This window comes from Streptomyces sp. NPDC043427 (assembly GCF_056436655.1).
Map to the genome: position 1 here is coordinate 1 of NZ_JBWKCC010000046.1, position 55,354 is coordinate 55,354.

The 55,354-nt window shown below is 71.7% G+C and carries 54 protein-coding genes and 4 pseudogenes; 27 read left to right on the top strand and 31 right to left on the bottom strand.

Annotated features, from left to right (window positions below):
* The first annotated feature begins 412 nt into the window (after positions 1-412).
* The 3 genes from AC067M_RS43085 to AC067M_RS43095 all read left to right on the top strand — a co-directional run bounded on the left by AC067M_RS43085 (position 413) and on the right by AC067M_RS43095 (position 2,522).
* Positions 413-562, top strand: coding sequence for a hypothetical protein (locus AC067M_RS43085; RefSeq protein ID WP_478702460.1), 150 nt, complete (start codon positions 413-415; stop codon positions 560-562).
* A 293-nt stretch (positions 563-855) separates the two neighbouring features.
* Positions 856-1,551: a GAF and ANTAR domain-containing protein gene (locus AC067M_RS43090; protein WP_478702461.1), complete on the top strand. Its 696-nt coding sequence runs from the start codon at positions 856-858 to the stop codon at positions 1,549-1,551.
* 425 nt (positions 1,552-1,976) lie between these two features.
* Entirely contained in the window at positions 1,977-2,522 is a 546-nt protein-coding gene (locus AC067M_RS43095; RefSeq protein WP_478702462.1) for an ATP-binding protein, read from the top strand.
* A 229-nt stretch (positions 2,523-2,751) separates the two neighbouring features.
* Here AC067M_RS43095 and AC067M_RS43100 read toward each other — a convergent pair whose 3' ends face one another.
* The 6 genes from AC067M_RS43100 to AC067M_RS43125 form a co-directional block, all read right to left on the bottom strand.
* The gene (locus tag AC067M_RS43100; RefSeq protein ID WP_478702463.1) at positions 2,752-3,189 is read right to left on the bottom strand and encodes a nuclear transport factor 2 family protein; all 438 of its coding nucleotides are present in this window, start codon (positions 3,187-3,189) and stop codon (positions 2,752-2,754) included.
* Complete coding sequence (locus AC067M_RS43105) at positions 3,180-3,986, bottom strand: MBL fold metallo-hydrolase (RefSeq protein ID WP_478702464.1); 807 nt, start codon at positions 3,984-3,986, stop codon at positions 3,180-3,182. Before AC067M_RS43105 ends, AC067M_RS43100 begins: the two co-directional genes overlap by 10 nt.
* A gap of 44 nt (positions 3,987-4,030) precedes the next feature.
* Entirely contained in the window at positions 4,031-4,645 is a 615-nt protein-coding gene (locus AC067M_RS43110; RefSeq protein ID WP_478702465.1) for a DsbA family protein, read from the bottom strand.
* A gap of 159 nt (positions 4,646-4,804) precedes the next feature.
* Positions 4,805-5,299 carry a MarR family winged helix-turn-helix transcriptional regulator gene (locus AC067M_RS43115; protein ID WP_478702466.1) on the bottom strand — a complete coding sequence of 165 codons (495 nt, stop codon included), beginning with the start codon at positions 5,297-5,299 and terminating at the stop codon, positions 4,805-4,807.
* Between the two features lie 356 nt (positions 5,300-5,655).
* Positions 5,656-6,117, bottom strand: coding sequence for a VOC family protein (locus AC067M_RS43120; RefSeq protein WP_478702467.1), 462 nt, complete (start codon positions 6,115-6,117; stop codon positions 5,656-5,658).
* Positions 6,118-6,279: 162 nt separating this feature from the next.
* Positions 6,280-6,423 carry a hypothetical protein gene (locus AC067M_RS43125; protein WP_478702468.1) on the bottom strand — a complete coding sequence of 48 codons (144 nt, stop codon included), beginning with the start codon at positions 6,421-6,423 and terminating at the stop codon, positions 6,280-6,282.
* 344 nt (positions 6,424-6,767) lie between these two features.
* Here AC067M_RS43125 and AC067M_RS43130 point away from each other — a divergent pair.
* Together AC067M_RS43130 and AC067M_RS43135 are read left to right on the top strand one after the other, a co-directional pair.
* Positions 6,768-7,232, top strand: a pseudogene (locus tag AC067M_RS43130) (helix-turn-helix transcriptional regulator); the annotation flags it as partial.
* Between the two features lie 658 nt (positions 7,233-7,890).
* Positions 7,891-8,412 (top strand): AAA family ATPase, encoded by a 522-nt coding sequence (locus tag AC067M_RS43135; protein WP_478702469.1) that lies wholly within the window; start codon positions 7,891-7,893, stop codon positions 8,410-8,412.
* A gap of 43 nt (positions 8,413-8,455) precedes the next feature.
* Here AC067M_RS43135 and AC067M_RS43140 read toward each other — a convergent pair.
* The 3 genes and pseudogenes from AC067M_RS43140 to AC067M_RS43150 form a co-directional block, all read right to left on the bottom strand.
* Positions 8,456-8,704, bottom strand: a pseudogene (locus tag AC067M_RS43140) (dihydrofolate reductase family protein); the annotation flags it as partial.
* 97 nt (positions 8,705-8,801) lie between these two features.
* Positions 8,802-9,878, bottom strand: a complete 1,077-nt coding sequence (chvE, locus tag AC067M_RS43145) for a multiple monosaccharide ABC transporter substrate-binding protein (protein WP_478702470.1) — start codon at positions 9,876-9,878, stop codon at positions 8,802-8,804.
* 922 nt (positions 9,879-10,800) lie between these two features.
* Complete coding sequence (locus tag AC067M_RS43150) at positions 10,801-11,874, bottom strand: NAD-dependent epimerase/dehydratase family protein (RefSeq protein WP_478702471.1); 1,074 nt, start codon at positions 11,872-11,874, stop codon at positions 10,801-10,803.
* A gap of 140 nt (positions 11,875-12,014) precedes the next feature.
* Here AC067M_RS43150 and AC067M_RS43155 point away from each other — a divergent pair, with 140 nt between their 5' ends.
* The 5 genes from AC067M_RS43155 to AC067M_RS43175 all read left to right on the top strand — a co-directional run bounded on the left by AC067M_RS43155 (position 12,015) and on the right by AC067M_RS43175 (position 17,241).
* The gene (locus AC067M_RS43155; RefSeq protein ID WP_478702472.1) at positions 12,015-13,406 is read left to right on the top strand and encodes a M1 family metallopeptidase; all 1,392 of its coding nucleotides are present in this window, start codon (positions 12,015-12,017) and stop codon (positions 13,404-13,406) included.
* Positions 13,407-13,864: 458 nt separating this feature from the next.
* Complete coding sequence (locus AC067M_RS43160; protein WP_478702510.1) at positions 13,865-14,275, top strand: ribosomal maturation YjgA family protein; 411 nt, start codon at positions 13,865-13,867, stop codon at positions 14,273-14,275.
* 25 nt (positions 14,276-14,300) lie between these two features.
* Positions 14,301-15,566 carry a glycosyltransferase family 4 protein gene (locus AC067M_RS43165; protein WP_478702473.1) on the top strand — a complete coding sequence of 422 codons (1,266 nt, stop codon included), beginning with the start codon at positions 14,301-14,303 and terminating at the stop codon, positions 15,564-15,566.
* Entirely contained in the window at positions 15,563-16,381 is an 819-nt protein-coding gene (locus AC067M_RS43170) for a hypothetical protein (protein ID WP_478702474.1), read from the top strand. Before AC067M_RS43165 ends, AC067M_RS43170 begins: the two co-directional genes overlap by 4 nt.
* 185 nt (positions 16,382-16,566) lie before the next feature.
* Positions 16,567-17,241, top strand: a complete 675-nt coding sequence (locus AC067M_RS43175) for an expansin EXLX1 family cellulose-binding protein (RefSeq protein ID WP_478702475.1) — start codon at positions 16,567-16,569, stop codon at positions 17,239-17,241.
* A gap of 19 nt (positions 17,242-17,260) precedes the next feature.
* Here the strand turns inward: AC067M_RS43175 and AC067M_RS43180 are convergent, their stop codons facing one another.
* The 4 genes from AC067M_RS43180 to AC067M_RS43195 form a co-directional block, all read right to left on the bottom strand.
* Positions 17,261-17,929, bottom strand: coding sequence for a response regulator (locus AC067M_RS43180; protein ID WP_478702476.1), 669 nt, complete (start codon positions 17,927-17,929; stop codon positions 17,261-17,263).
* Positions 17,919-20,021, bottom strand: coding sequence for a sensor histidine kinase (locus tag AC067M_RS43185; RefSeq protein WP_478702477.1), 2,103 nt, complete (start codon positions 20,019-20,021; stop codon positions 17,919-17,921). Before AC067M_RS43185 ends, AC067M_RS43180 begins: the two co-directional genes overlap by 11 nt.
* 141 nt (positions 20,022-20,162) lie before the next feature.
* The gene (locus AC067M_RS43190) at positions 20,163-20,873 is read right to left on the bottom strand and encodes a hypothetical protein (protein ID WP_478702478.1); all 711 of its coding nucleotides are present in this window, start codon (positions 20,871-20,873) and stop codon (positions 20,163-20,165) included.
* Between the two features lie 152 nt (positions 20,874-21,025).
* Complete coding sequence (locus AC067M_RS43195; protein WP_133932888.1) at positions 21,026-21,316, bottom strand: zinc-ribbon domain-containing protein; 291 nt, start codon at positions 21,314-21,316, stop codon at positions 21,026-21,028.
* 175 nt (positions 21,317-21,491) lie between these two features.
* Here AC067M_RS43195 and AC067M_RS43200 point away from each other — a divergent pair, with 175 nt between their 5' ends.
* Together AC067M_RS43200 and AC067M_RS43205 are read left to right on the top strand one after the other, a co-directional pair.
* Positions 21,492-21,932, top strand: coding sequence for a carboxymuconolactone decarboxylase family protein (locus AC067M_RS43200; protein WP_478702479.1), 441 nt, complete (start codon positions 21,492-21,494; stop codon positions 21,930-21,932).
* Positions 21,929-22,894 (top strand): D-2-hydroxyacid dehydrogenase family protein, encoded by a 966-nt coding sequence (locus tag AC067M_RS43205; RefSeq protein WP_478702480.1) that lies wholly within the window; start codon positions 21,929-21,931, stop codon positions 22,892-22,894. Before AC067M_RS43200 ends, AC067M_RS43205 begins: the two co-directional genes overlap by 4 nt.
* Before the next feature lie 16 nt (positions 22,895-22,910).
* Here AC067M_RS43205 and AC067M_RS43210 read toward each other — a convergent pair whose 3' ends face one another.
* Complete coding sequence (locus AC067M_RS43210) at positions 22,911-23,276, bottom strand: STAS domain-containing protein (RefSeq protein WP_478702481.1); 366 nt, start codon at positions 23,274-23,276, stop codon at positions 22,911-22,913.
* Between the two features lie 212 nt (positions 23,277-23,488).
* Between AC067M_RS43210 and AC067M_RS43215 the strand changes: the two genes are divergently transcribed.
* Positions 23,489-23,902, top strand: coding sequence for an ATP-binding protein (locus tag AC067M_RS43215; protein ID WP_478702482.1), 414 nt, complete (start codon positions 23,489-23,491; stop codon positions 23,900-23,902).
* A gap of 105 nt (positions 23,903-24,007) precedes the next feature.
* A complete protein-coding gene (locus AC067M_RS43220) occupies positions 24,008-24,232 on the top strand; it encodes a hypothetical protein (protein WP_478702483.1) in 225 nt (74 codons plus the stop codon).
* A 109-nt stretch (positions 24,233-24,341) separates the two neighbouring features.
* Here AC067M_RS43220 and AC067M_RS43225 read toward each other — a convergent pair whose 3' ends face one another.
* On the bottom strand, positions 24,342-24,893 hold the full coding sequence (locus tag AC067M_RS43225) for a hypothetical protein (protein ID WP_478702484.1): 552 nt from the start codon (positions 24,891-24,893) through the stop codon (positions 24,342-24,344).
* 263 nt (positions 24,894-25,156) lie between these two features.
* Here AC067M_RS43225 and AC067M_RS43230 point away from each other — a divergent pair, with 263 nt between their 5' ends.
* The gene (locus AC067M_RS43230) at positions 25,157-26,119 is read left to right on the top strand and encodes an SCO2400 family protein (RefSeq protein ID WP_478702485.1); all 963 of its coding nucleotides are present in this window, start codon (positions 25,157-25,159) and stop codon (positions 26,117-26,119) included.
* 447 nt (positions 26,120-26,566) lie between these two features.
* Positions 26,567-26,932 (top strand): IclR family transcriptional regulator domain-containing protein, encoded by a 366-nt coding sequence (locus AC067M_RS43235; protein WP_478702486.1) that lies wholly within the window; start codon positions 26,567-26,569, stop codon positions 26,930-26,932.
* Here AC067M_RS43235 and AC067M_RS43240 read toward each other — a convergent pair.
* From AC067M_RS43240 to AC067M_RS43255, 4 genes and pseudogenes are all read right to left on the bottom strand, one after another.
* Positions 26,870-27,649: a YqjF family protein gene (locus AC067M_RS43240; protein ID WP_478702487.1), complete on the bottom strand. Its 780-nt coding sequence runs from the start codon at positions 27,647-27,649 to the stop codon at positions 26,870-26,872. The genes AC067M_RS43235 and AC067M_RS43240 overlap by 63 nt on opposite strands.
* Complete coding sequence (locus tag AC067M_RS43245) at positions 27,646-28,248, bottom strand: hypothetical protein (RefSeq protein ID WP_478702488.1); 603 nt, start codon at positions 28,246-28,248, stop codon at positions 27,646-27,648. The genes AC067M_RS43240 and AC067M_RS43245 overlap by 4 nt, the downstream gene beginning before the upstream one ends.
* 106 nt (positions 28,249-28,354) lie before the next feature.
* Positions 28,355-28,621 carry a hypothetical protein gene (locus tag AC067M_RS43250; protein WP_478702489.1) on the bottom strand — a complete coding sequence of 89 codons (267 nt, stop codon included), beginning with the start codon at positions 28,619-28,621 and terminating at the stop codon, positions 28,355-28,357.
* Between the two features lie 111 nt (positions 28,622-28,732).
* A pseudogene (locus tag AC067M_RS43255) lies at positions 28,733-30,197 on the bottom strand (aminotransferase class I/II-fold pyridoxal phosphate-dependent enzyme).
* 163 nt (positions 30,198-30,360) lie between these two features.
* Here AC067M_RS43255 and AC067M_RS43260 point away from each other — a divergent pair.
* The 4 genes from AC067M_RS43260 (at position 30,361) to AC067M_RS43275 (ending at position 37,460) form a co-directional block, all read left to right on the top strand.
* Complete coding sequence (locus AC067M_RS43260; protein ID WP_478702490.1) at positions 30,361-31,584, top strand: amidohydrolase; 1,224 nt, start codon at positions 30,361-30,363, stop codon at positions 31,582-31,584.
* Positions 31,585-31,607: 23 nt separating this feature from the next.
* On the top strand, positions 31,608-32,162 hold the full coding sequence (locus AC067M_RS43265; protein WP_478702491.1) for a hypothetical protein: 555 nt from the start codon (positions 31,608-31,610) through the stop codon (positions 32,160-32,162).
* Between the two features lie 9 nt (positions 32,163-32,171).
* On the top strand, positions 32,172-36,530 hold the full coding sequence (locus tag AC067M_RS43270) for an HAD-IC family P-type ATPase (protein ID WP_478702492.1): 4,359 nt from the start codon (positions 32,172-32,174) through the stop codon (positions 36,528-36,530).
* Positions 36,531-36,965: 435 nt separating this feature from the next.
* Positions 36,966-37,460: a lamin tail domain-containing protein gene (locus tag AC067M_RS43275; protein WP_478702493.1), complete on the top strand. Its 495-nt coding sequence runs from the start codon at positions 36,966-36,968 to the stop codon at positions 37,458-37,460.
* 67 nt (positions 37,461-37,527) lie between these two features.
* Here AC067M_RS43275 and AC067M_RS43280 read toward each other — a convergent pair whose 3' ends face one another.
* Genes AC067M_RS43280 through AC067M_RS43325 form a run of 10 tightly spaced genes read right to left on the bottom strand, consistent with a single transcriptional unit; the run spans position 37,528 to position 46,287 of the window.
* A complete protein-coding gene (locus AC067M_RS43280; RefSeq protein ID WP_478702494.1) occupies positions 37,528-37,659 on the bottom strand; it encodes a DUF6893 family small protein in 132 nt (43 codons plus the stop codon).
* A complete protein-coding gene (locus AC067M_RS43285) occupies positions 37,656-38,432 on the bottom strand; it encodes a hydrogenase maturation protease (protein ID WP_478702495.1) in 777 nt (258 codons plus the stop codon). The genes AC067M_RS43280 and AC067M_RS43285 overlap by 4 nt, the downstream gene beginning before the upstream one ends.
* Complete coding sequence (locus tag AC067M_RS43290) at positions 38,429-39,454, bottom strand: hypothetical protein (protein WP_478702496.1); 1,026 nt, start codon at positions 39,452-39,454, stop codon at positions 38,429-38,431. Before AC067M_RS43290 ends, AC067M_RS43285 begins: the two co-directional genes overlap by 4 nt.
* A 20-nt stretch (positions 39,455-39,474) precedes the next feature.
* Complete coding sequence (locus AC067M_RS43295) at positions 39,475-40,194, bottom strand: DUF6084 family protein (RefSeq protein WP_478702497.1); 720 nt, start codon at positions 40,192-40,194, stop codon at positions 39,475-39,477.
* Positions 40,191-40,397: a hypothetical protein gene (locus AC067M_RS43300; protein WP_478702498.1), complete on the bottom strand. Its 207-nt coding sequence runs from the start codon at positions 40,395-40,397 to the stop codon at positions 40,191-40,193. Before AC067M_RS43300 ends, AC067M_RS43295 begins: the two co-directional genes overlap by 4 nt.
* A 28-nt stretch (positions 40,398-40,425) precedes the next feature.
* Complete coding sequence (locus AC067M_RS43305; RefSeq protein ID WP_478702499.1) at positions 40,426-41,076, bottom strand: DUF5947 family protein; 651 nt, start codon at positions 41,074-41,076, stop codon at positions 40,426-40,428.
* Positions 41,073-41,606 (bottom strand): NifU family protein, encoded by a 534-nt coding sequence (locus AC067M_RS43310; protein WP_478702500.1) that lies wholly within the window; start codon positions 41,604-41,606, stop codon positions 41,073-41,075. Before AC067M_RS43310 ends, AC067M_RS43305 begins: the two co-directional genes overlap by 4 nt.
* Before the next feature lie 12 nt (positions 41,607-41,618).
* Complete coding sequence (locus AC067M_RS43315) at positions 41,619-43,409, bottom strand: nickel-dependent hydrogenase large subunit (RefSeq protein WP_478702501.1); 1,791 nt, start codon at positions 43,407-43,409, stop codon at positions 41,619-41,621.
* A gap of 50 nt (positions 43,410-43,459) precedes the next feature.
* Positions 43,460-44,515, bottom strand: a complete 1,056-nt coding sequence (locus AC067M_RS43320; RefSeq protein WP_478702502.1) for an NADH-quinone oxidoreductase subunit B family protein — start codon at positions 44,513-44,515, stop codon at positions 43,460-43,462.
* Between the two features lie 50 nt (positions 44,516-44,565).
* Positions 44,566-46,287, bottom strand: a complete 1,722-nt coding sequence (locus tag AC067M_RS43325; protein WP_478702511.1) for an enoyl-CoA hydratase-related protein — start codon at positions 46,285-46,287, stop codon at positions 44,566-44,568.
* A 146-nt stretch (positions 46,288-46,433) separates the two neighbouring features.
* Between AC067M_RS43325 and hypA the strand changes: the two genes are divergently transcribed.
* The 6 genes from hypA to hypE all read left to right on the top strand — a co-directional run bounded on the left by hypA (position 46,434) and on the right by hypE (position 52,367).
* Positions 46,434-46,787, top strand: a complete 354-nt coding sequence (hypA, locus tag AC067M_RS43330; RefSeq protein WP_478702503.1) for a hydrogenase maturation nickel metallochaperone HypA — start codon at positions 46,434-46,436, stop codon at positions 46,785-46,787.
* The gene (gene hypB / locus AC067M_RS43335; protein WP_478702504.1) at positions 46,787-47,563 is read left to right on the top strand and encodes a hydrogenase nickel incorporation protein HypB; all 777 of its coding nucleotides are present in this window, start codon (positions 46,787-46,789) and stop codon (positions 47,561-47,563) included. Before hypA ends, hypB begins: the two co-directional genes overlap by 1 nt.
* Positions 47,560-49,899: a carbamoyltransferase HypF gene (gene hypF, locus AC067M_RS43340; RefSeq protein WP_478702505.1), complete on the top strand. Its 2,340-nt coding sequence runs from the start codon at positions 47,560-47,562 to the stop codon at positions 49,897-49,899. The genes hypB and hypF overlap by 4 nt, the downstream gene beginning before the upstream one ends.
* Complete coding sequence (locus AC067M_RS43345; protein WP_478702506.1) at positions 49,899-50,207, top strand: HypC/HybG/HupF family hydrogenase formation chaperone; 309 nt, start codon at positions 49,899-49,901, stop codon at positions 50,205-50,207. The genes hypF and AC067M_RS43345 overlap by 1 nt, the downstream gene beginning before the upstream one ends.
* Positions 50,204-51,307 (top strand): hydrogenase formation protein HypD, encoded by a 1,104-nt coding sequence (gene hypD / locus AC067M_RS43350; protein WP_478702507.1) that lies wholly within the window; start codon positions 50,204-50,206, stop codon positions 51,305-51,307. The genes AC067M_RS43345 and hypD overlap by 4 nt, the downstream gene beginning before the upstream one ends.
* Before the next feature lie 70 nt (positions 51,308-51,377).
* Positions 51,378-52,367: a hydrogenase expression/formation protein HypE gene (gene hypE, locus AC067M_RS43355; protein ID WP_478702512.1), complete on the top strand. Its 990-nt coding sequence runs from the start codon at positions 51,378-51,380 to the stop codon at positions 52,365-52,367.
* A gap of 114 nt (positions 52,368-52,481) precedes the next feature.
* Here hypE and AC067M_RS43360 read toward each other — a convergent pair whose 3' ends face one another.
* Positions 52,482-53,843, bottom strand: coding sequence for a HEAT repeat domain-containing protein (locus tag AC067M_RS43360; protein ID WP_478702508.1), 1,362 nt, complete (start codon positions 53,841-53,843; stop codon positions 52,482-52,484).
* Positions 53,844-53,937: 94 nt separating this feature from the next.
* A pseudogene (locus AC067M_RS43365) lies at positions 53,938-54,335 on the bottom strand (F420-dependent oxidoreductase); the annotation flags it as partial.
* Between the two features lie 126 nt (positions 54,336-54,461).
* Between AC067M_RS43365 and AC067M_RS43370 the strand changes: the two are divergent.
* Positions 54,462-55,238 (top strand): polyprenyl synthetase family protein, encoded by a 777-nt coding sequence (locus tag AC067M_RS43370; protein WP_478702509.1) that lies wholly within the window; start codon positions 54,462-54,464, stop codon positions 55,236-55,238.
* Positions 55,239-55,354 lie beyond the last annotated feature (116 nt).

Below are 55,354 nucleotides of genomic sequence, written 5' to 3' on the forward strand. Positions count from 1 at the left end.
GGCGGCAGGGCGGAGCCCTGCCGACCGACGACAACGCGGCGAGGCGCGGTGCCGGACCCCGCGAGCCCGGCATGATCCAAACGAGAGGCCCTAGGTGGCTTGCGCCGCAGGGCTTGCGATCCGTATTCCGCTCCGCATGTGACCGCCGACGCCGGATGCTCCCCGGGCCCGGGCCTACACAGACCCTGCAGGCCCTGCAGGCCCGGAGCCCAGCGCCGGCTCCATCATGGCCCACGTGGTTCCAGGCGCAGGGGACGGTGACACATACATGCCCGTGGAGCGGCCCGTAGACGTTGCCCTCGCAAGGTCCGTGACACCACCACTGCCGACGGTTGCGTCGTTGCCCGCCTGGGACCTCGGCGTCAGTTCAGAGAGGCATCGGCAACGGGTACGGCCGCGGTCGGTCCTGCCGGTGGGCCCGGTCACGGTGGACTGCGACGTCCTGACCGACGGCGACTCCGAGCTCAAGATCGTCATCATGACAGCCCTGCCCGGCAGCGAGGACGAGACCAAGATCCGCCTCCGACCTCTTAAGAGGAGAGGAACACAGTCGAGCACATGATCAACAGTCGACTGGTGGTGCGCGCCCCGCTTCGACTCCGCCGGCCTCTTCGCCTCACTGTTCGACAGCGCGGTGGCCACTGGTGTCTGTCGGCGGAGCTGCCGGGCGAGAACAGATGACGGTGCGGCAGCTGTATCTGTCCGACACCGTGCGCGCTGTGGGTCGGGCTTCGAGCAAGAGTGTTCTGCCCTGTTGGGCCGCCGGTCGGCCTGTGTCACGGGCCTTTGGAAGCACGGGTGAAAGGCCGGCCTGTGGGTAGGGGTTGCTGGACTGGCGATCGAGGCGGGTGGCGGATGGAGTGGCGGGAGTTCGCCGAGGAGATGGCCCGACTCGCGCGGAACTTGCTGGCGCAGGAGTCGGTGCAGGGGACGCTGGACGAGATCGCGGCGTCGGCGGTGAACATGGTGGACGACTGTGACGCGGCCGGGATCCTGGCGGTGCGCAAGGGCCGGGCCGTCACGCTGGCCTCCTGTGGGGACATGGTCGCGGAATCCGACCGACTGCAGGGGGAGCTGGGTGAGGGGCCCTGCTTCGATCTCGCCCAGCACCACGCAGGCGGGGAGCGCGTGTTTCGGATCGCGGACACGACCCAGCCCCAGCCGGCCTGGCCGCGGTTTGCCGCGGCGGCCCGCGACCTGGGCATCGGCAGCATGACCGGGATACTGCTCTACACCCACGACGAGGACTTCGGCGCGCTGAACCTGTATGCCCGCCGCCCGGGCGCCTTCAGCAAGGACATCGAAACCGCGGGCTGGCTGCTGGCCTCGCACGCCGCCGTCGCCCTGGCCGATGCCCGCACCATCGACCAGCTCCAGCACGCCATGGAGACCCGGCACGCCATAGGCGAGGCCATGGGCATCCTCATGGAACGCCATCGGCTGAGCGAGGACGACGCTTTCAACGTGCTGCGCCGCATCTCGCAGCATCACAACGTCAAGCTGCGCGACGTCGCCCAGCGGATCCGGGACGATCGCACCGACCCGGCCTGATCATCCGGCTTCCGCTCCATTGCGGCGTTGTTGTCAGGAGCGGGCGCGCAGTCCTGGCGTGCCGACGAGATGGGCGAGGGCTCAGAAGAGCAGCGGAGTCGGGCAGAAGACGGGGGATGACACCTGCCCGCCCCGGGGCAACAACCCGCACAGGGGGGAAGCGGGCCTTGCCGGAGCCGTGGTCACGGCCCGCTGATGACAGCGTACCGGCGCCCCACGTGTCACACCCTCCGTGCCGAACGATCACGAGATCACTGCGACGGCTTCACCGAGGCTGATGAGCGGACCCGGCCCGCCCGGCGCACGTACCCGTTGCACACGGAAAGGCGGGCGCCGGGCGGATGCCTCCGTGTGCGCGGTCAGTGCCCGGGTAGCCGAACAGGGAAAGCCGTCCAAGAACGGCGACAACAACGAAAGAGCTCCGCATGGTCATCCCGCTTATGAAGCAGGCGGCAGATGAGCACGGCACGGACGAGCACGCCCCGCTGCGCTTCGGCGCAGTCTGGGCCGCAGTCGCGGCCCGCGCGGTCGACGCGCGTCAGGCCCTGCGCACCTTCCTCGCCCACGCCCCTCACGCCGGCCGCACCGCCGTTCCCGACTCGCTGGCCCTGGACGCCGGACTCGTCATCAGCGAGCTGGTCACGAACGCAATCGTGCATGCTCCGGGCCCCTGCGGGATGGCGCTACAGCTGTCCGGGGAGGAGCTGGCCATCACCGTGTGGGACACCTCCACGGAGAAACCGGTGGTGAAGAAGCGCGACCGGCACCGCGTCGGCGGCCACGGACTGCACCTGGTGCACACGGTGAGCGACAGAGTCGCCGTCGCTCCCCGTGCTTCGGGAAAGCAGATCACCGCCTACCTGCGCCTCACCCCGAGCAGTAAAACCAGTGCTGTCCCGTTCGGGCGGAACACAGCAGCCGCCATGACCGCCCCGAAGCCCCTCCCGGCTGAATCATGGAATGGCCGCTGACCCTGCCCAACCGGGTGTTCCAGGCGGCCGGCCCGGCGGCCGCCGCAGGGCGGCCCAGCCGGTCTCCCTGGTGCTCAGCCCCGCCCACGCGGTGTGAGACCCGGCGGGGCCGGGCCTCCGGGCAGTATTTCCTCGCCGGGGTTCACCAGGAGCACGTTCGAAGCGGCGCCGTACGCCGCGGTCCATGGTCCGTGCTGTGCCGCGGCGTACGGGTCGGTGGTGTGGTGGGTCAGGTGGTCATGGCCTCACGGATGAGGGCGGTGTCCACGAACTGCGCGAAGCGGACGATCAGCCCGCCGCGTATGACGAAGTGGTGGGCGACGCGGACGTCGATCGGCTTGCCGGTGGCCTTGTTGACGGCCGTGTAGCGAGCGAGGACGACGACGTGCTCTCCGTCGACGACGTAGGTGTCGTCGTGAGCGGTCCAGTCGTCCCAGTCCTGGCCGAGCTTCTCCATCACGCGAGAGGTGACGCCCTCGGGGGTGCGGTAGGTGCCCGCGAGGGGGAAGCCGGCCATCTCCGTCCACTCCACGTCCGGGGCGAGGGTGGCGCGCAGGGCTTCCAGGTCACCGGCGGCCGAGGCGAGGTACTGGCGGCGTACGACGTCGGCGGGGGCGGTGGAGGTCGCGAAGTCGATGCTGCCGTGCGACATGGTGGTCAGCCCCATTTCATCTCGCCCTTGGCGACCCTCGCACCGATCTGGGCGGCGATCAGCATGCCGCTGTCCGGGTAGCGCGCCACAAGCGCGTCGGTCAGCGCGGCGCCGTCGGTGGCCTTGCCCAGTTCCTCCTCGAAGGCGAGCAGGTAGTCGCGGGTGGCGGTGATGGCGGAGGCGTCGGCGGGCGTGCCGGGCAGGCGGTGACCGGGCACGACCAGTTCGGGCTGGAGCGCGGCCATCTCGTCCAGCAGCTTCACCCAGGCCGAGCGGTGCTCGGGGGTGGGGGTGTCGGCGACCCAGACGTGCTCCTGCTGGAACAGCAGCACACCGCCGAGGATCGCGCGGTGCTGGGCCTGCCACAGGTAGTGGCGGTCGGGCAGTTCGGCGGGGCCGCCCCTGAGCTCGAAGCGGTGGCCCTCCAGAATGAGGGCCCCGGTCAGCGGCTGGAGGTCGACCAGGCGGGTGGGCAGGTTCGCCCCCAGGGCCGCCCACGCCTCGAGCTTGCCTTCGTAGGAGTGCTTGATGTGCTCGATGACGAGTGGGGTGGCCGGGAAGCGCGCGTCGGGAAAGGCGTCGGCCAGGATCTCGGCGCCGAAGTAGAAGTCCGGGTCGCCGTGGCTGACGAAGACGGTGGTGAGCGTCTTGCCGGAGTCGAGGATCTGGGCGGCCAAGCGGTGGCCGTCGGCGCGGGTGAAGCCGGCGTCGACCAGCAGTGCTTCGTTCTCGCCGGTGACAAGGGTGGCGGTCTTGTTCTTGGATCCGGCCGGGAAGTCGAGGTCCAGGATCTTGAAGGAGAGGGCGCTCATGTCGGGCTCCTCGGAGGGGAATTCGGGACGTATGGGGAGAGGGGTCACGTGGTCAGAGACGCCAGGCGCCGGTCGATTTCGTCGGCGGTGGCGTGGCCGTGGGCCAGGGCGGTGACGCGGTTGCCGTCGACGGCCAGGAGGGCGGGGAAGCCGGTGACACCCAGCTCGGCGGCGCGGCGGAAGTCGGCCTCGGCCGCCACCTGAGCCTCGGGCGCCTCGAAGGCGGCCACGACGGCGTCGGCGTCCAGTCCGGTTTGATCGGCGACCTTCTGGTAGGTGGCTGACTCGGACAGGTCCAGGCCGTCGACGTAGAAGGCGTGCTGCACAGCGGTGGCGAGCTCGGCCGCCCGGCCGGGGGCAGTCCGGCGCAGGGCGGCCACGCCGCGCGCGGCGGCCTCGGAGTCCATGACGAACGTGCCGTCGGCGATCAGCTGTTCGTAGGCTTCGCTGAACTGCGCGCCGGTCAGTTCGGCGATCTTGGCGTTCGCGCCCTGGACGTAGCCGAACTCGCGGATCGGTACGCGCCGACGCCCGGTGAACAGGCCGCCGGAGACCACCTCCACCGGCAGGGCGGGGTGGCGGGAGACGACCTCGCGCAGGGTTGTGGAGAACCCGTGCGACCAGCCGCAGTAGGCGTCGAAGACGTAGACGAGCTTCATCGAGGACCTCGGCATGGTGCGGTGCCCGCCGGGCGCGGGCTATTCATCTGACTGAACAGTATCTGCTTAGTCAGATATTCCCTTGCGGGTGTGGCGGTCGCCACACCTTGTGCTGTTGCCAATGGGCAACGGCCGGTATCCGGCCGCTCGACATCGCTGTCAGGGCAGGCGGGGCAGCACGTCCCGCGCCGCGTGGCTCAGCATGCGCAGGTTCTCGGCGAAACGCTCCCGGTCCTCGGGCGGCAGGGGCTCCAGGAAGTAGTGCCTGATGTTCTCGACGTGCACTCGGGACGCGGCGACCGCGGTCTCCTCCCCCCTCGGCGTGAGGCGCACCAGCCGCCCCCGACGGTCACCGGGGTCCTCGGCGCGTTCGACGAGCCCGGCCGCCTCCATGCGGTCCACCAGCCGGGTCGCGCCTCCCGTGGTCAGCACCTGCTCCTGGGCGATGGCCCGCATCGACAGCCCGGGCTCGCCGGCCCGCCCCAGGATCAGCAGCACCTCAAACATGAGATGGCTGATGCCGCACTCCTGCTCCAAGGCTCGTCCCAGGATGTACTCCAGCCGGTTAGCCGCCCCCTGCAACCGCCCGAAGGCCAACACCGACGCGTTGTTCGCAGCCTCCTCGGCCGTCGAGATCTCCGCCTGCCCGTCCACGTCTGCCCCGCCCTTCTCGTACGTTGCCGCCCGCCTCGTCCGTCGATCATGCCGTGCGCCGAGGAGGACTGCGGGCGCGGGCAGTCGTCGGCCTGGGCACCGGATCAGTACGTTTCCCATCCGAGGCGGCCGACTGTCGGCAGCTTTCCGACGGGGGTGCAGGCCCTCGCACGGTACGTCGTCCGAGAGGGCCTGCACCGCTGCCATGGCTCGACACGGCGGTGGGCCGCCATTGGCCGCCCACCGCCACGCCGTCCGACTCCGGCATTCTCCGCCGACTCCGCCGCTGGAGCAGCGCCCTGTCTCCTCGGCACCAAGGCCGTAAGGCCGGCCCACGCGATCGCGGCTGAGCTGCGTCAGTCCAGGCAGAACTCGTTGCCCTCGGGGTCGGTCATCACGATGAAGCCGGCGCTCATCGGGGGTGCGGGCTCGTGGCGACGCAGCCGCGTCGCTCCCAGTGCGACGAGCCGGTCGCACTCGGCCTCCAGCGCCGCCATGCGCTCCGCTCCCTGTAGTCCGGGAGCCGCGCGGACGTCGAGGTGGACGCGGTTCTTGGCGACCTTGTCCTCGGGCACCTGCTGGAAGAACAGCCGTGGGCCATGCCCGTCGGGGTCCTCGATGGCCGATCTGGTGTTGCGCTCTTCCTCCGGTACGCCGACCCGCGCAAGGAAGTCGTCCCACGCGGCCAGCGGGTCGGCACCCTCGGGCAGGTCGAGGCCGGGCGGGCCGGGGTGGACGTAACCCAGTACGTCGCGCCAGAAGCTCGACAGCGCCCGCGGGTCGTGGGCGTCGAAGGTGACCTGGATGTGACGGCTCATCGCCTTGCTCCGTTCGTAGCGGTTTTCGTGTGCCGGTAAGGGGCGCGCAGCGGGCAGACCTCGGACGGACAGGTGACGGATCAGCTCACGGTGGATGTGCAGCACCCGGACGGCCACGGGCGCCTCGGGGAAGTGCTCCTTCGCGCTGACCGGGACCCGGACTCAGGCGTCGTCGAGACCGGCCACTCCGGCCTGCCAGATGTCGAGCTGTGGCTGGAGCTGCTCGAGCGCGCCGGCCGCGCCGTCGGCGTACTCCCAGGTCTCGTACGACGCCGCCGGCGCGCCGTAGTGCGCCGCGTTGCGCATGGGGAGCACGCCGACGATGACGTGACCGAGTCGCCAGGCGAATGTGGTGAAGGCCGGCGAAGGGGGCCGGGGAAAGCGAAGTCCATCGTGAAGTGCCCGGTGCCGAACTGCACGGGCGCCGTCGAACTGCCGCGCGGCCGTACGTTCCACGCGCCCCGCACCGGCGAGCGGAAGCACTCGTCGTCGGTGAGACCGTCGAGCCGGCCGCGGAGCTGGTGGTTCCAGTGGCACTCCCACTGCTCGCGCAGTGTCCGGTTCCAGGCGAGTTCGTCTGCGTCCATGGGGCCACCCTGACATCTGTAGCGGACAGGTACGGTCCGCTATCCCTGCCCGGGTGGGTGAACATGGACGCGGCAAGCAGTGACGAGCGGGGTACGACGGAGCGGGTGCTCACCTGGCTCGGACTGCTGCAGCAGCGCCAGATCCGGACCGGTCCCGAGCTCGCCGACCGGCTCGGGGTAACGCCGCGCACGGTACGGCCGCGATGCCGAGCGGCTGCGCTCGCTCGGCTATCCCGTGCATGCCAGCCGGGGGGGTCGGCGGCTACCAGCTCGCCCCGGGGCAGGACCTGCCGCCGCTGCTTCTCGACCACGAGGAGGCGATCGCCACCGCGCTCTCCTGGTCACCGGCGCGGGTGGCGCGACCGTAAGCGCCGACGACGGTTCACTGCGGGCAGTGACCCAGCTCGACCGGGTGCAGCCCCACCCGGCTGCGGCACGAGGTGCACACCCTCTCCGGCTCGGTGGAGTTCTTGGGTGCGGGCCGCACGCCGGTCGCCCGAGACGCTCATGACGCCGGCCAGAGCCTGCCACACCGCACGCGGCGGCCGGCCCCCGATCAGCCCCGTGAACAACGCTGCGGGTCAGTACACCTAGGGCCTCTCGTTTGGATCATGCCGGGCTCGCGGGGTCCGGCCTGATCCAAACGAAAGACCCTAGTCGCCTCCGAGCGGCGCTGACAGCTCCTCGCCTACGACCTCGATCGCGACGATCGGCAGGTTCCGCCTCAGGCGTTGGCGTGACGGCGCCAGGCCGGCCTCCGCGGAGCGGCATGGTGCGCCGGAGCGCCCGGGCGGACGGCCTGCTGGCGCCACAGCCATAGGGACGTTGCGGACAACAGACCGGTGAAGACCGCCAGGAAAATTATCGATACCCACATCTGCCGGCTTCCGGGGTCCTCCCACCCCACTGACGCAGCCGAGGCTGCCCACAAGACGGCGCCCCCGGCGTAGAACGTGCGGATCCGGCGCAGCTGCCGTAGGGCTCGTACGGATTCAGCGTGATCAGTTTCCGGTGCCATGCCGACCCAAGTACCCCGAAACTCGCCCGCCATCAGCCCCGACTTCCTGGCGTTCGAGAGGGGTGACACCTGATCTTGAGGGTTGACGACCCCCTGGGAAACGCCGAAGCCGTATCGGATTTTTGTTGTGCCCGTTCCGCGGCCCGTACGGCGCTAGCATCGGGCTCCGTGATCGTATGGCTCAATGGCACCCACGGCGCAGGCAAGACGACGACCAGTGCTCTCGTGCAGCAACTGATCCCGGATTCAAGGGTGTTGGATGCCGAGAAGCTCGGCGAGACACTCATGGACATCACGCCGGGGCTGCCCGTGACGGACAACTTCCAGCACTGGCCGCCGTGGCGGCCGCTCGTAGTCGAGACCGCCCGCCGCGTACTCGACTACACCGGCGGCACTCTGGTGATGCCCATGACTGTCCTGGTCGAGCGGTACTGGCGCGAGATCAGCACGGGCCTCGCGCAACACGCCATCCCGGTGAGGCACTTCGTCCTCCACGCCGACCAGGACACCCTCCGCCGGCGCATCGAGGGGGACACTGTTCTTGGCCCCTCCCCTTTCCGCCTCACATACCTGGAGCCTTACGCCGAGGCGGCCCGCTCGTGGCTGCACAGCGAGGCCGAGGTCGTCGACACCACGCATCTCACGCCCGCCCAGGCCGCCCTGCAGATCGCGGAGGCCGTCAAGAGTTGAGGTCCGCCCGCCACGCGAAGAACAGCCGCGGGCTGCAACACGGAGCGCCGTAGCCGGACGCGTCGTCCCATCCGTTCGGCCCGTCGACCACGTGGAAGAGCCGAACGGCTGGAACGACGGCGCCCGAGCGGGCGGTCGCCGCGCGCAGAACCCGGCGGTCGGCGGGGTCGTCGGAAAACGCTCAGGTGTGCAGGGCCTCGCCGCCGGTGCCCAGACCGTTGTCCGGGCCGAGGTCGGGCCCGGTGACGAAGCCGTCGAGAGAGACCGAAATGTCAGCGATGATTCGAGTCATGCCGGTGCGGGCCCGATCCGCCGCCCGAATCACCGCTCCCGCGTGAAGCGTGTGCGGGTTACGAATCGGTGAGCCCCCCTCGATCCCAGCAGTGCGGCTATTCCAGCTCGGCGGCGGTGTAGTAGCCGCCCAGGACCAGGACATAGTCGTAGTTGGACTTGTCGACGCTCGTCGGCTGCAGCAGGTAGGCGGGCACGGGCTTGGCACCGTTGTTGTAGGCCCGTCTGCTGTTCACCCTCGGCTGCCTGCCGTTGAGTATGTCGTCGACCATGTTCGCGGCGACCTCGGCGAGTTGGCGCAGGTCCTTGTAGACGGTCTGCGACTGTTCACCCGCGATGATCGACTTCACCGAGGCCAGTTCGGCGTCCTGACCGGTGACGATGGGCAGCGGCTTGCCGCTGGAGCCGTAGCCGTACGACTTGAGTGCGGACAGGACGCCGATGGAGATGCCGTCGTACGGAGAGAGGACCGCATCGACCTTCCTGTTCGCGTACGAGGCGGAGAGGATGCGGCTCATGCGCTTCTTGGCGGTGGGCCCGTCCCAGCGCAGGGTGGTGACCTGTTTGAGCGCGGTCTGGCCGGAATGCACGACCAACTGCTTGCTGTCCAGGTACGGCTGGAGGAGGTGCATCGAACCGTCGAAGAAGTACTTGGTGTTGTTGTCGTCCGGGGAGCCGGCGAACAACTCGATGTTGAACGGGCCCTTGCCGTCCTCCAGACCGAGCTTGTCGATGATGTAGCGGGCCTGGAGCCGGCCGACCTGCTCGTTGTCGAAGGAGACGTAGTAGTCGACGTTCTTCGAGCCGAGGATGAGCCGGTCGTAGGAGACCACCGGGATCTTCGCGTCGGCGGCCTGCTTGAGCACGCCGTTCAGCGACTCGTTGTCGATGGCCGCGATGATCAGCGCATCGACGCCCTGCTTGATCAGGTCCTCGATCTGCGCGACCTGCCTTTTCGGGTCGTCCTCGCCGTAGACCAGCTTGGTCTCGTACCCCTTGGCCTTCAGATCCTTGACGACGCTCTTGCCGTCAGTGATCCAGCGCTCGGAGGCCTGGGTCGGCATGGCGATGCCGATCGTGCCGACCTTGGAGCTGCTCCCGCTGTTCTGACCGCAGGCGGCCAAGGTCAGGACGAGGGAGGCAGCCCCGGCAAGGACGGCTCTTCGGTTGCGCATGGTGATCGTTCCTTGTTCTTCTCGGCGTTGAGAGGGTGACGGCGTACCAGACGTAACGGCGGGGAAGCGGTGCGGCGGGGCCGGGCGGAAGGCGGCGAGCAGACCGAGGGCCAGACCGGACTCCTGGCCGGGCGGTGCGCTGGGGCGTTGGGCTCAGTCCGGCGGCCTCGCGGAACCGCGCGCGCAAGCCGAGGCTGTCGGGGATCTTGGTGCACGCCTTCCAGCGGGCTTGAAGAGTCGGGCGGTGGCCTCGCCGAGACGGTCGAGGCTCTGATCGCACGGCCCGTCGCCTGGACCGGACCCCGAGCTCCTCGGCTTCCCGCAGATCACCGACCCTCATGGCGCCTTGCTCGGCGTGAACCTGTACGCACGTCAGGCCGCGCCAGGGCATTCCGGCCACAAATGTACTGATCCCGGTGATGCGCAGGACACACGCCTTTCAGCCGTTCGAAATACCGCCATACGGTCGGAATGCTGGCGCGAGACTAAGAGGGCGCCTCCAGAGTGTCAACGGGACCAACAGCAACGGTTCTACAAAGCCGTTGACTGTCGGCAGACGGCTTCAGCGCAGGGCCGGGTACTCGACGCTCACGGCCCGGGAAGTCCGGGCGGATGACTGAGACGACCCCTTACGACGCTGACGGGGCCCTTTTCACCCGCCAGGCGCTGGCACGCCTGGTCCTTTGCGATCACGCCGTGGACGTAGCCGACAGCGCAAGGGGGCGCTGGGCCCACCTTCACCGTATCGATGAGCACGCCGTGAGCTCCGGACTGGTCAGGGCCACGCCCGAAGAGGGCTCCCCCGGTCACCCCGCGGATGTCACGAGCTGCCCGCCTTGTGATCGGATCGCGCCGGATCCCCGGTTTCGTGACCGTCGCTCGCCCGGCCGGTGCCGGGAAGGCCGAGACGCCCGGTGCCCGTTCACTGCCGTCTGGGCGGCATCGCGGCGAGTCCCGCTTGCATGGACGGGTAGGCGGGCGCCCAGTCCAGTTCGTGCCGGGCCTTCGTCGTGGAGACGCGCAGGGTGGTCGACATCATCGTGTGGGCGTACGACATGGGCCTCAGCAGCCACAGCGGGACGGTCATCGGTTTCGGCAGCCCGAAGTGTTCCGCCACGGCGCGGACATGGCCGGTGAAGCCCGTCGGTGTGTCGTCCGCGATGTTGTACGCCTCGCCGGGGCGCCCGCGCTCGACAGCCGCGACCACCGCGCGCGCCGCGTCGGTGAGCTCGATCCACGGCAGGACCCGGCCCCGGTCGGCGGGCACGGGGAGCTTGCGCCACCGCAGCAGGGGCAGCAGGGCGTCGGTGCCACCGGGTCCGTAGAACAGCCCGAAGCGAAGCGCGACACCCTCCAGACCCGGTGTGGTGAAGGTGAGCTGCTCCTTGATGCGCATCGCCGCGATGTGCCGCTCCAGTTCTGCGGTGCGGCCGCGGGGACCGAAGGTGTCCTCCTCGGTCAGGGGGTGGTCGCCGTGATCGCCGTAGCCGTATCCGAAGACCATCGACTCGGCGACGAACCGCCGCGCGCCGGTGACCTGCGCGGCCTCGATCAGGTGGGCGGTGCCCTCGATGCGCAGGGCGTTGGTGGCGTGCATGTCTCGGTGGCGCAGCGGGGCGTCGCGCAGGGCGGTGGCGGCGTGGACGACCGTGTCGAAGTGGTGGCCCTTCACGGCGCGCAACAGTGCGTCGCGGTCCAGAAGATCGGCCTGGACACCGTTGGCCGGGCCCCGGCCCAGGCCCGTGACCTTGTGCCCCGACTCTGTGAGGGCGCGAGTGACATGGCGGCCGAGGACTCCGCTCGCACCCGCGAGGAGAACGCTCTGGTTCTGCCGTCGCGTCTTCTCTTCCTGGCTCTCGTCTTCCTGGCTCTCGTCTTCCTGGTTCTGATCGTCCTGGTTCTGGTCTTCCTGGTTCTGGTCTTCCTGGTTCTGGTCTTCCTGGTTCTGGTCTTCCTGGCTCTGGGCTTCCTGGCTCTGGTTCGTGTGCGTCGTCATACAGATACGACCGACCGGGTCCGCCGCGATGTGACATCCCGGAGCAAGGTGGCGGGCCACTCGGTGGGAAGTGGAGTCGCCCCTTCGAGTTTCCCGGTGCGGGGATGCATGTCGGCGGTGCTGTGGCAAGATCCACTGCCATGTCGTCGTTACCCGTGTGGTGGTCGAGAACCCGTCGTCGTCTGCTCGTCGTCCTGCTGGCGCCGCTCGTGGCGTCGGGCGCCACCGTGGCGGATGCCGTTGCGTCGCCGCCGGTGCGGGCGAGCGCGGAGGCCGCTACGCCCGATGGTTTGCGCTACGACGTGACGCTGCGCTCCGACGCGGACGGCTCGCGCTGGACGGGCCGGGAGCGGGTGACGTTCCGCAACGCCTCCGACCGGCCTCTGCGCGAGGTGTACCTACGGCTGTGGGGCAACGGCGACGACGCCTGCGGTGCGCCCGGCAGCCCCTCCCCCGTGACCGTGACTCATGTGCGTGGTGGTACGGCAGGTCGCCCCACGGTGAACTGCACGGCACTGCGCATCACGCTGCCCCGGCCGCTCGCGCGCGGTCAGCGGACGGCCGTCGCCTTCGACGTGTCGATCACCGTGCCCCGGCGCAACAGCCGCTTCGGCCGCGAGGGCAACTTCCGCTTCCTGGGCAACGCACTGCCCGTGCTGGCCGTACACGACAAGAAGGGGTGGCATCTCGACCCGTATGTGGCCCTCGGCGAGAGCTTCTACGCTCTCGCCGGCGACTTCCGGGTGCGCCTCGACCACCCCTCCGCCCTCAAGGTCCCCGCGACCGGCCGCACCCAGAGCGGGCCCGGCGGCCCCGGACGCACCGTCACCCTCAGCAGCGCACGCCGGGTACGGGACTTCGCGTGGGCCGCGGGGCCCTTCCGTGCCGCGACCGAGACCTCGCCCGACGGCGTGCGCGTGAACTCGTACTGGGCGCCCGGCACGTCCGCCGTGGGCGTACGCCTCAACCGGAAGGACGCCATCGGCGCCGTCGACCGGTTCGGCAGGGAGTTCGGCCGCTATCCGTACGGCGAGATCGACCTCGTCATGACGCCGGAATTCGGCGGCGGCATGGAGTATCCCGGCCTCGTCCTCCTCGGCACGACCGAGGAAGGCAGTGCCGTCGTCCACGAGATCGCCCACCAATGGTGGTACGGCATCGTCGGCAACGACGAATACAACGCACCCTGGCTCGACGAGAGCTTCGCCCAGTACGCCAACGCCCGCTACTACGGCTGGGACACCCACGACTGCTGGGAGCAGGAGGACTGGCCCCGCGACGCCCTCCTGACCAACTCGATGGCGTACTGGAGTCAACACCGCAACGAATACCACCTGATCTACACCGCCGGTTCCTGCGCCCTCGCAGACCTTGAACGCACCCTCGGCAGCGGCCCCATGGCCCGCCTGCTGAAGCAGTACGCCCGCGATCACTGGTACGGCGTCTCCACCACCGCCGACTTCAAAAGGGAAGCCCAGAGCCTGAGCAGCACGAACCTCGGCCCGTTCTGGAAAGAACACCACATCCAGTGAGGGGAAGCGGGTGGCGAGGTGGCCGTCCAGGCGGATGACGAAGCCTGTAAGGCCTTCGGGGCGATAGAGGCGGGCGAATTCGGCGCCGGTGTCGCGATAGCCCGGGGCGGACGGGGTGTCCGGGGCGGTAGGCGCGGCTCCGAGGACGGTGCGATGGTCTGCAGCCGCGGGGCGGTTGCGGGGAGCGGGCCGTCGGGGACGGATGTGCCGGGTGCGGCTCCCGCTCTGATCGCTTCCGCTGCCTCGGCCAGCGCGGTCCAGTCGGCCCCGTGCAGGAGCACCACGTGTCCCGTGCGGTCGCGCAGGACGTCGAGCAGCACGGCGCGGGGGCGGTGACGGGGGTGCGGTGCGTGGGAGCGAGCCGGAGCCGGAAAGTGCGAGACACCGGGGAGGAGGTGCGGAAGTATGCCGCTGTGCCCCTTGCCTCCGGAAGCCACGAGCGTGCTGTCGCCGACCCGATGCGGATCCGTCTCGCGGCGGTCGGGAGTGCGGTGGTGATCGTCGGGGCCGGGTTGGGGTTGCGCGGCATGGCGGTGGGGAGTGTGGCCAAGTACGGCGGGGATGCGTTGTACACCCTGCTGGTGTTCGCTCTTGTCGTGGTCGTGGCGCCCCGGGTGACACCCCTGACGGCTGCCGCGAGTGCGTTGGTCCTCAGTTGGGGGATCGAGTTCCTCCAGCTGAGTGACGTGCCGGCGGAGCTGTCCCGGCGCAGTGCGGTCGCTCGTCTCGTGCTGGGGTCCACCTTCAATCCGCCCGATCTGTTCTGGTATGCGGTCGGGGCGGCGGCGGGTTGGCTCCTGACCAGCTGGATCGACGGCTCCGCACGGCGCGGGCGTGCACTACGAACTGGTAACGAACCACAACTGTAGGGAAATTGACGGCGTCTAATCCGCCATGAAGATTTCTTTCCTTATTCATAACGCCTACGGGATTGGAGGCACCATCACCACCACCTTCAACTTGGCCCACGCACTGGCCGAGCGGCACGAGGTGGAGATCGTCTCCGTCCTGCGGCACCGGGAGCACCCGGACCTGACGCTGGATCCGAGGGTGTCGCTGCGGGCGTTGGTGGACCTCAGACAGGACAAGGAGCACGCGTCACATCTCAGACCGGCGAAGGTGTTCCCCCGCGCCGAGTACCGGTACCGGCAGTACAGCGAGTTGACCGACCAGCGGATCGCCGAGAGCCTCGCCGCGACCGACGCCGACGTGGTGATCGGCACCCGGCCGGGCCTCAACGTGCACCTCGCGCTCCAGGCTCCCTCCCACGTTGTGCGCATCGGGCAGGAGCACCTCCCCTTGGACAACCATCCCCCCCGACTGCGCACCATGCTGCGCCGCGCCTACCGTCGGCTCGACGCGCTCACCACGGTGACCGAGACCGACGCCGCCGCCTACCGGCGCCAGATGTGGCTGCCCGGCGTACGGGTGGAGGCTCTCCCCAACAGCGTGCCGGATCCCGTGCTGCCGGCCGCGGACGGCAGCGCGAAGGTGGTCGTCGCGGCCGGCCGGCTGGTGCCGGTGAAGCGCTACGACCTGCTCATCGAGGCTTTCGCCGCGGTCGCCGCAGAACACCCGGACTGGCAGCTGCGCATCTACGGCAAGGGTAAGGAGCACGACCGGCTGCGGAAGCTGATCGTGGACCTCGGTCTGTGGAACAACGTCTTCCTGATGGGCGCGGCGATTCCCATGGAGGCGGAGTGGGTGAAGGGTTCGATCGGTGCGGTCGCCTCCGACTTCGAGTCGTTCGGCATGACGATCGTCGAGGCGATGCGCTGCGGCCTGCCGGTGGTGAGCACCGACTGTCCCTACGGGCCCGGGGAGATCATTCAGGACGGCGTCGACGGACGGCTCGTGCCCGTGGGAGACCGTGCCGCGATGGGTGCGGCCCTGCTGGCGCTGGTCCGTGACGACGAGCGGCGCCGACGGATGCGCCGTGCGGCCCTGGAGAACGCGCGGCGGTTCGCTCCGGGCCGCGTGGTCGAGCAGGCCGAGCGGCTGATGGCCGAGGCGGTCTCGGCGAGGAAGGCGGGGCGAGCGGTCGCACGGGAGCGCGCAGGCGTGCACCGCGTGCTGGTCAGTCAGGGCTTCGCCGCCCGCGACGCCGCGTTCGCGGCGGCCGGCGACGCGCGGCGCGCGATGCGGAGGGGGCAGCGGTGAGCGCTGAACAGGGAGTGCAGCCGCGCGTCGGGTGTGTGGTCGACACCGGGGGCCGGATCGTCTTCGACCTGGTGTCACGGCCCGCGGAGGGGCGGCAGTTGCTGTTGCGGCTGCGGCCGAGGAAGGGGCAGCCCGAGAAGGTCCTGCACGTCCTTGACCTGGAGCCCGCCGACGACGGCGGCCGACGCGCCGTTCTGGACACCGACACCGTGCTCGCGGAGGGCCGGTGGGACGTGTACCTGCTCCCGGAGCCCGGAGCCGAGCGGCAGCGTCTGCGTCCTGGCCTGCGTGACCTGCGGGCCCTCGTCGACGGTCACCGCCGGGACTGGCAGGCGCCGCTGGCCGTACGGGTGCCGTACGCCACCGCGGACGGCTATCTCGCGGTGCGGTCCTGGCTGCGCCCCGCCCACGCCGAGGTCGACCGGATCACCCTCACGGACCGTTCCCTGACGGTCGGCGCCCGCCTGCACGGTGCCTCGCTCCAGTCAGGGGCCGTGGTACGGCTGCGTCTGCGGGGCGGCAGCAACCACCTGTGGGACCTCCGGCCGCAGGTCGGGGACGACGGCCGGAGCTTCTCCTTCACCGTCGATCACGGGGAGTTGGCCGCGGAGACGGTCGGCGGGAGCGGAATCTGGGACGTGTTCGTACAGCCCGCGGTGCAGGTACCCCTCATCCGTCTGGCCCGTCTGCTCGACGACGTGGCGGGCCGCAACGAGGTGTTCGTCTACCCGACGGTCACGTTCGAGGGAACCGGTCTGCGTCCCTTCTACACCGCCGACAACGACTTCTCCGTCGAGGTGACGAAGGCGGGGTGAGCTCGGGGCGGCGCGGGCCCGAACAGGATGAACGCCGTCCAGCCGGGGGTGCCTCCGCTGTGCGAGGCACCCTCGCGGCCAGCGGGGGCGCGCCCGTGGCTGTATTTGCACTTTCAATTGATCTTTCAACACTGCCAGGATCGCCTCGCTCGAGCACGTCCCCACCGTCCTCGAAAGGCACCTCCATGCGCAGCAGTCCCCTCGCTCTTCTCGCCGGCGTCACAGCCCTGTTGTGGGCCACGACGTCACCGGCGTCCGCCTCCGTCCAGCCCGGCACCACCTACTCCGGCGAGGGCACCTTCTACGGCGCGACCGGTGTCGGGAACTGCCTCTACGACGCCACCGCCGACATCGGCATCGCGGCGCTCAACCACACCGACTACGACAACGCGCGCATGTGCGGTGCGTATCTCCAGGTCAAGGGCCCCCGGGGCGATATCACCGTGAAGATCGTCGACCGCTGCCCCGAGTGCAGACCCGGTGACATCGATCTCAGTGAGCGCGCCTTCGCCCGTATCGCCGACCCGGTGGCGGGCCGGGTGCCGATCACGTGGAAGCTGGTGAGTCCGGACATCGGCGGCACCGTCGCCTACCGCTACAAGGAAGGCTCCTCGCAGTGGTGGTGCGGTATCCAGGTCCGCAACCACCGCAACCCCGTCGCCACCTTGGAGGTCCGCACCGGCTCCACGTGGCGCCAACTGCCGCGCCAGGAGTACAACTACTTCGTCTCCGACAACGGCGCAGGCTGCGGCTCCGACATCCGGATCACGGACATCTACGGCCAGACGCTCACCGACTCCGGTATCGCCATCACCCCGAACGTCGACCAGCGGGGCAAGGCCCAGTTCGACCAGCGCTGACGCAGAATCAGGTGTCGCCTCAGGTGTCGCCCAGGCCTGCCTGGCGGGCCCGGACGATGGCCTCCGCCCTGGTCGCCGCCTGGAGTTTGGTGAGGATGTTGGACAGGTGGTTGCGGACCGTCTTGGGGCTGAGGACGAGGCGTCGGGAGATCGTGAGGTTGTCCAGGCCCCTGGCCACCAGGTCGAGGACCTCCCGCTCCCGGGCGGTCAGCTCGGGCAGGGCCACGGGTGGGGCGGTCGGGGAGCGCAGGCCGGTCAGATACGCCACGGCCCGTGAGGCGACCGCGGGACCGAGGATCACCTCGCCGTTCGCCACGGCCCGCACCGCCCTGTCGATCTCGGAGGGTGCCGCGCCCTTGAGGAGATAGCCGCGGGCTCCGGCCCGCATCGACGCGAAGACGGAGTCGTCGTCGTCCAGCATGGTCACCACGAGGACGGCCGTCCCGGGCCGGATCCGCAGGATCTCCCGGGTGGCCTCCACCCCCGAGGGCGTACGGTCGCCGAGGTGCAGGTCCATGACGACCACGTCGGGGGCGTGTGCGTGGACCGCGGCGACGGCCGAGTGCAGGCGCTCTGCCTCGGCCACCACCGTGAGCCCGGGGAGCGAGCCGAGCAACGCGGTCATGCCCATCCGGAACACCGGATGGTCGTCCACCACGACGATCCGTACGCCCTCTTCAGCCGACACGGTCGCTCACCTCAAGAGGCACCCTCAGGACGACTCTGGTGCCGTCGCCGCCTGCGCCCGGCTGCCAGGTGATCGTGCCGCCGAGCGTCTCGGCGCGTTCCCGCAGGGACTGGGTGCCGATCCCGGCCCGGGCCACCGGGCCCATGCCGCGGCCGTCGTCCTCGACGCTCACCGTCAGGCACGGGCCCGCGCCGGGCGCGAGCCCGTCGAGGGTCACCGTGCAGGTCCGGGCGTCGGCGTGCCGCGAGACGTTGCGCAGGGCCTCGGCGACGACGGCGTACACGGTGCCGGCGACGTCCTGGGGCACCTCCCGCGCGGCTTCGCCGTCGGCATCCTGGAGTGCCGCTCCTACGGGCTCGCTGTCGGCGCGTACGACCACCTGGAGGCCGTCCGCCTCGTAACGCATGACCAGTTCGCGCAGAGCCCGGACCAGGCCCAGCTCGGCGAGTACGGGTGGCACCAACCCCCGGGCGAGGACGCGGACTTCGTCGACACGGGCGTCGACCTCCGTGCGCAGGCGGGTCAGCAGGGGGCCGGCCGGGGAGTCGTCGGGGAGCAGGTTGCGGACGGCGGCGAGGCCGAGGCCGATGCCGGCCAGGGCGGGGCCGAGCTGGTCGTGGAGTTCGCGGCGCAGGGCACGGCGTTCGTCGTCGCGGGCCGCGGCGAGCCGGCCGCGCGACTCGCGCAGGGCCCGGGTGACGGCGGCAAGGTGGACAGCGGTCGCCACGACGGGGGCGACCTCGTCGAGCGCGGTGCGAGCGCGCCGGTCGAGTCGCTCGCCGGGGCGCGCGGTCACCACGAGGGTGCCGACGGCCCGTTGGCGTACGACGAGGGGGACCGCCAGCGGCTGGGCGCCGGCCGGTTCGGCGACGGTGACCAGGGGGTCGTCGTCCTCGTCCAGCACCCGCACGGAGCCGAGGTTGAAGGAGGCGGCGATGCTCTCCGCCATACCGGTGAGCGCCTGCTGGGGCCCGGCCGCACTACCCAGGTGACGCCCGACCCTGCTGAGCGCACCGGCGGCGGGCTCGCCGTGCACGAGCCGGTCCACGCGTTGTTGCAGCCAGCCTCGGGCGGGCTGGATCCCGGCCGCGGTGGCCGCGGTCGCGAGCACCCGGCCCAGCGCCCCCTCGCCGGGAAGGAGCAGCCCCGATACGGCGACCGTCAGGAAGTACCCGGCGACGAGCAGGCCGGTGAGCAGCCACCACACCAGGGTGCGGCTGACGACGAGGTCGATACCCCACAGCCGCTGACGCAGCACCGCGACCAGGACGGCGGCCGGGAAGAACGCCTGTGAGGCGAGGTGGGTGAGCGGTGTGAACAGCCGCAGCGACGCCGGTGCCCCGTCCGCCCACAGGACCAGCGGCAGGAACGTCGCCGCGACGAGTGCCGTACCGATCGCCAGCCAGCCAAGGCCACGCGCCGTCGGATCCCGCCACCGGCGCAGGGCCGCGTGGGCCGCCGCGCCCAGGCCGAGCGCCACGACCACGCCGAGCAGCGCGCGTTGTGTCGGTTCGACCAGGCGTGCCCAGTCCGCGTCGCGCACCGGGAGCGGGGCGTGGGACTCGCCCATCGCGGGCCAGGGCCACGGATCGGTCAGCCGAACCGTGAGCAGGGCCGCGACGAGGAGGATGCCCACGTCGATCGCGGCCCGGGCTCCCTGCGAGGTGGCGCGGTCGGACACCAGGTACGGCACGATCAGGATGAGGGCGAGGGTCCCGGGTATCCAGGCCGTGCCCTGCAGGATCGACCAGGCCGGCGGTGAGGCGTCGGGACCGGCGGTGCGCGCCCACAGCGCGACCAGTTGGGCCGTGACGGCTGCGACGCCGCCGCCGACCGCGGTCAGTGCGACGAGCCAGGCGACCGGGTGGCGGCGCCGGCTCAGGACGACGGCCGCGACCAGGCCGTACACCAGCGCGTCCGCGGTGTCGACGGCGAAGTACCACTGGGTCGCGTCCCAGGGGGCGCCCGCCAGGGCCATCAGGATGAGGGCGGTCGCCGCGAGTGAGCAGGTCACGACGAGCACGCCGACGGCGGGGACCGGATGGCCCCCGCCGTGTCCGCCCTGCCGGGCCGTCGCGCCTGTTCCCCCCACAGGGCCAGCCTCGCAGCGGGCGGTCATGGTTGTCACTGCGGCGCCGTCGTCTGTGCGCCGTCGATACGTCGAACGTGTGGCCCCGCCGCCGCGCAAAGGCGTACGCCGTCCCCCTCCTCCGAGGCCCCGGCGTCGGGGCCGTCAGTCCAGCGAGGGCCTGCGGCCGAAGGCGAAGGCGGCGCCCAGCACCAGCAGGTACGGCACGCCCGCGAACAGTGCCATGTACTGGAAGGGCAGCAGTTGCGTGATCAGTACCAGGAAGCCGAAGAGCAGGCTGACGACGCCGATCCAACGGCTCACCGCGCCCTGCCGGAACGCGGCGACGGCGAGTGCGGCGGCCGTGAGCAGCAGCCCCGACCACACCCATCCGTAGGTTCCGAGCTGGGCGAGCTCGCCGACGATCGTGTCGGGGTCGGTCTTGTCGCGCATGCGCAGGTTGTGGAACATCTCCGTGCCCATCCCGGCGCCGACCAGGTTCATCACGCCGACCAGCAACATGCCGAGGTACGCCGTCGCAGGCACCAGGCTCCCCGCGGGGCACTGCCGCTCCAGGCGGCGCCGCAGTCCGGCCGCGAAGAGGACCGCGCCCAGCGCGGCCGCGGTGAACGCCAGCTGGGTGACGAACACCCAGCCCTGTGCGGAGCCGTCGAGCCGGTCCACCATGCGCGCGTTGTCGAGGATGTCGGAGTCCTCGTACGGCCACAGCGGGCCGGCCGCGACGAACACGGCGAGGCCGCCGAGCGCGGTGACGATACCTCCCCACGCCCAGCCGCGGCCCTCCCTGGCCGCACGCGGCGGCTCGGGGACGGCGTGGTGGCCGGCTGTGGTCGGGTCGGAGAGCGGAATGGACATGGTTCCCCCGTGGAGTGGTGCTGCCTGTGGGCCCGTGCCGTCCGGCCGTTGCGGGCCGGCGGCGACGTACAGGGCAACCATGGCGCGCCCGGTGTCCCGGGAGCATGGGACCGGTGTCCCGATCCTTCGGGCGGGACCGGCCCCGGCCGCGCTCAGGACTGGTACGGCTGCTGCTGGGGCTGCCCGTGGGGCTGACCGCCGTGCGGGCTCGCGGCCTGTGCCAGCAGCTGGTCCGCCTGCTCCTTGGTGATCTTCTGCTCGGCGCCGCAGAAGGTGCACTGCGTGGCGTGCTTGGTGGAGATCGGGAACAGCGGCACGAAGAAGAGCGTGAACTTCGTGACGCGCTTCCTCAGAGTGTGGGCGGAGGGATTTCCGCAGTACCCGCACAGCAGCGTGAGTATCGCGAGCTGGTACAGGTATCCCTTGGTGCCGAAGATGATCATAATGGTCCCTCCTGGGTCGATGCCTGCGCACAGTGTCGTGCACATCGATGTGCCTGGTGCACGCCGGGGCGGTGTTTTCGTCGGGCCTTCGCACGGTTGACCGGCGGTCGGTTTCGGCGGAGGCTGCTGTGCCAGCGTTCTCAACATCATCAACGCGCGCGGAGGAATGAAGCACGTGACACCCGAGTCCCCGGCCCCCGACGTCTCCTACGCCGACACCACGCACCGCGACACCTACGAGGCCGGTCTGGCCGTCCGCAAGGCCGTGATGGGCGCCGACTTCGTCGAGCGTTCGCTGGCGCAGGCCGGCGACTTCGCGCGTCCGATGCAGGAGCTGGTCACCGAGTACTGCTGGGGCGCGGTATGGGACCGGCCCGGCCTGGACCGGCGTACCCGCAGCATGCTCAACCTGGCGATGCTGACCGCGTTGGGCCGCAGTCACGAGTTCGCCGGCCATGTGCGGGGCGCGCTGACCAACGGGGTGAGTGTCGAGGAGATCCAGGAGGTGCTCCTGCAGACGGCCGTCTACGTCGGTGTGCCGGCCGCTCTGGAGTCCTTCCGGGTCGCCGAGCGGGTGATCGGCGAGATGTCCGGCGAGGCGGGTGAATCGGCATGACCCTGCGGTGCGCCGTCCTCGACGACTATCAGGGCGTTGCCCTCACCCACGCGGACTGGACACCGCTCGCGGACCGGGTGGACGTACGGGTCCTGCGGGAGCACGTGACGGACCGGGAGCAGCTCGTCGACGCGCTCGTGGACTGCGAGATCGTCGTGATCATGCGGGAGAGGACGCCGTTCGCCGCGGAGCTCCTGGGGCGTCTGCCGCGACTGCGGCTGCTGGTGACCACGGGCATGCGCAACGCCTCCGTCGACCTCGCGGCCGCGACCGCCGCGGGGGTGACGGTCTGTGGCACGGCCAGCAGCATCACCGCGCCGGTTGAGCTGACCTGGGCGCTGATCCTGGGACTGGCACGGCAGTTGACGGTCGAGAGCGGGGCCCTGCGGGAGGGCGGCCCCTGGCAGTCCACGGTGGGCCGGGATCTGCACGGCCGGACGCTGGGGCTGCTCGGGCTCGGCAAGATCGGGAGCCGTGTGGCACGCGTCGGCGCGGCCTTCGGCATGGAGGTGCTGGCGTGGAGTCAGCACCTCACCGCCGAGCGGGCGGCGGCCGAGGGTGCGCGACTGGCGAACAGCAAGGAGGACTTGCTGCGGCGCAGTGACGTCGTGTCGGTCCATCTCGTGCTGTCCGAGCGTACGCGTGGTCTGCTCGGGGAGGCCGAGTTGCGCGCCATGAAGTCGGACGCCCATCTGGTCAACACGTCCCGTGCCGGGATCGTCGACCGGGAGGCGCTGCTGCGGGCCCTGCGGGAGGGCTGGATCGCCGGGGCCGGTCTCGACGTGTTCGAGTCGGAACCGCTGTCCGTCCATGATCCGCTGCGCTCCCTGCCCAACGTCCTCGCCACACCCCACCTCGGCTATGTCACCGAGGGCAACTACCGCACGTACTACGGCGAGGTGGTGGAGGACATCGCCGCCTTCCTCGCCGGGGAGCCGGTCCGGCTGCTGCACGCGAGGTGAACCCGGCCCCCCGGGCTCAGTTCTTCAGGGCCTGTTGCAGGTCGGGGTAGCACGGGATGACGGTGTCGACCCCGACCAGCTGCAGGATGCGCAGGACCGGGCGCCTGGGCCCGGCCAGGCGCAGCCATCCCTCGGCGGCCTGGGCCGCCTGGTGGGCGGCGATGAGGGTGTTGACGCCCGTGGAGTCCATGAAGGTGACCCCACTGAGGTCGACCACCAGCCGCCCCGCGCCCGCGCCGTCGGGCGGAAGCAGTGCCTCGCGGAAGTTGGTTCTGGTCGTGTGGTCGATCTCCCCGTGCGGGACGACGACGTCGATGCCGTCGATGACGGAGTGCGCGATCGACAGCCGCTGCGGGGCGGCTGGTTCCTCGGTTTCTGCCACGGTATCCCCAAAGGCGTCGGTCAGGGGGCCGGCCACGGACCGGGCCAGCGTACCGCCGTAGATCCTTCGAGGGGAGACCGCCTCCTTCCGCTACGGCACAGGCGTGCTTCCGGTGACAGGGAGGCGTGCGGGGCGGGCGAGCGGGTACACGCGGGCGTGTGCGTGAAACTAGGGCGGACTGTATGCAATCGGTGATCAGTGGCGGAGGCCGTATGGCGCCGCAGCGTGGTCGTATTCACACCACTGTTGCTCTGGACGGCGATTCCTCCTGCATCGCCGAGGCTCGCCATCGCGCGGCCGACTTCCTCACCCGGGTGCAGGCCGAGCACGGCCTGCCGGTCACCGCCCGGGCGATGGACACCACCCGGCTCGTGGTCAGTGAGCTGGTCACCAACGCCAGGAAGTACGCGCCGGGGCCGGTTCTGCTCGAGCTGCGGATCTCGGGTGACGCGGTCGAGGTGGTCGTCTGGGACAGCGATCCCGTACTGCCGTTGGCGCGGGCCTCGGATCCCGGGCGGGTGGGCCAGCACGGTCTGGAGATCGTCATGGCCGTGTGCGCGGGCTACGAGGTCCAGCGCGAGCCCGTCGGCAAGCGCGTCACCGTACGCGTGACGCTGCTCGACTGACCGGCACCGAACCCCTTCTGACGCCCGGTCGGCGCCGCCGCGGTGACAGCCCGCGCGGTGTCCTCCTCCCCTGCCTGCCTGACTGTTGTCCGAGGTGACCGCTTCGTGTCTGCTCCCGAGGCTCTGCCCGCCCTCACCGCCGGTGTCTCCACCGGCCTGGTGTTGCTGCTCCGATGGGCCGCCACCCGGAACGCGGCCCCCGCCCGCCCGCCGCACGACGGGGAGCCGACCGGCAGGGCGCCGGACGACCCGGTCCTGCGGCAGGCCGAGGAACATGTACGGCACTACTGGGCCCGTGTCGGGCCGCTGTACCCCACGCCTCGTGACTGACTGCGGACCGTCCGCGGATTCAGCGCGGGGCGCGCACGAGCGCGGGCCCTGGCATGGCGTCGCCGGTGGGCGGCACCCTCCCATGAGAAAGGGTGGCCACCGGAGGGTGTCAGTCCTGTGGATGCGTACTGTCGGCGGTCTGCTGGAAGGCCTGGGCGGTCTGTTGCGCGTGCAGTCGCTCCAGGGCGCGCAATTGGCCGTGGGCGCGTTCCAGCAAGGTGTCCAGTCGGCCCGCGTCCAGGCGTTCCTCGTCGTCGGTCAGGCCGCGCAGCGTCTCCCAGAGGGCGGCCTTGCCGGTCACGCCCGCGCGCAGGAACTCCAGCTCGACCAGCGAGGTGAGTGGGGAGCGGTGCAGCAGGCGGCCGTTGGTCTTGAACCGGCCCGCCTTCTCCGCCAGGTGGCCGGCGACGACTTTGTACCGGCGTACGGGGACGTCGAGCCGCCGCATGATCTCCAGCAGACTCGACCGGTCCTCGGCGATCTCGTCGGCGAGCGGGCCCATGTCCGACCCGAGGGCCGTGTCCTGCTCGGCCTCGGCCAGGGCCCGGGCGCGGTCGACACCCACGGTGGACCCCGCGAGGTGGTCGTTGAGGTAGATGCCGAGCAGGTCGGCACGTGTGTCCTGCGTGTGATGCCTGTCCCGCAATTCCAGCGTGCGCATGATGGGCCCCTCGTGGCCGACGGGAACGGCCGGAACCGACGGACGGCCCGGACGTCTGACGCCCACCGAGTGACCCGGCACGGCCCCACCCACACGTCACGGCCCGCACAGACGCCCCCAACAATCCCCCCACGAGTCTCACGCGGACTGCACACCCCGTTCCGAAAGCCTCGTTAGCGTTGCAAGCTGCTCGATTCCGTGTACGAACGTGACCGGGCCGCCCTCCGGCGGGCCGACGCCATGTCAATCCAGGAAGACCGCAGATGGACTACTGCTCCTCGTGTCGCCGGCATCTCAATGGCGCCCTGGTGTGTCCCGGGTGCGGCGCCTACGCCCCGGACATCGCCCCGACCACCGCCGACGGACGCACCGTTCCGGGCCCGGCCACCGTCGGCACGACGGCAGCGTGGGCACCCGAACCCGACACGTGGCCCGACGGCGGACTTCACGACGGTCTTCACGGCGCAGTTCACGAGGAGGCGGACGGCGGCCTGTACGGCGCGGGCACGGACGAGGCTCCCTACGCCGAGCCGTCCGGCCTGGAGGACGTGGCGTCGGCGCCGGAAGGGCGGGCGGCTCGGCGTCGCCAGCGGGCCCGCTGGAAGAAGAACCAGCGCCGGGCCGTGGTCGCGACCGCCGTCGCCCTCGTCGGCGGCGGCCTGACCCTGGGCACGATGGACCGGAACTCCACGAACCGGGCACAGGCGGCCACCGCCCCCGAGGTCAGCGGCCCGGGCACCGAGGAGCAGCAGACGTCGCGGGACCCCCTTCCGACCTCGACGCGACCCGACGCGCACCGCTCCTCCCCCACTCCGACCGCGCCCGCGCTCCCCCGCCAGCGGTCCGTCGCCCCGGACGAGCACGACGCGCTGTCGAACGTTCAGCCGGACTCCGCCGACCGGCCTCGTACGACCGCGAAGCCCGTACCGCAGCCGCAGGCCGACTCCCGGAGCTCCGACGGGGCGGCCGCCGGTGGCTCGACCTCCGACGGCTCTACCTCCGACGGCTCGGGCTCCGGAGGATCGGCCGACGACTCCGGTACCGCGGCGACGCCGACACCCACACCCACGGGCGGCGCCGACAGCAGCAGCAACGCCAGCGGCGACAGCGGCTCCAGCTCCAGCTCCAGCTCCAGCTCCAGCTCGGGAACGTCGCAGTCGAGCACCTCGCCGTCCGCGACCTCTCCGTCGGGCGAGATCTGCGTTCTCGTGCTCTGCCTGGGCTGACGGCACAGCACCGCGCAGGTCCTGTCGTGGCCTTCCCGGGGGGAGGAGGACACGTGATCGCCCAGGGCCTGCGCGGCCCGGCCTGTGCCCCGCCTGGCCCTCCATGCGGGGCCGATGCCGATCCAGCGTCTTTCGCGCGCGGTCCGCAGTGCCGGCGAACGCCTCCTGAGCCCGGTCGGGGGGAAGCAGGCAACCGAGGAAGTCGCCGGGGGTGGTCGTAGATCATCGACCCGCGGAGCGTCAGCTGGCGGCGGACCACGTCGTCGGTGGTGAGTGGCGGTCGGTCGGGGTTGGGGCCGATGAGGACGACGGTGGCGCCCAGGGCGGCGCGGTGCACGGCCCGGTGCAGGGCCGGTGCGCGACTGGAGGTCTCGAAGACGTAGGTGCATCCGGTGCGCCCGTCGTCGGGGGTCGCGCCGAGCCGCTGCCCCGGGCGAGCCGCAGCGGGTGCGGTTCGGTGACGTCCCGGGCCCGGATGATCAGGGCCGCGCTGACCAGGACGCGGCCCCGCGTGGTTACGCGGTCAGCAGCAGCGAGTGGGACGAGGGCCTGACCGCCGTCGCCGTACCGGTCCTCGGCCGGTCGGGCACGGTCATCGCCTCCCTCTCCGTCAGCGGCCCCAGCCACCGATTCGCGTACGAGGCCGTGGAGCGCATCGCCGCCGACCTCGCGCAGGCGGCCGGGCTCATCTCCGACCAGGGGTTCGGCCACCCGCTCAGCCCCAGCCACTGTCCCCGGGGCGGGGTGCGGTCAGGGGGTCGGGATGCCGGCCGGGCGGGCCGGGCGGTCGAAACGGACCGGCACGCCCGGTGAGTACAGCACGCTCACCGGCTCCCCCAGCGGCCCCCGCACCCCTGCCGCGGCCACCAGGTCCTCCTCGCAGTCGACCAGCTCGGCCCGGTGCAGGGGCCAGCGGGGATGGGCGTTGGGCAGGTACATCGACCGGCCGAAGAACGCGGTGTGCATCCCCCAGCGGGCAGTCAGGAAGTGCTCCAACTCCGTCGCCTCGTCGATCCGTCCACCCACCCGCACGGTGATGCGGCTGCGGGCGCCCCGCGGGCCGGGCCAGCGCCGCGAGCTGGTGTACGTGACCGTGTCGCCGTCGCTGCGAATGGCCATCCGGGACCAGACGTACGGCATCCCGAAGCCGGCCCTGCCCACCGCCACCGGCACGAGCCGGGAGGCGTCGAGTGAACGGAAGACCACACCGCGCCGCCCGTGCGCGTCGACCGAGTACAGGCGGACGTTGGTCTCGGGGAACGTCCCCAGATAGGGGACGCCGGGGAGCCGGAACCAGCCGACGCGGTGCATGCGGAAGGCGACGAGACCGACGTACGTGAACCCGCCCAGGGTGTCGGGGCGGGTCCCCGGCGGCAGCAGACCGGCCACATCGGCAGGGGCCGCGGCCCAGTGGACGAAGGTGAGGTCGAGCCAGGACTGGGTGAGCAGCGGACGGCGTATCACCCCCGGTGCGTCCGCCGAGACGGGTTCCGGAGGCGTTTCGGGGCCTGGTCGCGGTGTGCGCCTCAACACGCTCCCCTTCTGCTGGTCACCGCGAACGTGTAGCTGGGAACGGTCACCGTGCCCTCGCCTCCCGCGACACCCGGCGCGTCCCAGTCGTCCTCCTTCGATCTCGTGCGCTCGACGTGCAGGCAGAAGGCCGTCTGGGCGCCGGAGGCGGTGACCGTGTAGCGGGCGTCGGAGGCCTTGTTCGTGTCCGTGGGTACCGCGTCCACGCCGAAGCCGGGCGCGTCGCCGCCGCCGTGTTCCTGTACCTCGTCCTCGATCATCCTGGCGTACTCGCCGTCGAAGCCCCTGTCGTTGCCGTAGATGTCGCCATAACGGGAACTGCCGTCCAGCGCCGTCGTGGCGCCGCTCACCGCGCTGGTCAGCTCGTCGTCGCTCCACTCCGAGTCGTCGGCGGCGGCCATCAGCTGCAAGGTGACGAAGACGCCGACCCCGGCCATGCCGAAGAGAAGGAGCCGGGTCACGGCGAAGAAACCGTCGGGGAGTTCGGGCGCCGACGGGTTGACCGACCGGCGCCAGGCGCGGATCCGTTCCGCCTTGAGGCAGCCCATCACCACGAGCAGGCCGATCAGCACGAAGCTGAAGACCGTCGTCCCCGTCACGCTTGCCCTCTCAATCCCCCGTGGATGGCCCCAGGTTAACCGTCGGTCGGGGACGAAACGGTCGTGGATGCGCCGCCGATGGCACGGACGCCGGCTCAGCCCTGTGTCACGGGAGGTCGCCGCGCCAGTCGAAGCGGCGGCCGTCGGCCTCCCTGGGCGCGTAGAGCGCCCGGCCGCCGGGTCCGTGGCGGCCTATCTCCGTAGGCAGTGCCACGCCGTCGCGCACCTCGTCGTCGGGCCGGTCCGTCACGTCCAGGAGCAGTCCGTCCAACGGGCCGCCCACCAGCTCCACGTAGGCGCGTCCGCGCCTCGGGGCCGCGTCGTCGTGGTCCGCTCCGTACACACGGCCGCGCATGAACTCCAGCTCATCCATGACCCGAACGATCGCATCCGGCACTGACAATCGGCCCTCGCCGCCGAGTCCGGCGCCCCCCGGGGGCGGTCCCTCTTGCCGGGGCGGTCGGTCGGCAGCCCGTGGCCTGTCTCATCGCCGCGCCACCACACGCAGCGTCCGGACCGAGGGGTCGGCCGCGTCCGGGATCAGGACGCCGTGGTCGACGCCGCTGCGCAGGTAGTCGAGGACGTCGTCGGTGATCACCTCTCCGGGGGCGATGACGGGCACGCCCGGAGGGTAGGGGCTGACCATCTCCGCGGCGATCCGCCCCGCGGCCCGCTCCGCCGGCACGTGTTCCGCCTCGGCGAAGAACGCCTCACGCGGCAGTACGGCCTGCTCCAGTTCCAGGGCCGAGGGCTCGGGCAGACGGACCGGTTCCTGCCGCTCGATGGACTCGGCGCCGTCGACGAGGGCACGCAGGGCGTCGAGCAGGATCTTCTCGGTCTCGTCATCGTCGGCGTGGGTGATCGAGGCGCCGAAGCGGCAGCTGTCGGAGCCTCCGACGTCCACATGGCGGTGGTCCCGCAGCCATTCGGCCGCCTGCATGCCGCTGATGCCGAGTTGTCGTACGTCGATCACGATCTTCAGCGGGTCGAAGGCGGCGGCCAGCCCCTCCTCGACGACCTCCCGGCCCATGGGGCGCAGGCCCGGCAGGTCGCCGGCCGCGGTGCGGATGCGTCCGGCGCGCTGCAGTGCGGTGTCCAGGAGATCGTGCCCTTGTTCGACCATGTGGCGGCGCCAGCCGTCGAGGGTGGCGTACACCAGGGACGAGGCGCTGGTGGTGCCGAGCAGGTCCTCCCGTTGTTGGAGAACCTCCGGAGACACCCGGTCGTACTGGAGGTGGAAGACCGAACTCTGCTCGATGGCACCACCCATCTTGTGGACGCTGGTGACCACGAGGTCGGCTTCGGCGTCCATGCCCCAGGCGGGCAGGTCGGGGTGGAACGGGAGGTGGGCACCCCAGGCCTCGTCGACGATGAGCGGGACGTCGAACTCGTGGCACACGCGGGCGACGCCCCCGATGTCGGCGCAGGTCCCCCAGTCGGTGGGCGTGATCAGCAGCGTGCCCTTGGCGTCCGGGTGTTCCTGGAGGCGGCGGCGCACGTCGTCGGGCCCGGGCGGGTGGGCGATGTACCGCTCGGGGTCGAACCGGGGGTGCACCCAGATCGGCTCCACCCCGTTGACCACGACGGCCGCGATCACGGCCTTGTGCGCGTTTGCGGGACAGCAGCAGCTGCTCGCCGGGACCGGCCACGGCCAGCATGGCGGTCTTGACCGACGAGGAGCTGCCACAGGTGGAGAAGAACGCCCGCTCGGCGCCGACCGCGTCCGCCATCAGCTCCTGGGCCCGACTGAGCACGCCGTGGGACTGGCGTCGGTCGTCGAGGCCGTTGAGGGAGAGGACGTCCGAGCGGAACACGTCGAGCCCGACGATCTCCGCCACTCGGGGATCGACGCCGCGGCCCTGCTTGTGTCCGGGCGGACCGTAGGCCACGTCTCCCCGGCGTCGGAACGCCTCCAGCGCCTCCAGCACGGGTGCTCGCGAGTGATCCATCGTTCCTCCCGCGTCCTGCCCCGGGCCGGGAGCGGTCGCCGGCCGTCCGGGTACACGGACCGGGTTGCACGCGACCGGGTGTCGACACGCGGGGGTGTCGCAGACCGGGACGGTGGAACCCGAGGGCGGTACGCACGACAGCACCGGATGCCGAGGAGGCAGCGTGGCCCACACGCCCGACGACGTCCACGAGCGCGTTCGCGAGGAGGTCGCCGACCGGGCCGACCTGCTGTGGGAGGTGGCCCTCAGGCTGCACGCCGAGCCCGAGTACGCCTTCGCGGAGCACCGGGCGGCGGCCCTGCTGACGGGCGAGTTGGCCCAGGCCGGATTCGAGGTGGACCGCCCCGTGGCCGGCATGCCGACCGCGTTCACGGCCCGCTCCGGCCGGGGGCGACCGACCGTGGCGCTCCTGCTGGAGTACGACGCCCTGCCCGGCCTCGGGCACGCCTGCGGCCACAACCTCATCGCGGCCGCGAGCCTCGGAGCGGCGCTCGCGGCGCACGCCGTGCTGGACGACTCCTCCGGATCCGTGACGGCTGTGGGCACACCCGCCGAGGAAGGCGGAGGCGGCAAGGCCGTCGAGGTGGAGGCCGGGGTGTTCGACGACGTCGACGCGGCGCTGATGTTCCACCCCGGGGTGCACGACTGGCAGTGGGCGCCGCTGACCGCGCAGGTGCAGTACCGGGTGTCCTTCCACGGGCGCGCCGCGCATCCCACGGGCAACCCCGCCGAAGGCATCGACGCCCTGGCCGCTCTGATCGAGCTGTTCAACGTCCTGGCCGTGCTCGGCCGGCGCCTGCCGGAGGCCTCCCATGTGCAGGGCATCGTCACGCACGGTGGCACGGCCATCAACATCGTCCCGGAGTATGCGCAGGGGCTGTTCGGGCTGCGTGCGGCCACCACGGCGGCCCTGGACGACCTGGTCGGGCAGCTGCGCGACTGCGCCGAGGACGTCGCCCGCGCCACCGGCACCAGGGCCGAGGTGGTGCGTGCCACGGTCCGCTACGACCACTTCCGCGACAGCGCCGCCCTGTCCGGCCGCTTCGCCGCCCATCTCGCCCGGGCGGGCATCACCCTGACTCCGCCCGCGCCCGGCGTGTATCTCGGTTCCTCGGACATCGGCAACGTCAGTGCGCGCGTACCCGCCATCCACCCCTTCGTCGCCATCATGGACAGCGGTGGTGACCACACCCCCGAGTTCGCCGAGGCCGCTGCCTCCGAGCGGGCCCGCGGTGTGCTGCTCGCGGCGACACAGGCACTGGCGTGCACCGCCACGGACGTACTCCTGCGGCCGGATCTGCGGGACGAGGCGTGGGCGCTGCACCGGGAAACCTCGTCGGGGGTGAGCCTGTCGAAGTGCGGGAACTCGGGTGTTCCGGAAAAGTGAGGTTCCACAGGCGAGGACAAGTCATGGCTGAGCAGAAGTCGGCGCAGGAACGCTTCCCGCAGCCGCTGCGTGCGGCGGCCTCGACGCTGCAGAAGGTGCCGGGCGCCGGGATGGTGAGCAGAGCGGCCGAAGGGACGTTGGACAGGATCGGTGCCGTGTCGCCGCGCGGACGGCGGGTGGCGGTCTACACCGGGGCCGGGGTGCTGGGCGTCACCGGCCTCGTGGAGTGGCCCGTCGCGGTCGCCGGGGCGGCCGTGGCCTGGCTGACGCAGCCGCGACCCCAGGAACAGCAGGGGAGCGCGCGGGCCGAGGATGCGACCGGCACTGAGGAGATCGGGGCTTCCGAGGGCGCCGACGCCGGTGCGGGCGCCGCAAGCACCGCCGGCATCGAAGGGACCGCCGGGTCCAGGCCCGGAAACGCCGGTGGTGGCCCTACGAGCGCCCACCGTGACGTCGCGTCGCAGGCCCCCGGCGCCGGGGGCACCCAGGGAAGCAGCGAGGGCACCCCTACCGCGAGCCGGGCGTTCCCCGCCGGTGGAAGCGGCGGTGCGACGGCGCGTACAGGAAAGGCAGGCTGAGGGCGGGCGATGGGTGGACTTCTGACGCGTTCCTCAAGTGCCGTGACGGCGGCCGTCCTGGCCGGACCCCGGCTGCTCGCGCGGGGGGCACCGCCCGTGGTGGGCGTCGCTGCGGGAGCGGTCGCGGCGACCGCGCGGGCGGGTGTGCGGAGCGCGGACTACGCCGTACGGGCGGCCCGGGTCGCCCGTACGGCGCTGCCCGGCGATGCCCGCCACTGGCGGGCCGGTGCGCGGGCCCACCTCGCGTTGCGGCCGGCGTTGGCGGACGAGATCCACCGGGCCGGCGGGCTGGAGCACGTGGCGGGTCGGGTGGCGGAGGCGCTGGCCGAGCACCCGGACGTGGCGGTGGCGTACTGGGACCGCGGGCTGTCCCGGTTGGTGGTGACGGCGGTCGAGGACGCGATCGACGACGAGGTGATGGAGCGGGCGACGGAGCTCGCCGAACGGCACGGGCTGGTGCCCGCAGCCGACCCTTTGGAGGACTTCGACCACCCGGGCGACCCCGCCGCGGTGCGCACCGTGGCCACGGCCCTCGCGGCCGACCTGGTGGGCGTGGGCGCCGCGTTCACCGCGAACGCGCTGCGTCTGCCGCCCACGCCGCGGCTGGTCACGGCGGTGTCCACGATGCTGCGCGAGAACCCGGCCTTCCGGGGCTGGTTGCGCGGACGGCTCGGGAACGCCCGCCGCATGGACCTGACGCTGGCCGTCGCCAACGCGGCCGTCCACGGTGCGGGGCAGAGCCCGACCTCGCTGGTGCTCGACGGGGCGTTGCGCCTCTGTCAGTTGGCGGAGGCGGTGGCGCTGGGGACCGCGTTCGAGGTGGTGCACGACGAGCTGTGCGTGCCAAGCCGCGACAGCCTGCCCGCGGATCGGTCCGGACGGCCGCCGCTGCGCACCTCCCCGGCCCAGCAGTACGCCGTCCACGCCTCGACCGGCAGTGTGCTGGGCGCGGTGGCGGCGCTGCTCGTCAAGCACGACGTGGCCGAGGCGGCGGAGGCGGTCCTCTCGGGTTCACCGAAGGCCGCGCGGTACGGGCCCGCCGCCTTCCACGCCGTACTCGGCACGGCGCTGTCGCGGACGGGTGTGATCGTGCGCGATCCGGACCGGCTGCGGCAGCTGGAGATGGCCGGCACGGTCCTGCTGGATCCGAGTGCGCTGCGCACGCCGGGCGCCGGGGCGGACCCGTGGGCGGAGTCCGTCCTGGACGCGGCGCGTCGGGCCGGGCTGCGCGTGGTGATGGTGGAGGATCCGGCGCTGGCCGACTTCACCGGGCTGGCCGACCAGGTCATAGCCGCCGGGCGGCCGTTGAGTGAGGTGGTGCGCGAGCTGCGCGAGGAGGACGGTGGCGTCATCACCGTGGTGCGTCCGGCGTCGGGTGACGACCCCGAGGTGCTGTCCGGGCTGCTCAGCGGAGATGTGGCGATCGCTGTGTCGGACGGCGACGCTGCGGTGGCCTGGGGCGCGGACGTCCTGGCCCTGCACGGCCTGGCCGATGTGTGGCGGCTGCTGCGGGCGGTGCCGGCGGCCCGCGCGGTGGGGCGCCGGTCGCAGATCCTGGCGCGGTCCGGCGCCGCGCTGTCCGGGCTGCTCGTGGCCGTGGGCGAGTCCCGTGGGGGCCGTGGTTCGCCGCTGCCCGGGCTGCGGCACGCGCCGGTCGACGCGAGCGCGGCGGTGGCGCTGTTGTCCGGGGTGCGCGCGGCCCTGGGCGTCGCGACGGCCCACGCCCCGCACCCGCGGCCGCGGGTGGCGTGGCACGCGCTGGACCCGGAGGACGTACGCGAGCGGCTGGCGAAGGAGCGTGAGCGCGAACCCGAGCCGAGCGCGTTCGAGAAGGCGCGCGCGCGGATGCGCGCGCTGGCCGACCGGGCGGGCGACGTGTCCGCGCTGGCGCCGGCGCGGTGGACGGTGGAGCTGGCGCGGGCGGTGCGCGGCGAGTTGGACGACCCGCTCACCCCGGTCCTGGCGGTCGGCTCGGCGGCCGAGGCGATCCTCGGGTCCGTGGTGGACGCGCTGCTGGTGGTCGGCGCGCTCGACCTGAACGCGCTGGTGGGCGGTGTGCAGCGGCTGCGGGCGGAGCGGGCCCTGGCCGGGCTGCTCGCGCAGCAGAAGCAGAAGGCGCGGGTCGCCGAGGAGGAGTCGCATGACGCGTCGGTCGAGGCGCACGTCGTGGACGCCGCCAAGCTGGAGCCGGGCCACATCATCGAGCTGAAGGCCGACGACGTCGTACCGGCCGATGCCCGGCTGCTGTGGGAGGACGGTCTGGAGGTGGACGAGTCGGCGCTGACCGGCGAGTCCCTGCCGGTGCACAAGTCGATGGACGTGACGCCGTCCGCTCCCGTGGCCGAGCGCCACTGCATGGTCTTCGAGGGGACGACCGTGGTGGCGGGACGCGCCCAGGCGGTCGTCGTGGACACCGGTGAGCGCACCGAGGCGGCGCGGGCGGTCTCCCTCGCCGCGCGGACGCCGTCGGCCGCCGGGGTCCAGGCCAGGCTGCAGGAGCTCACGCGCAAGGCCCTGCCGTTGACGCTGGCGGGCGGGGCCGCGGTGACAGGTCTGTCGCTGCTGCGCGGGACGCCCGTGCGGGAGGCGGTCAGCGGTGGTGTGGCGGTGGCGGTGGCCGCCGTCCCGGAGGGGCTGCCGCTGGTGGCGACGGTGGCGCAGCTCGCGGCCGCACGTCGGCTCGGCCACCGGGGAGTCCTCGTGCGCACGCCGCGCACGCTGGAGGCGCTGGGCCGCATGGACACCATCTGCTTCGACAAGACCGGCACCCTCACCGAGAACCGGCTGCGCCTGGTCCGGGTGTCCGACGCGGACGGCACGGTCCGCAGGGCCGGTGAGCCCGAGGTCGCCGCGGTCGTACGGGCCGCCGCCCGCGCCTGTCCTCGCCTGAACGGTGACGGCGCCCGGCCGACGCACGCCACCGACGAGGCGGTCCTGGACGCCGCCGGGCCCGACGCCGACTGGACGCAGGACGAGGGCCTGCCGTTCGAGACCTCGCGGGGTTACGCCGCCGCGGTCGGGCGCGCCGGGGACGGTTCACCGGTGCTGGTGGTCAAGGGAGCGCCGGAGACCGTGCTGTCGGCCTGCACCGACCTGTCGGCCCATGCCTCCGACGCGGCGCACACGTTGGCCGGGGGCGGGCTGCGCGTCCTGGCGGTGGCCCGGCGCCCGTTGGATGAGGGCGAGGAGGCGGCGGACGTACTCGAACAGCCGCTGGAACGGCTGGAGTTCCTCGGGTTTCTGGCGTTGGCCGACGTGGCGCGCGAGACGTCCCCGGCGCTGGTCCGCGGGCTGCGCGAGGCGGGCGTACGACCGGTGGTGCTGACCGGCGACCATCCGCAGACGGCCCGTGCCATCGCCGCCGACCTGGGCTGGCCGCAGGACACGACGGTGGTCACCGGCGACGAACTGGCCGCGGCGGACCGGTCGGGGCGGTCGCGGATGCTGCGCGACGCGGACATCGTGGCGCGGGTCGCGCCCGAGCAGAAGCTCCAGGTGGTGGAGTCCATGCGGGACGCCGGCCAGGTGGTGGGCATGGTCGGCGACGGCGCCAACGACGCCGCGGCCATCCGGGCCGCCGACATCGGCGTGGGCATCAGCGCCCGGGGCTCGGCCGCCGCCCGCAATGCCGCCGACATCGTCGTCACCGGTGAGGACCTGCTGGTGCTCATCGAAGCGGTGCGGGAGGGCCGCTCCCTGTGGCACAGCGTCGCCGACGCGATCGCCATCCTGATCGGCGGCAACGCGGGCGAGGTCGCCTTCGGCATCGTCGGCACGGTGCTGTCGGGCTCCGCTCCCCTGTCCACCCGTCAGATGCTGCTGGTGAACCTGTTCACCGACCTGTTCCCGGCGATGGCGGTGGCCGTGACGCCGAAGGAGTCGGCGAACGGCGAGGAGACGCGGGCCGAAGGCACGGAGGAGCCGTTGGGTACGGCCGTTCTCGGCGAGCCGCTGATCCGTCAGATCCGGCACCGGGCCATGACGACGTGTCTCGGCGCCACTGCGGCCTGGCTGTTCGGACGGTTCACACCGGGTACGGCACGTCGCTCGACGACGATGGCCCTGTGCGCCGTGGTCGGAACCCAGCTCGCCCAGACGCTGGCCGACCGCCGCGGCAGCCGTCTGGTGCAGGTCACGTCCCTGGGGTCCGCCGCCGCGCTCGTCGCCCTCGTGCAGACGCCGGTGGCCAGCCACGCCTTCGGCTGCACACCTCTGGGCCCCCTGGCATGGGTGGGCGTGGCCACGTCGATCATCCTGGCGCTGACCGGGCAGCGGGCTCTGCCGTACGTGGAGGAGGCCATCCTGAAGCGGTGGCCCGGCGCCGCGGGGTCACCGCTCGCACTGCTGCCCGGGAGCGGCAGCAGGTGACGCGGTCACCCGGGCCGGCCGCACCAGCCGCCGGCCGGCCGACCAGTGACGAACGGTGGACGGGCCCGGGCCGTGGAGCGGGGCGCCGGCGTCCGTGGCCGCCTGCGACGCGGCGGACGCCGACGCCCTGGCCGAGGTGATCGCGGGCGTCGGTCAGGAGCTGCCGCTGCGTGGTGTCGTGCACTGCGCCGGCAGTGTGCCGGAGCGCGCTCCATTCGCATGCCCTTCAGCTTGGAGGAGCGGCGCGCCCGGGACAGCGGGCCATGCCGGCGGGGGAGCGATCATGAAGCGGTGCCCGTCGGGCGTCGGCCCACATATGGCGACCCTCCGGCGCCCCCTTCTTCTTCACGATTTCGACACCTTCTCATCATCTGATGATCACATTGTGTGTATGCTCCAGGCGCTCCATTCGCACCACCGAGGGGGGACTTCCTCATGCGTAAGCGCCATGTCATGGCCACCGCCGTCACCGCCGGGACACTCGCGGCTCTCGCCGCCGCTCCCGCGCAGGCCACCGAGTACTCGTCCGCGCTGAAGGTCAAGGGCGTCCAGTACGACGCACCCGGCAGGGACTCCAACCGGTGCGACGGCGGGAACACCAGGGAGGAGTTCCTGACGATCAAGAACTACTCCAGGACGGCGACCGTCAACCTCAAGGGTTATGTCGTCAAGGACGCCGCCGGCAACAAGTTCACCTTCGGCGCCAACCACTACCTCCAGCCCGGCGACTACGTGAAGTTGCGCGGCGGACGCGGCACGGACTCCGACGGGGGCAACGTCGTCTACCGCCAGAACTGCAACTTCATATGGAACAACGACAAGGACACGATCTACCTCTACAAGCCCAACGGCAGTCGGGCCGACGTGCACTCGTACACCAAGTCCGCCAATGATCGTGACGGCAACGGCTACATCACGTACCACGGCTGACGTACCGCCGCCGATGCGGCGCACGGCGATCGCCCCCGCCGTCGGCGGGGGCGATCGCCGTCGCGGATCACATGCTCTTCAGTTTGAGGTAGCGGCGCACCTCGGGCAGTTCCGTCAGGGCGATCATGACCAGAGCGGCGGAGACGGCTCCGACGGTGGCCCTCACTACGTTCGCGGGGATGACGATGCCTTTCTTCATGGCAGGTTCACCTCCTCTCGGGCGGCGTCGGCGAGGATGTCGGCGAGCAGGGACTCGACGAACGGCACGGAGCGCTCCACGGCCTCCCGGACCGGCTCGCTGAGGCCGACGACGACGTCCACCTCGTCGCCGTTCATACGGATCTCGGGCTCGCAGCCGACGACGAGTACACGGGGCAGGTCCCCGTCGCCCAACTGGCGGGCGAGGGCGATGACCTTGACCGGGTCCATGGCGTGCGCCTCCGGCGCGCCTTCGGCGGGCAGCGTCGCGAGGTCGGGCTCGATGACGCTGAGGGTGCCGGGCGGCTGCCCGTGCGGTGTGGCGTCCAGCAGGACGACCGTGTCGTAGCCGTCCAGCATGCGGTACGCGAGGTCCATGCCCCGGATGCCGAAGTCGGCGACGTGGACGCCGTCGGGCTGGGCGCGCCGGGCGAGGGCGGTGGCCGCCTCGGGGCCGAAGCCGTCGTCGGCCATGAACATGTTGCCGACACCCGCGACGAGCACGCGGTGGGTCGGCGTCTCGCCCTCGGGCCCGGCGAGCGGCTCGAGTTCGTCGGGGGCGAAGAAGAACCGGTGGCCGATCTGGCTCGCCGCGCCCAGGTCGCGGCCGGGGTCTCCTTCGAGGACCACGGCGATGTGCACGAGTCCCTCGAAGTCCTCCTCCACGGCGGCGACTTCGGCGATCCGCCCCGCCAGGGCGAGGTCCATGATGTCCGCCCGCCGGGACGGCTTCAGCCGCACGCGCGTGCCGGGACGGAAGGAGACGCCGTTCACCGTGCCTCCCCGCCGGCCGCACGGAACTCGCGGATGGTGCCGTGCAGGTTCATCAGGTCGTCGACCCCCAGTTTGGCGCAGCGGTCCAGGATCTCGCGCGCCCGGGGGTCGCTCGCCCGTGCCTCGGCCCGCTCCTCCTCGGTCATGCTCAGCACGCTCAGCACGAGCAGTTGGTCGATCTCGGTTCCGTCGAACAGGTCGCCCGGGCTCTCGGGAGCGACCCGGGGGAAGTCGTAGAGCGTGACCGGTGAGGACAGCACCGTGCGCGCGCGTCCGTCACCCTCGTCGGTGCCGACCAGCACCGGCCAGGTGCCCTTGTTGCGGCAGGCGGCTGCGTGGTCGCGCAGGGCCTCGGGCGGGTCGAGGAGGGAGACGAAGCGTCCGCCCTCGCTGTGCAGCACGGTGTGCGTGGAGACGAAGGCGTACGGGGCCGCGGCCTCCCGCGCGTGCCGGGCGCCGGGCGTCGGCACCGGGCAGGGCGTGCTGTTCGCGATCCGCACGGTCATCCGGCGTACGCCGTCCGCGACCGGCTCGGCCGTGACCTCGACGGTGCCGGTGAGCCGCCGCCAGCCCCGCACGAGGCTCGCCGTCCCGCCGGGCAGCTTCTCGGTGTCGGTGCCCTCGGGGATGTCGACGGCCGCGGTGCCGGGGGCGCCGGTCAGCACGACCTCGCGTTCGGTCACCTCCTGCCAGCTGACGTACCGCTCCCCCGCCACGGTCACCTCGTCGACGGGGTGACCGTCCTGGACGACGGTGCGGTCCACGACCTGGAGGAACCGCACGCGCACGGAGAGGTCGTCGGCGGGGCCCTCGTGGAGCACCTGTGTGGTCATGGTGGCCGGTTCGCCGAGCGCGTCGGCGCAGGCGGCGGGGAAGACGCCGCCGAAGGTCCAGCGTTTGGTGTTCTTCAGCGCGGACCTGCGGTAGGGCCACAGCAGGTAGCCCTCGTACAGACAGGTCCGGGTGATCTTCTCGACGTCCGAGAGGTCCGAGGCGTCTGAGGCCTCTGCGACCTCTGACATGTCCGAGGGGTCGGTGAGGGTCATGTGGTGGTGGTCCCCGAGTGGTCCGAGTGGTCCGAGTGGTGACGGGCGGTGCCGTCGAGCAGGGCGCGCACGGCGTCGTCGGGGGTGCCGAGGACGTTGCGGGCGCGGTAGGCGTCGAGGCGGTCGTAGGTGTCGCGAGACAGCCGCAGCCAGGGGCTGCCCGCGTGGTAGCGGTCGGTGAGGGAGTGCCAGAGGGCGGCCGGCAGGGCGTAGCGGGTGTCGCCGTCCGACCAGGAGATGCGGGACGCGGCGAGTCCGGGCCCGCCGGGGGTCCGGTGGAAGACGGTGCCGCTGAAGAGGAAGTCGAGCGGTACGTCGCCCTCGTCGCCGACCGCGCGCAGGTACTTGGTGACGGCCAGCTCTGTGTCGTAGGAGCACTCGACGGGGATCCGTACCGTCGTGCGGTCGTCGAAGGCCGGGACGTGGACGGTGGTGCGGGCCCAGGTGAGGGGGCGCATGCCGGTCGCCCACTGCTCGGGCGCGCCGAACAGTTCGCCGAGCGCCTCCTGGGCCTCTGGGCCGTAGCGGCGGCGGGCGACGTCGATGCGGACGACGGTGGTCAGGGCGACCGAGCCGACCGGTTGGCCGCCGGTTCTGGCGATCTCCAGGTCGAAGCGGAGGGTGGGCAGCGCCGCGAAGGGCTCCTCCCCCACTCCGGTGACGGCGAACGCCAGGACCGGCGCCACCGGAGCGGACAGCGTGGGGGACGCCGTCATGCGGGCGGCAGGTTCGGCATGTCCCGGTCGACCGGGTTGCGGTGCCGGGCGTTGATGCCGGTGGAGCGGCGCGCCGTGGAGCGGTCGTCCCTGCGGTGTCCCGGCTGGCGCTTGATCAGGCCCTTGTGGTTGCCGCGCCGTACGCCCGCGACGTGCGCGGGCTTGTCGGGCTCGACGTCGGGTTTGCCTACGGTGATGCCCATGACGCCTCCTCGGTGGTGATAGGGGTGGCTACGGTGAGGGAGTGGCTGCGGTGAAGGGGGCGGCTTCGGTCGGTTCGGTGAGTTCACGGAAGAAGTCCTCGACCCGCTGCCACACCTCGGAGCCGCCGTCCAGACCCTTCCAGTGTGCGCGCACGACGGCGACCAGGCGGTAGCAGTCGTCGAGCGGGACGAGCCAGTGCTCGGCGGCCCCGCGGGCCCGGTGCACCAGCAGCGCGGTCACGTCGGTGACGTGCTCCGACAGGTCGGGGTGGCCCTGTTCGACCTCCCGCCAGCTGTCCGCGGGAGCGATGGCGCGCAGCGCGCCCAGCGGGCTCGGGTAGGCCGCGGTGACCTCGCCGGTCTCCGCCGATCGGGTGAAGAAGGCGAGGGAGACGGGGACACCGAGACCCGCCCAGACGGCGTCGTCGATGCGGAAGCCGTCGAGCCTGCGCCGCTCCCGGGGCAGCAGTCGGTAGCCGCCGGCCGAGGTCGCGCCGTGGTCGAACAGCACGGCGCAGGCGCGGCAGGCGCACGAGACGGTGCCACTGGCCGGCTGGAGCACATGGCGGTGCGGGTGCCCGGTCGGCAGCGGCTGGGCGCACAGGTCGCACCGCTCCTCACGGGCGCCGTGTCCGTCGGCCCGGGACGCCTGCCGGGCCACGCGTCGCAGCCCGCTCATCCGCAGGCTCCTCCGCCGACGGGCATGCGGTCGCGGAACAGCGCGTCCACGGGGATCAGCGCCCCGTCGGCCTGGCCGCCCTCCATCCGTACGTCCTCGATCTCCGGTGCCCGCGCGGCCAGCGCCTCCCGTACGGCCTGCTCGGCGCCCGCCGCACCGCAGCCGCTCTGCTGGATCCGGACCCGTACGGCGGAGCCGGACAGTTCCAGCAGCTCCGGCGTGCCGCCGGGCAGGGCCGCGAGGGCCTGGCGCACCCGGGTCTCGACCGGAACGGGGTGCAGGTCGTGGACGAGGAGGAGGTGGCCGACGAGTTCGTCGGCGGCCAGCCGTTCCAGCAGGTCGGGGTGGTCCGCCAGGTGGGCGGTGATCCGGCCCAGGCACTGCCCGTACAGCCCGACGAGTGTCTCGACGGTCTCGGCGGCCCGTCTCGCGGCGAGGCCGTCCGGCAGGGCGTCCAGGCCGGACAGCCGCTCCTCGGCCAGCGCCACCTGGCCGCGCGCGTGGGAGTCCTCCCAGGGTTCCCAGGTCATCGTCGGGACGCCCTAGCCCGCGAGGGTGCCGAAGGTCGGCGAGTGGGACTGGGTGAGGGTGCGGCCGCCGCCGAGGTACATGTGGACACCGCACGGCAGGCAGGGGTCGAAGCTGCGGACGGTGCGCATGATGTCGATGCCCTTGAAGTTCTCCGGCCCGTTCTCCTCGAAGATCGGGCAGCCCTGCACGGCGTCCTCGTACGGGCCGGGCGTGCCGTAGAAGTCGCGGGGGCTGGCGTTCCACGGGGTCGGCGGGTACGGGTGGTAGTTGGCGATCTTGCCGTCTCGGATCACCATGTGGTGGCTGAGCACACCGCGCACGGCCTCGTGGAATCCGCAGCCGATGGCGTCCTTGGGCACCTTGAAGTCCTGGAAGGTCTTGGTGACGCCGGAACGGACCTCGTTCAGGGCCTGGTCGACGAAGTGGAGGGCCATGCCCGCCGCGTAGGCGACGAAGTACATGCGGGCCCGGTTGCGCTCGATGGTGTTGGGGAACGGCGGGGGCGTCCACTCCAGGCGGACCTCCGGTGACGACGGCGTCTTCGGCAGGTCGATCTGGACGCTGTGCCCGGTCGAGCGCACGTACGGCGTGTTGACCTTCCCGGCGAGGGCGGTGGCCCAGAGGCGGGCGATGGGACCGCCGCCGGTGTCCAGGGCGAGGAAGTCGTTGGTGCGCTTGTCGAACCAGCGCGGGCTCATCACCCAGCTGTAGTTGCCGCCGTCCAGGTCACGCTTCTGCGGTGCGGGCAGGGTGGTCTGGTTCCAGGGGTGGCGCTTGTCGACCGGGTTGCCCAGTGGGTCCTTGTCGACGAAGGTCTCCTCGCCGGTCCAGTCCTCGTAGTACGAGCTGCCGAGCAGGATGCGCATGCCGAGGTTGATGTCGACCAGGTCCGTGGTGACGAGCTGGTTGTCGACCACGATGCCCGGAGTGACGAACATGCGGTTGCCCCACTCGTTCATCTTCTTGTAGTCGTAGTCGACGATCTCCGGGTCCTGGAAGGCGCCCCAGCAGCCGAGCATCGTGCGGCGCCTGCCGACCTCCTGGTAGCCCGGCAGGGCCTCGTAGAAGAAGTCGAAGACGTCGTCGTTCATGGCGACGGCGCGCTTGACGAAGTCCAGACAGCGGGTCAGGCGAACCAGGTAGTCCGTGAAGAGCTGGGGCGTGGCGACCGTGCCGACACCGCCCGGGTAGAGCGTGGAGGGGTGTACGTGGCGGCCCTCCATGAGGCAGATCATCTCGCGCGTGAGGCGGCTCATGACCAGTGCCTCTTTGTACGTGGCCCCCTCGAAGGGGTTGTACGAGCTCATGATGTCGCCGATGGTGCGGTGGCCGTGCTGGTCGCCGCGCGGCGCCGGGGTGCGCTCGGCCCGCTCCCACACCCCCGGGTTGGTCTCCTTGACCATGCGTTCGCAGTAGTCGACGAAGACCATGTTGTCCTGGAAGATCGTGTGGTCGAACATGTACTCGGCGGCCTCGCCGAGGTTGATGATCCACTCCGCGAGCGGCGGTGGCTTCACGCCGTAGGCCATGTTCTGCGCGTACACCGAGCAGGTGGCGTGGTTGTCCCCGCAGATGCCGCAGATGCGGCTGGTGATGAAGTGGGCGTCGCGCGGGTCCTTGCCCTTCATGAAGACGCTGTAGCCACGGAAGATCGACGAGGTGCTCTTGCACTCGACGACCTCCCGGGCGTTGAAGTCGATCTTCGTGTAGATGCCCAGGTTGCCGACGATCCGGGTGATGGGATCAAACGCTACGTCGGTGAGGGTGCGCTGCTCCGCGGGCGCGGCCTGGCTCGTCGTCACTGGACGGTTTCCTTTCACACAAGGGTCAGGCGTGGGGTGATGGGGTCAGGTCACTTGCCGGGCCAGCGCGGCGCGAAGCCGGAGGTGAGCTCGGTGCGGTTGTGACGCCACTTGGGCTCTTTGTTGACCGAACGGTTGGTGATGGCGCGCAGCGTGCGCACCAGCGGGCCGTAGGTGGAGGAGGCGAGGGCGGAGGAGACGCTGGCGCCGGGCGGCTCGTCCATGAACGGCATGAACTTGTCGGGGAAGCCCGGCATGGTGCAGCCGATGCAGATGCCGCCGACGTTGGGGCAGCCGCCGATGCCGTCCATCCAGCCCCGCTTGGTGACGTTGCAGTTGACCACGGGGCCCCAACAGCCGATCTTCACCTGGCACTTGGGCGAGTTGTAGTCCTTGGCGAAGTCACCCTGCTCGTAGTACGCGGCACGGTCGCAGCCCTCGTGCACGGTCTTGCCGAACAGCCAGGTGGGACGCAGCTGTTCGTCGAGCGGGATCGGCGGGGCCATCCCGGCGGCCTGGTAGAGCAGCCAGGTCACGGTCTCCATGAAGTTGTCGGGCTGGACCGGACAGCCGGGCACGTTGACGATGGGCAGCCCGCCGGCCGAACGGAAGTCCCAGCCGAGGTAGTCGGCGAGGCCCATGCAGCCGGTGGGGTTGCCCGCCATGGCGTGGATACCGCCGTACGTGGCACAGGTGCCGACCGCGATGACGGCGAAGGCGCCGGGAGCGAGCCGGTCGATCCAGGTGTTCAGGGTGATGGGCTCGCCCGTGCGGCGGTCGTTGCCCATCGAGGTCCAGTAGCCCTCGCCATTGATGCGCTCGTTGGGGATGGAGCCCTCCACGACGAGGACGTACGGGGCGCCGAGTTCACCGTCGGCGGCCTGGTGGAAGGGCCGGGTGAAATCGTCGGCGCTGTCGTACGAGAGCACCTTGTTGTGCAGTACGACCTTGGGCAGGCCCGGAATGGCGCCGAGGACGACGTCCTCCAGACTGGGCAGCGATGCGGCGGTGACCGAGATGGTGTCGCCGTCGCAGCTCATGCCCTCCGAGGTCCACAGGATGTGAACTTCCTCCACGGCCGCGGGGGCCTGGGTGTCGGTGCTCATGGGATCCCTTCCTTGCGGCGTCCCCCGCAGCAGGCTGACATAGCACGCAATCACGCACCATTCGGACACTCCGTTCGGAGGTGGTCCGGTGTCCCGTTCGGCCGACGCTTGCGGACGAAGGCGGAGCGCAGGGCGTGGTAGGGGGCGGCCGGGTCGTCGAAGACGGCACGCATGCGCTCCAGCTCTGCGGCGCGGTAGGCGCGCAGGGGGCGTACGGCCTCATCGCGCTCGCGTGCGGCCTTCTTGGCGCCGAGTCGGGCGGGAAGGCTCGCGGAACGGGCCAGGCGGTCGGCCATTCGGGTGATCGCGCCCGCGAACTCGGTGGGTGCGCAGTCGATGACCTGGTCCACCAGGCCGAGCGAGTGGGCCGAGGCCGCGCTGAGCGGCAGGGCGTCCTCGGTGAGGCGGGCGGCGACCACCGGGCCGACCTTGCGGGGCAGGGTGTAGGTCCAGTACTCGGAGCCGTACAGGCCCATCAGGCGGTAGTGCGGATTGAGGACGGCGCCCCGGCGGCACCACACCTCGTCCGCGGCGAGGGCCAGCATCGCGCCTCCCGCTGCCGCGTTACCGGGCAGGGCGGCGATCACCAGGCGGTCGGTGGTGGTGAGGATTTCCTCGACCAGGTCGTCGATGGCCTCGATGTTGGCCAGGGATTCGGCGGCGGGGTCGGGGGCGGCTTCGATGGTGTTGAGGTGGATGCCGTTGGAGAAGAAGTCTCTTTTGGCGCCGAGGAGGATCACGTCCGTCGGGCGGGTGCGGGCGTGGCGGTAGGCGGTGAGGAGTCTGCGGCACTGGGCTGTGCTCATGGCGCCGCCGGGGAAGCGGAAGGTGAGGTGGCCGACTGTGCCTTGTTCCTCGTAGTGGATGTCGGAGTAGCTTCCGCATGAGGGAATTCGGGTGCGGGTTGCGGGGGGCTGGTCGCGCCCACGCGGCGGAGCCGCACATGTCACAGCCCCGCGCCCCTCAAGTGCCGACTTCGCCGGCAACTTGAATGTCGCCGGGCCCCCGGGGAGGCGTTTCGTTCTCAGTTCCGGGATCCATACCGCGCCGTCCGTTGTGGCTCGGCAGATTGCTCCGTTGTGGGTGGCCAGGAGTTCGCCCGGGGTGCCTTTGAGGTGGGGTTCGGGGTGGCCGCCGTGGAGGTACCAGTCGGCGCCCAGGAAGGTGTCCAGGACGCCCGGCTGGGAGTCGGCTGCGCGGAGTTTGCGGAGGACCGTGGTGGTGGGGTCCGTGTGCCAGTCGATGCGGCGTTCCGCCTGGGTCAGGTACGGCTGCCAGGTGTGCGTGGGGGGTGTGACGGGGGTGAAGGTGCCGGAGGCGAAGCGCTCGACGGCCAGCAGGACCGCTCGTACGGCGGCGTCGGCCAGCTCACCCCGGTAGAGGTCGCTCTTGCCGACGTCCGGGGGGATGGTGAAGTCCGCCGACGCCCAGACCGGTCCCGCGTCCATCTCGGCGACCGCCTGGAGGACCGTCACGCCCCAGCGGTCGCGGCCTTCCTGGACGGCTCGGTCGAGGGAGGACGGGCCGCGGTCGCCGGGTGGGCCAGGGTGGACGATCAGGCAGGGATACGCCGACCAGACCTCTTCCGGGACGGCGGTCGTCAGCATGGGGGCGATCAGGAGGTCGGGCGCGTGGTGGCGCACCGCGTCGGTGAGTCGCCGGTCGTCCCCGAAGGCCAGTTCCACGGCGACCGGGTGCCCCACATCGCGCAGTTCCGCGTGGACCCGCTGGGTGAGGCTGTTGAAGGCGCTGGCAAGAAGCAGAATCCGCATCACGCGGTGATGCTGCCCGTAGACCGCGGTACGGGGCGCGAGGCGCGCCCCCGGGGATCGCGGGCTTGGGCCGGGCGGGGGAAAACACCTGCCGTCCGCGTTGGCGTGCGGCTGTGGCGCTGTGGCCGTGCCTACCGTGGCCGACCATGCACGAGCTGTCGATCGCTGCCGCCGTCGTGGAGAGCGCCGAGGAGGTCGCCCGGGAACACGGGGCGGACGCGGTGGCGGGCGTGACGCTGCGGATCGGCGAACTGGCCGGTGTGGTCCCGGACGCACTGCGCTTCTCCTTCTCACTGGTCGCCGAGGGCACCGCACTGCACGGCGCGGAACTGGTCATCGAAGAGGTGCCGGCCCGCGCCCGGTGCGGCGGCTGCGACGCGCGCTTCGACGTGGGCTCGCCGCCCGCGCTGTGGTGCCCGCACTGCGACACCGCGGCGGCCGAGCTGCTGACCGGGCGGGAACTGGAACTGGCGGAGGTACGAATGGCAGGGAGCCCGTGATGTGCCGCAGCGTCGACGTACGGACGGCCGTACTGGCCAAGAACGACGGTCTGGCGGCGCAGCTCCGCGCCGACCTGGCGAAGCGGCGGGTGACCGCCGTCAATCTGCTCTCCAGTCCGGGCAGTGGCAAGACCGCGCTGCTCGAACTGGTGCTGCGCCGGTCCCTGGAGCGTGGCGTGGCCGTCGCCGCTCTCACCGCGGACCTGGCCACGGAGAACGACGCCCGTCGCCTCGCGCGCTCCGGAGCGCCCGTGAAGCAGGTGCTGACCGGCGGGCTGTGCCATCTGGAGTCGGCGCAAGTGCGCGGGCTCCTCGAGGGCTGGCTGCCGGACGCGACCCGGCTGCTGTTCGTGGAGAACGTGGGGAACCTGGTCTGCCCCGCCTCCTACGACCTGGGCGAGACGCTGCGCGTGACGCTCATGTCGGTGACGGAGGGCGAGGACAAGCCGCTGAAGTACCCGACCGCCTTCGGAGCCGCCCAGCTCGTGGTGCTGACGAAGACGGACCTCGCCGACGCCGTCGGCTTCGACGGGGTCGCCTTCACGGAGGCCGTGGAGCGCGTCAACCCGGGAGTGGAGATCCTGCACACCTCGGCCCGTGACGGGCAGGGCGTCAACCTCCTCCTCGACCGCGTCCTCGCCGTGGCGGACGGAGACGCACCGCACGTCCCGCTGCTGGCGGCGGACCATCTGCGCGCGCACGGCCATGATCACGGGTCCGGTCACGCCCATGACCACGACCACGGGCACCCCTCGTCCCAGCCCACCACCGCGTGACCGCCACGACGGCGACCGCGCAGGGCGCGGAACGGCGGCGGGTGACCGTGCGCGGGACTGTGCAGGGCGTGGGGTTCCGGCCCTTCGTGCACCGGCTGGCCGGGGAGTTGGGCCTCGCGGGGCACGTCCGCAACGGTGCGGAGGGCGTGGTCGCCGAGGTGGAGGGCGCCCCCGAGACCGTGGCCGAATTCTGCCGGGCCCTGACCGAGCGGCCGCCGCCTCTGGCCGACGTCCAGGAGGTGGCGTACGAGACCGTTCCGGTCGTCGGTGCGGCCGGTTTCGTCATCCAGTCCTCCGAGGGCGACGGCCCGGGCCGCACGCTCATCCCGCCGGACACCGCCACCTGTGAGGACTGTCTGCGGGAGCTGGCGGACCCGGCGGACCGGCGGCACCGGCACCCCTTCATCACGTGCACGCACTGCGGCCCCCGCTTCACCATCTCCACCGCTCTCCCCTACGACCGGGCGACGACCACCATGGCCGTCTTCCCGCTGTGCACGGCGTGCGCCACCGAGTACGCGGACCCGGCCGACCGGCGCTTCCACGCGCAGCCGGTGGCCTGCCACGACTGCGGGCCCCGGCTGCGACTCACCGTCCCCGGCAGCCGTCCGTACGACGGTGAGGTGGCGCTGGCGGAGGCGCGGCGACTGCTGGCGAGGGGCGCTGTGCTGGCCGTCAAGGGGCTCGGGGGCTACCACCTGGCCTGTGACGCCGGTGACGAGCGGGCCGTTGCCGCTCTGCGCTCGCGCAAGGAGCGCGGCGGCAAGCCATTTGCCGTGATGTGCGCGGACCTGGCGGGGGCGGAGCGGCTGGCCCACATCGGTGCGGAAGACCGGGCGGTGCTGACGAGCCGTCGGCGGCCGATCGTGCTGCTGCGCCGGCGCGAGGGGGCCGACGGGCTCGCCGAAGGGGTGTGTCCGGGCAGTCCGGACGTCGGCGTGATGCTGCCGTACACCCCGTTGCACCGGCTGCTGTTCGGGCTGCCGGGCGATCCGCCGGGCCCGCGGGTGCTGGTGATGACCAGCGGGAACCGTTCCGGGGAGCCGATCGTCAGCGACGACGCCGAGGCGGTGGAGCGGCTCGCCGGGATCGCCGACGCCTGGCTGGGCCACGACCGGGTCATCGAGGCGCCCTGTGACGACTCCGTGGTGCGCGTGCGGCCGGACGGGGGCGGCGAGGTCGTACTGCGCCGGTCGCGCGGGCATGTTCCGGAGCCGCTCGCGCTGCCCGTTCCCGTCGCTCCGGCCCTCGCGGTGGGCGGTGACCTGAAGAACGCCCTGTGCCTGGGGGCCGAGGACCGTGCCTGGTTCTCCCCGCACATCGGTGACATGGGCGACCTGGCCACCGTACGGGCCTTCGAGCGCGCGGCGGGGCGGCTGCGGACGCTGACGGGGATCGAGCACGGGCTGCTGGCAGCCGATCGGCATCCGGGGTACCACTCGGCCCGCTGGGCGCGGCGGGCCTCGGAGTCGGATGGGCTTGCGCTGCGGCTGGTGCAGCATCACCACGCTCATGTCGCGTCCGTCATGGCCGAGCACGGGCTGGACGGTGGCGCGCGCGTCGTCGGCGTCGCCTTCGACGGCACCGGGTACGGCGACGACGGGGCGGTGTGGGGCGGGGAGGTGCTGGTCGGTGGCTACGCCGGCTTCCACCGCTTCGCCCATCTGCGGTACGCGCCGCTGCCCGGCGGTGACGCGGGCGTGGCCAACCCGTGCCGGATGGCGCTGGCGCGGTTGAGTGCGGCGGGGTTGCCCTGGGATGCCGACCTGCCCTGCGTCGCGGCATGCACGGCTCAGGAACTGCGATTGCTGGAGCAGCAGTTGGCGCGTGGGACGGCCTGTGTGCCGACCTCGTCCATGGGGCGGCTCTTCGACGCGGTCTCCTCGCTGGTGGGGATCTGCCATCGGGCCCGCTATGAGGCGCAGGCCGCGATCGAGCTGGAGGCGGCCGCGGTGCTCGCCTGGCCGGAGGAGACCGGGGCGTACGCCTTCGCCGCCGGCCTGGATCCGAGGCCGGTGCTGGGCGCGATCGTCGCCGATCTACGGCGCGGGGTGCCCGTCCCGGTGATCTCCGCCCGATTCCACCGCGGGGTCGCGGCGGCCGTGGCGGACGTCTGCCGGCTCGCCCGCCGTGAGACGGGGGCGGAGGTGGCGGCGCTGTCGGGCGGGGTGTTCGCCAACGCTCTGCTCGACGCCGCGTGTGCCGCGCTGCTCGCGGCGGACGGGTTCACGGTGCTCCGCCATCGGCGGGTGCCGCCCAACGACGGTGGTCTCGCGCTCGGCCAGCTGGTCATGGGCGCGTGGACAGATCGTTCCGAACGACAAGGAGGACGCTGATGTGCTTGGCGGTACCCGGCCGTGTGGTCGGGATCGAAGACCGGGACGGCACGCCCATGGCGCGGGTCGACTTCGGCGGCGTGGTCAAAGAGGTGTGCCTCGCCTACGTCCCTAAGGCCCAGGTGGGCGAGTACGTCATCGTCCACGTCGGTTTCGCGTTGCAGCGGCTGGACGAGGAGTCGGCTCGCTCCTCGCTGGAGCTGTTCGAGCAACTAGGTCTGCTGGAGGAGGAGTTCGGCGACGCGTGGGCGCGCGCCGAGGCGGAGGGGACTGCCCCCGAGCCCGCCGGTGAGGAGGGCGTGCGATGAAGTACATCGAGGAGTTCAACGACCCGGAGCTGGCCCGGCGGCTGCTGGACGAGATCCACGCCACGGTCACCCGCCCCTGGGCGATGATGGAGGTCTGCGGCGGGCAGACCCACTCCATCATCCGGCACGGCATCGACCAACTCCTCCCGGACGAGGTCGAGTTGATCCACGGGCCGGGTTGTCCGGTGTGTGTGACACCGCTGGAGATGATCGACAAGGCGCTGGCGATCGCGGCCCGCCCGAACGTCGTGTTCTGCTCCTTCGGCGACATGCTGCGCGTGCCCGGCACCGGCCGTGACCTGTTCCGGGTCAAGGGCGAGGGCGGTGACGTACGGGTGGTGTACTCGCCGCTCGACGCCCTGGAGATCGCGCGCCGCGAGCCGGACAAGGAGGTCGTGTTCTTCGGCATCGGCTTCGAGACGACGGCCCCGGCCAACGCGATGACCGTCCACGAGGCCCGTCGGCTCGGCATCCGCAACTTCAGCCTGCTGGTGTCGCACGTACGCGTTCCGCCGGCGGTAGAGGCGATCATGACGGCGCCCGAGTGCCGGGTCCAGGCTTTCCTGGCGGCCGGCCACGTGTGCAGCGTGATGGGCACCGCCGAGTACCCGGAGCTGGCCGAGCGCCACCGGGTGCCGATCGTGGTGACCGGCTTCGAGCCGCTGGACATCCTGGAGGGCGTGCGCCGTACGGTCCGGCAGCTGGAGCGCGGCGAGCACCGGGTGGAGAACGCCTATCCGCGCGCGGTGCGCGAGGCGGGCAATCCTGCCGCGCTGCGCATGATCGAGGAGGTCTTCGAGGTCACCGACCGGGCCTGGCGCGGCATCGGCGTGATCCCGGACAGCGGCTGGCGGCTGTCCGAGGCCTTCCGGGAGTACGACGCCGAACACCGCTTCGACGTCGGCGACGTGAGGACGGTCGAGTCCCCCGAGTGCCGCAGCGGCGAGGTGCTGCAGGGGCTGATCAAGCCCAACGAGTGCCCCGCCTTCGGCACGACCTGCACGCCACGCACCCCGCTCGGCGCCACGATGGTCTCCAGCGAGGGTGCCTGCGCGGCGTACTACCTGTACCGGCGACTGGAGGTGGCCCCCGTTGGCTGACACGGATACGGTCGTCGACCCCGCGAACTGGTCCTGCCCCGCTCCCCTGCGCGACCATCCGGTGGTCGTGATGGGCCACGGGGGCGGCGGCGCGCTCTCCGGCGAACTGACGCAGCACCTGTTCGCGGCGGCGTACGGCAACGAGACACTCGCCGCGCTCACCGACTCCGCCGCCGTCGAACTGGGCGGCGCCCGCCTGGCGTTCTCCACCGACTCCTATGTCGTACGCCCGCTGTTCTTCCCCGGCGGCAGCATCGGCGACCTGGCCGTCAACGGCACGGTCAACGACCTGGCGATGAGCGGCGCCCGGGCCGCCTATCTGTCGACGGCCTTCATCCTGGAGGAGGGCGTCGAACTGGACGTGGTGGGCCGGGTCGCCCAGGCGGTGGGCGCGGCCGCCTCCGCCGCCGGGGTGACGGTGGCGACCGGGGACACCAAGGTCGTCGAGGCGGGCCACGGCGACGGCGTGTACGTCAACACGTCCGGCATCGGCCTGATCCCGGCCGGTGTCGACATCCGTCCGCAGCGGGCGACGCCGGGTGACGTGGTGATCGTCAGCGGGCCGATCGGGGCGCACGGGGTGGCGGTGCTGAGCGTGCGCGAGGGACTGGGGTTCGGCTCCGACGTCGTCAGCGACACCGCGCCGCTGGGTGGGCTGGTGGCCGCGATGCTGGACGTCACGCCGGACGTGCATGTGCTGCGCGATCCGACGCGGGGCGGGCTCGGGACCTCGCTGTGCGAGATCGCCGCCGCGTCCGGCACGGGTGTCGTGCTCACGGAGAGCGCGGTCCCGGTGCCCGACTCGGTGGCCGCGGCCTGCGGTTTCCTCGGGCTCGACCCGCTGTATGTCGCCAACGAGGGGCGCCTGGTGGCCTTCGTACCGCCCGAGCATGCCGACGCCGTCCTCGCGGCGATGCACGCCCACCCGCAGGGCGCGGGCGCCGCCGTCATCGGTACGTGTGTGGCCGACCATCCGGGCATGGTCGTCGCCCGGACCGGCCTCGGCGGCACCCGGGTCGTGGACCTGCCTCTCGGTGAGCAACTGCCGCGCATCTGCTGAGCGGTGCGGACGAGGCCGTGCGGCCGACGGGGAGAGGTGTCCCGGTCGCCGCACGGCTTCGTCCCTGCTTCGGGGAGGTCGCCGGCCGGACCGTGCGGTTGCGGCCTGCCCGCCTCAGCCCTCGTCGCCCGCTGCATGGGCGTCTTTCGCTCGTTTCCACCGCCACAGCGCCCAACTCCGGTGGTCGTCGTCGAATCCGGGGCCGAGGGGGCCGACCCGGCCGATGGCCTCTTCGGTGCGCGGGTCGTCGCGTCGCGCGAGGCCGTAGGCGGCCTCCAAGCGTACGAGTTGGTCGTCCTCGTCCAGCAACGCGGCCAACGCGTCGGCTGTGGGGGGCGAGTGGTCGTGGGATGCGGCCAGTGCCGCCGCGGTGGCCGCGCGCACGGCGGGATCCGGGTCCCGCGCCAGCGACAGCACTGCCTGGGTCAGCTCCGGCGTGGGGGTGTCGCACGTGGCGGCGACCGCGCACGCGCTGCTCCGTACGCCCGGGTCCGGGTCCCGTATGAGGGTGAGCAACGCGGTCCGGGCCTCAGGGGTGAGCGAGGTGCCGCGGGTGGGGAGGATGTACGGCACTTCGCGGCGCACTCGGGGGTCCGGGTGGTCCGCGTGGCGGAGAGCGGTCGCTTCCAGGCCGGGGTGGTCGTGCTTGGTGAACGTGTCGAACAGCCTGGCGAGGACCGCGCCGTCCGTTTCCTCGGCCGCCCAGGTGGCGATGAGCTCGCAGTCCGCCTTCGCGAACCGGCCGCGGTCCGGCGGGGTGACCGACCTGACCCACAGGAACCACGCCACGAGAAGGCGACGGGCCGGGTCGGGGTGGTGGCGGTGGGCCGTCACGGCCGACCAGGTCTCCCTGCTCGGGCGCTGGCCCAGTACGGACCAGGCCGCCGACCAGTCCACGTGGTCCTCGTACGGCTGCGCGAGAGCGCGGGCGATGATTTCGTCCACGGGGGTCAGGACGCGGAAAGCCCACTCCAGGACGGTCAGAACGGCACCGTGTCCGGCACGAACGGTGAGTCCGCCGAGGGACACCTCGTCGACGTGGTCACACTCGTCGTCCTCGACCCGGACCGTCACGGCGGGGCCCTGCGCGCCGGTCCTGCGCCGCAGCTCCTCGGCCGCGCCCGTCTCGTACCAGCTCCGGGCCAGGTCGAGGAGCCGCTCACGGTCGGCCTGGGCGATCCGCAGCCGGGGCTCCTTGCCCAGCACCGCCGAGACGATCGCCGGGGAGCCGCCGTCGACGGCACGCCACAGCGGGGTCGTCCCGTCCGGCAGTACTCGGTCGGGGTCGGCGCCGCCCTCCACCAACGCGGCGGCGACCGGCTGGTCGTAGGAGGCCACGGCCACGCACAGCACCGGCAGTCCGTCGCCGTCGTCCGTGTCCGGGTCCGCACCGGATTCCAGCAGGTTCCGTACCTCGTCGGCGTCCCCCGCCCGGACCGCCGACACGAGCCGGCCGGCCGCTGCGACTTCTCCCATACCACCCCTTGTGCCGTGTCGAGTGCCCTTGCCTACAACAGATCACATCACTCGATGATCTGTCAGATGGATTCCTGGGCCAGGGCGGGTCCGGTCAGGCCGTCAGCGCTTCTACGCGGCGCACCACCCCACGGCAGAACACGCCGATGCCGTCGGGGTCGTCGATGAACTGGTTCGGCTTGACGCAGAACGTCGTGAAGCCCTGTGCCAGTTGTTCGGAATGCCCGCGAGGGCCGCGCCGAGGTCGGCCGTGGAGTGGTCGTCGGGGAAGGTGGCCCGGGCGCCGCCGATCATCTCCAGTTCGGTGACGTCCCGGCCGGCCGCTGCCATCGCGTTCTTGAGCAGGTGCATGTCCTGTGGGCTCGGGCGGCCCAGGGGGTGGAAGCCGTGGCCGTACCGGACGAGCCGGCGCAGGACGGAGCCGTGCAGGCGCTGCCCGCCGAACCAGAGGCGCGGGCCCTCGGGGCGGTACGCCTTGGGTTCGAAGTAGACGGTGGCGGACGAGATGCGCCTCCTGATCCCGGACCGGGAACCGCGCCGCGACCTGTACGACCTGGTGCGAGCGTACCCGGCCCGCCAGGGCAAGGGCCTGCGGCCACGCTCACGGTCGCGGCCTGCGTGGCCTTCGGCGGACGTGCCCAGGACGCCGCCCGCGGCGCGGCGATGCTGGAGCTGTTCCACAACGCCTTCCTCGTCCACGACGACATCGCGGACGAGTCCACGCACCGCCGCGGGCTGCCCACGCTCCACACGGCGCACAGCGCGGGACTCGCGGTGACCGTGGGCGACGCGCTGAACTTGCTCGCCGTCGACACGCTGGTGTCGAACCTGACCACGCTCGGCCTGGCCCGCACCCTCGGCCTGATCCGGGAGACGCTGCACATGTGCCGGGAGAGCGTCGAGGGCCAGGCCATCGAACTGGGCTGGATCCGGCACCACGAGGTGCCCGCCGACGACACGGCGTACCTCACGATGAGCAGCAAGAAGACCGGCTGGTACACCTGCATCAGCCCCTGCCGGATCGGCGCCGTGTGCGCCGGCGTCACCGACCCGGCCGTGCTCGACCGGTTCGACGAGGCGTTCCGGCTGATCGGCATCGCCTCCCAGATCCAGGACGACGTCCTCAACCTCGTCGGCGACGAGGCCCTCTACGGCAAGGAGGTCCTCGGCGACCTCTGGGAGGGCAAACACCGCCGGCCTCCCTCTGACGTGGCTGCGGTCGGCCGCCGCCCGGGTGTCGGACACCTTCGAGGGCGAGTGGTCCCGCCGACCGTCACCGCGGCGGATGATTTGCCGCAGTTGGAGAGCGGCAGATACCTGTACCAGGGCGTCCTGCTAGGGGCGTGGCAGGCGTGCTGTCTGCTGCTGGTGGCCGGGGCGCGTTCGCCCGAGTGAGCGTCTCGAGTGGTGGGATCGGTGTGGCTGTTTGACGGTGGATCACGTCAAGACCGGGTCCGTTCAGCTGACGCCATGTCGGCTGCCCGGCCATGACGGAAGGACTACCCATGCGT

Coding starts and splice junctions, on each gene's coding strand:
- AC067M_RS43105 (WP_478702464.1), bottom strand. CDS start 3,986: ATGAGCGCCCTCTCCTTCAAGATCCTGGACCTCGACTTCCCGGCCGGA.
- AC067M_RS43280 (WP_478702494.1), bottom strand. CDS start 37,659: ATGAAGAAAGGCATCGTCATCCCCGCGAACGTAGTGAGGGCCACCGTC.
- AC067M_RS43150 (WP_478702471.1), bottom strand. CDS start 11,874: ATGACGACGCACACGAACCAGAGCCAGGAAGCCCAGAGCCAGGAAGAC.
- AC067M_RS43165 (WP_478702473.1), top strand. CDS start 14,301: ATGAAGATTTCTTTCCTTATTCATAACGCCTACGGGATTGGAGGCACC.
- AC067M_RS43265 (WP_478702491.1), top strand. CDS start 31,608: ATGGCTGAGCAGAAGTCGGCGCAGGAACGCTTCCCGCAGCCGCTGCGT.
- AC067M_RS43305 (WP_478702499.1), bottom strand. CDS start 41,076: ATGAGCGGGCTGCGACGCGTGGCCCGGCAGGCGTCCCGGGCCGACGGA.
- AC067M_RS43310 (WP_478702500.1), bottom strand. CDS start 41,606: ATGACCTGGGAACCCTGGGAGGACTCCCACGCGCGCGGCCAGGTGGCG.
- AC067M_RS43195 (WP_133932888.1), bottom strand. CDS start 21,316: ATGATCATCTTCGGCACCAAGGGATACCTGTACCAGCTCGCGATACTC.
- AC067M_RS43175 (WP_478702475.1), top strand. CDS start 16,567: ATGCGCAGCAGTCCCCTCGCTCTTCTCGCCGGCGTCACAGCCCTGTTG.
- AC067M_RS43270 (WP_478702492.1), top strand. CDS start 32,172: ATGGGTGGACTTCTGACGCGTTCCTCAAGTGCCGTGACGGCGGCCGTC.
- AC067M_RS43320 (WP_478702502.1), bottom strand. CDS start 44,515: ATGAGCACCGACACCCAGGCCCCCGCGGCCGTGGAGGAAGTTCACATC.
- AC067M_RS43120 (WP_478702467.1), bottom strand. CDS start 6,117: ATGAGCCGTCACATCCAGGTCACCTTCGACGCCCACGACCCGCGGGCG.
- AC067M_RS43325 (WP_478702511.1), bottom strand. CDS start 46,287: ATGCGGATTCTGCTTCTTGCCAGCGCCTTCAACAGCCTCACCCAGCGG.
- AC067M_RS43290 (WP_478702496.1), bottom strand. CDS start 39,454: ATGTCAGAGGTCGCAGAGGCCTCAGACGCCTCGGACCTCTCGGACGTC.
- AC067M_RS43295 (WP_478702497.1), bottom strand. CDS start 40,194: ATGACGGCGTCCCCCACGCTGTCCGCTCCGGTGGCGCCGGTCCTGGCG.
- hypE (WP_478702512.1), top strand. CDS start 51,378: ATGGGCCACGGGGGCGGCGGCGCGCTCTCCGGCGAACTGACGCAGCAC.
- AC067M_RS43110 (WP_478702465.1), bottom strand. CDS start 4,645: ATGAAGCTCGTCTACGTCTTCGACGCCTACTGCGGCTGGTCGCACGGG.
- AC067M_RS43275 (WP_478702493.1), top strand. CDS start 36,966: ATGCGTAAGCGCCATGTCATGGCCACCGCCGTCACCGCCGGGACACTC.
- chvE (WP_478702470.1), bottom strand. CDS start 9,878: ATGCGCAACCGAAGAGCCGTCCTTGCCGGGGCTGCCTCCCTCGTCCTG.
- AC067M_RS43360 (WP_478702508.1), bottom strand. CDS start 53,843: ATGGGAGAAGTCGCAGCGGCCGGCCGGCTCGTGTCGGCGGTCCGGGCG.
- AC067M_RS43155 (WP_478702472.1), top strand. CDS start 12,015: ATGTCGTCGTTACCCGTGTGGTGGTCGAGAACCCGTCGTCGTCTGCTC.
- AC067M_RS43230 (WP_478702485.1), top strand. CDS start 25,157: ATGGACTACTGCTCCTCGTGTCGCCGGCATCTCAATGGCGCCCTGGTG.
- AC067M_RS43090 (WP_478702461.1), top strand. CDS start 856: ATGGAGTGGCGGGAGTTCGCCGAGGAGATGGCCCGACTCGCGCGGAAC.
- AC067M_RS43225 (WP_478702484.1), bottom strand. CDS start 24,893: ATGCGCACGCTGGAATTGCGGGACAGGCATCACACGCAGGACACACGT.
- AC067M_RS43300 (WP_478702498.1), bottom strand. CDS start 40,397: ATGGGCATCACCGTAGGCAAACCCGACGTCGAGCCCGACAAGCCCGCG.
- AC067M_RS43205 (WP_478702480.1), top strand. CDS start 21,929: ATGACCCTGCGGTGCGCCGTCCTCGACGACTATCAGGGCGTTGCCCTC.
- AC067M_RS43100 (WP_478702463.1), bottom strand. CDS start 3,189: ATGGGGCTGACCACCATGTCGCACGGCAGCATCGACTTCGCGACCTCC.
- AC067M_RS43250 (WP_478702489.1), bottom strand. CDS start 28,621: ATGGATGAGCTGGAGTTCATGCGCGGCCGTGTGTACGGAGCGGACCAC.
- AC067M_RS43095 (WP_478702462.1), top strand. CDS start 1,977: ATGGTCATCCCGCTTATGAAGCAGGCGGCAGATGAGCACGGCACGGAC.
- hypB (WP_478702504.1), top strand. CDS start 46,787: ATGTGCCGCAGCGTCGACGTACGGACGGCCGTACTGGCCAAGAACGAC.
- AC067M_RS43215 (WP_478702482.1), top strand. CDS start 23,489: ATGGCGCCGCAGCGTGGTCGTATTCACACCACTGTTGCTCTGGACGGC.
- AC067M_RS43125 (WP_478702468.1), bottom strand. CDS start 6,423: ATGCGCAACGCGGCGCACTACGGCGCGCCGGCGGCGTCGTACGAGACC.
- AC067M_RS43345 (WP_478702506.1), top strand. CDS start 49,899: ATGTGCTTGGCGGTACCCGGCCGTGTGGTCGGGATCGAAGACCGGGAC.
- hypD (WP_478702507.1), top strand. CDS start 50,204: ATGAAGTACATCGAGGAGTTCAACGACCCGGAGCTGGCCCGGCGGCTG.
- AC067M_RS43160 (WP_478702510.1), top strand. CDS start 13,865: ATGCGGATCCGTCTCGCGGCGGTCGGGAGTGCGGTGGTGATCGTCGGG.
- AC067M_RS43190 (WP_478702478.1), bottom strand. CDS start 20,873: ATGTCCATTCCGCTCTCCGACCCGACCACAGCCGGCCACCACGCCGTC.
- hypA (WP_478702503.1), top strand. CDS start 46,434: ATGCACGAGCTGTCGATCGCTGCCGCCGTCGTGGAGAGCGCCGAGGAG.